The sequence below is a fragment of the Campylobacter fetus subsp. fetus genome (genome assembly GCF_900475935.1).
Taxonomy (GTDB): Bacteria; Campylobacterota; Campylobacteria; order Campylobacterales; family Campylobacteraceae; genus Campylobacter; species Campylobacter fetus.
In genome coordinates this window covers 400,793-458,463 of record NZ_LS483431.1, presented here as the reverse complement: position 1 = coordinate 458,463, position 57,671 = coordinate 400,793, and the positions used below count along the sequence as shown (strand labels likewise).

The window sequence follows — 57,671 nt, the reverse complement described above, 5'->3', positions numbered from 1 at the left end:
ACAAATAGTATAAATATTAGCGAATTAAAAGCTACAAATTTATTTGAAACTATATATTTAGATAACACAACAGAGTCTAACGTAGCCGTAAAACTAGGTAATTTTATTTCTAATGTAGTTTGGAAATTAGATTCATCTTTAACAACTGCTAAACTAAGCGGCGATATGGGTACAGGATCACAAAATACCGTAATAATAGATACCAGTAAAGCTAAATATCTTACAGCTATAGATATCAGTGAGCTTGCGGGGGAATTCAATTCTATAATTATGATGGCGGGTGCCAACACTGAAATTACCGAAGTAAAAGGTAGTGAAAAAGGTAATGATATACTATATTTTAATGTAATTAATTCTGGAGCGGACTTTATTAAGCTTACAGATATAGATCATAATATAGATAAGATAGCCATAGGAGGAACTCACTCAGTTACCGTAGCTTACGCAGCTATAGCAGATAAAACAGTAGATATGACAAATACAGATTTGCTAATGTTACCGCATATAGAGCAGTCGGAGATAGTTCCGCATAATAACACACTCAGTATAATTGCGGGTGATACTTACTCATCTATAAATTTATCTCATATATACGGACAAACTACCGATCAAGTAATAACTACGCTTAACACTGCTACTAAAACCGTTACATTAGGAAACCAAGTACTTGTCGATGGTACGGGCAACAAAGTAACCGATATCATAAAAGCAGATGCCGGCAAAGGTATGGTTACTATAAACGGTTTTGATAAAACAGCTGATAAGATCAATTTTACTACAGCCGTTACCGATAAAGGTGGTTTAACAACAGCTACAGTAGTTACCGGCGTCAAGAGTAGCGATGACACAAACGACGTGCATATAAAAGTTGCCGCTGGCGCAACAGGCGTGGTTTCGTTCTTTAAAGGAAAGTCTGGTGCTGAAGCAGATAGCAATTTCGTTGCTACGGACGCAAATATCTTAAATATAGCAAAAGCTTTAAATAGTGCACAAGATATCACAACAAAAGATGCAACAAAAACAGCGCCTAACGGTGTTTATATAGTAAATGTTGCGACTGATGGTTATAGAGAAGCATATTCTTATATCATTAACATTGGTGCTACTAATGCCGATACCGATGATACTATAATTAAGATAGCAGGCGTCGCTGATATAGCTATAGCTCAGGTGACACAAACAGGAAGAGCACTAAGCGAACAAGCTTAATTTCTAAATTAAGCTCCTTAATAGATAGTATATGGTTTTTTGCTAAAAGAAGTCGGAAAATCCGACTTCTTGAGTTATTTTTTAAATTTAATTAAATTTCGTTAATTAAATTTAGCGGTTCTATTTTTTTAAATTTACCAATTATCTATTTTATTTTAAATTTAAACTACAAATAAGCATAAACTATGTATTATACTACTTAAAAATATAAAATATCAGGCAGTATAATATGCAAAATATCATTATAAACCAAAACAAACATTGGAGCGAACCCTACAAAAATCTATATGATAGGCAAGTAATGCCTAAGCTTATAAACTCTCTTAAACTCAGGCATATTATGGTTTTGCAAGGTATAAGGCGTAGCGGAAAATCCACTGTATTTAAACTTCTAATAAATCATTTGAGTAAGAGCGTAGATAGCAAGGAAATACTGTATATCAATCTCGACGATCCGTTTTTTAGCACAAAAAGTAAAGATGCTAGAGTCATAAACGATATAGTAAGTCTTTCGCAAAGGCTTACAAATAAACGCGTAAAATATCTATTTTTAGATGAAATAAGCGCGGTAAATAACTGGGAAAAATATGTAAAAAGTGCGTACGATTCTGAATTGTTCGATAAAATTTTTATAACAGGTTCAAACTCGGCACTTTTAAATACACAATACGCTACGCTTCTGAGCGGACGCTACTTAAGCACGCAAATTTATCCGCTTAGTTTTAAAGAAATTTTAAAAATTAATAATATAAACGACTATTTCGAGCTTATAAAAGAAAAAAATCATGTTTTAAATTTAGTACAAGATATGGCGAAATTCGGATCATTTGTCGAAGTGTATGAGAGCAACAGTGAATTTAAACGCGATATTATAAGTAGTTATTATGATGCTATTTTACTTAAAGATTGCGTGGCAAATAATCAGATAAGAGATATAGCTGGATTTAGAGAACTTGGATTTTATTCGCTTACTAATTTTGGAGCTTTGTATTCGTATAATTCGCTTTCAAATGCAGTAAAACTCAATCCAAAAAGCGTTCAAGAGTATATAGGGTATTTGCAAGAGTGCTATCTTTGTGACGAACTAAAGATGTTTTCGTACTCACTCAAAGAGCAGATGAATAATAAGAAAAAGTTATATTTGTGTGATAACGGCTTTCTGAGTTTAGCATTTAGTTTTAGCGATAACAAAGGACGAGCTTTAGAAAATTTAGTATTTTGTGAGTTGAAAAAACTAGGTTTTGAGCTATTTTTTTACAAAACTAATGACAGTGAATGCGATTTTATCGCAAGAAAAAATGACAAAAGCATAGCGTTACAAGTCTGCTATGAGCTAAATGAAAAAAATATAAAAAGAGAGATAGCTGGTTTAAATAAACTTCCCTTTGGCGTGAATGAAAAATATCTGATAACATTTGATGATAGATGGGAAACTGAATTATCGCAGTTCAATCTGCGTGATTTGGGGCTAAATTTGGATAATTATAAGCATCGGGATTTTTCGGGCGGCGATGAAAATAGCGAGACGAGAGAGAAATCCAATGAGAAAAAGCTAAAAATTATGCCGTTTTATGAGTTTTTCAGCGAATTTAACGAAACAACAAATTTGGCTTTATAGTTTAAATTCAAAACAATCTCTTAATAATCTCTTTTAATGTTTATCGTCTTATATATTTATCAATTTGTTTTATCAATGATTAATTTATCAATTTATTTAACCCATTTATCCTTTTATATAATTCTTTTAATCATCTAATTATATTAATACTCCTCTTTTTCATTCCACCATTATAATTTAAAATAATACCTTATTTAACCAAATACTCTTTGATACCTTGTAAGTATAATAATAAAGTATAAGACTAGTTAGTGTTTGTTTGTCTGGATTTTATTTTATTTTATTAAGGAGTTCGTATGATTTCAAAATCAGAAGTTTCAGAGCTATTTATAGTTCTTTTTGGAAGACCTACAGAGGGTGAAGGTAATACTTATTGGGTAAATGAGAGTAGTGCTAATGGATGGGGTATGATTGAGACATCTAATGCTATACTTAATTTAGATATTACTAAGAGTTTTCTTGGCGAGACTTTAAATAATAATGAGTCGTTTGTAAAGCATTTATTTAAGAATGCTGTTAATTTAACTGAGTTTGTTAGTGATGAGCAAAAAGCTGGTCTTAAGTATTGGGTTGATCTTTTAGATAATGGTACAGTAAGTAAGGCTGATTTAGTAGGACACTTCGTGAATGCTGCTAAAGATCCTAGTAATGCTGGGGCTAATCAAGATCTATTTAATAATAAGGTAATTGTTAGTAATTATGTTGCTGATACTATAGCTAAACTTCCACTTGATGGTCTTACTCCTGATCAACAAAATGCTTTAATACAAAAGACTGTTGATATAATTAATAATGTTACTAGTAATAGTAGTAGTGTTGAGAGTGCTAAGGGTGAGGTTGATGCTTTGAAGAGTGAGCTACCTAATCCGGGTAGTACTTATGATCTTACAGAGGGTAATGATAATTTAAAGGGTACTGATTTAGACGATACTTTTAATGGGACAACATATGTAGGTAATGGTACTAATAAGAGTACTCTTAGTGCATTTGATAAGATAGATGGTGGAGCAGGGAGAGATACGTTGAATGCGATATTTACTGCAAATAACAACGCGGCTGCCGCTACTAAACTTGATCAAACTGAAATTGATAAATCAGTAAAAGGCGTTACAAACGTAGAAAATATCAATATAATTTCAGATCTAGAAACAAGTGGCGATTTCGTTTTCAACGGTTATGAAAAAGTAGGATTTAACGTACTTGGCGATATAGCTAGCTTTGCTACCGACGCATCTAAAAGCGTAAATGTAGAAACAACAGGAACGATAACTGCTTTCACCGCAGCCGGAACAGGCAAAGTCGATGTTGTCGCCGGTAAAATCACTGCCCTTACGGCCGATTCGGCAACAAGCGTAAATTTAACTGCTACAAACGACACTATCACATTAACCAGTGCAAACGCTGCTACTAGTGTGAATTTAAAAACAAGCGGAGCAGCTAAAAACGCTACAATAACATCCGCAAATGCAGCAAAAAATATAACAATAGACGCAACAGGAGTTGCAGCTGTAACTTCAGCTACGGCTGTAGAGAATTTGACAGTTAAACATGCAACTAACGTAACGCTAGCTGGTAACATGGATAAACTTGCAACAGTTACTCTTGACAATGCTGCTTTAACTGCTGCAATAGATATAAAATCTGCAAGCACACTAAATTTAATAAATTCAAGCGTTAACGGACACAACATCTCTACAGCAGCAAAAGACGTTACTGTACATTTAAGCGGAGCTGCTGCTAAGGTTAAATTAAACACAACTGCTGCTACGGATCAAACTGTGACTCTTAAAGCTAATGCCACAGACAATAGTCTTGAATTTGATAGCGGAACTGCAAAAACTACGTCAGTCACTGCTAGTGGTAGTGGAAAAACTTTGGTTATCAAAGGTGCTGAAGTAGAAACTCTAGTTAATATAGACACTACTGCGTTCAATGGCGCTGCAGATGTTAGCTTCGGCAAAGATGCTCAAAGTGGCAAATTTAGCGTAAAAACAGGTACAGGCGATGATAAAATAGAGTTTGTAGGCACAACTTTAACTGAAGGTTCAGTAATCGATGGCGGCGCGGGTAATGATACTATAGCTATGAAATCAGCTGCTTTGACTAGTGCAAATTTCACTATGATCAAAAACATAGAGAATGTTGCTATTAGCGACGCGGTGGCTACGGCTGACCTTAGCTCTTCTGCGTTTAAAAATATCATCATAACTACTAAAGAGGCTGCCGATACGACTTTAACTATAAATAAAGACCAAGTAATTAATTTTACTGCGGCAGATGCAGGCTCAGTTAAGCTTATTACAGTGAAACTAAATGATGTAACAGGCGCTAATGATGTTGTAAAAATAGTATTAGATGCTGCCGCTAAAGATGCTAGTATAGCTTTAGGCACAGAAGCAACCGATAAAGCTCTTGTAATTGATACGGGTATAGAAACTCTTAATATCACTTCGTTAGTTAAAGCTACAAGCCCTGAAAATACAGCAAATACCGTAAATGCTAAATTGACAGATGTAACTTCTATCATTATAGATGGGGATGCGAAAATTACTTTAGGTCATGCCGGCACTGCTGGAACTGACTATAGTAAAGTTTCTATGATAGATGCAAGTGCTCTTAAAGCTGGTCTTACATTTGATGCAAGTGCTATAACATTAGGAGCTAATGCTACTATAAAAGGTGGCTCTGGAGCTGATAGTATAACTGTTAAAGGCGGAAATATCGTTGTAGATTTAGTTGCTGGCGGAGACGATACTATAACTCTTAAAAAAGGTGCTGAGAAAACAGATATTACAACCGTTAATAACTTTAATGCTGGCGATAAGATAGATATAACTGATGCCAAAAATGGTACTTTCACATTTAATAAAATTACAATGAATAGCGATGCTAATTTAGATGATTATATCAATAAAGCAGTAGCAGGAGACGGATCAACAAACTCTGCTGTAAGCTACTTCCACCATAATGGATATACTTATGTAGTAGTTGATGGAACAGCTGGAGCTACTTTCACTAAAGCTACTGATACAATTATCAAACTTTCAGGTACGCTAGATCTTAAACTTAGCGGAGATAATGTTGTAGTTGATGATGGAAGCGTAATTTAAGCAATAGTAATTGCTTGATAAAAAAGCCTTAATTTTTAAGGCTTTTAATTTGTCTAAATTTATCTTAGCTTAGGCGTATTTATTTGAAATCTCGTCAGACGGATCGTCTTAAAATAAGGTGTTATAGAGACAAAGTATATTTTAGACCAAACCTTAATAAATAGTAGATAGTTTTTTGCTAAGAGGAGCTAGGAGAACTAGCTCCTTGAATATTTTTAAATTTATTTGAGTTGTATTTTAAATTCAACATATCTGTTTTTTGATGTTTTGATCGAAATTTGTCTATTGTATCCATCCTAAAAATTTCAGCTCTTCAACTCTTTTTGTGTGAAATTGTTCTAATAAGGTTGATAAATTTTCATATTTGTCACTTGGAACAAGAAAACTCTCGTCTCCGACTCTTTTCACCAATTTTTGTTTATAAAACTTTAAATTTAAAGGTTTTATAAGATCTATATATGAACTAAACTCATCTTTATAGCTATTAGCTATACTAAAAGCGATCTGCTTGAACTCTTTGAAATCAACGTTTAAAATTTTACAAAGCGGCTTAAAATCGTTTAGCCTAATGTTTTGACGCTTACCGTTTATAGGTAAATAGCTCTCAAATCCTTTTGCCGTACTATAAAATCCCGTGCTCATCACGTCATACATAGGCGCCATCAGCACTATATCTCCGCTTGTTATAAGAGAAAGATTTTTCGCATGCAGATCTTCGTATTTTATGATAACGCTATAAACATATATCTTCAAAAGCTCCTTCTTTTCAGTATCTGATAGTAGCTCTTTGCTTATGCGCTTAAAAAGCTTTTCGCTGGTTGTGTCATATTTATTTATACTAGTAAGTCCTAGATACGAGGCAAACTCGACGACGTTATAATGATGATTTTCTAGTTTATCAAATCTTTTAATTACGTAGTGATACTCGTCATCTCCTGCCACTACAGCACTCCACGGAACTCTGATTTTCAACGTATTTTTAGCAAAACTCAAATGAAGATGCTCATTTATCGCGATGTGCGGAAAATAACTTTGACTGGTTGGATTTGATCTGATTTTCGAATATGGTTTTAAAATATAGTTTGAAGCAGCGTCTTGATGGATTATCTTTCGTTCAAAATCGATATTTACTAATTTTTTGTACTGAAATCCCGATATACCGTCATTTTGAGCTAGCTCTAATTTACTTAAATCATAATTTTCCGGAAATAATATCTCATTTGGAATATCTACATAAAAATCTTTTAAAATATTGATTTTTGGGTTATCTGATAAAATTTTTTCTAAATTTGATAAATAGCTTGGGTTTGATATCTGACTCTGAGCTGTTTTTGGCGAAAATGAAAAACTGATATCGCCGATAGGATCGCTCAAACTGGCTAATATGTGGAGAGCGTCTGATGAGTTTAGCTGGAATTTTAGGATTTCTAAATTTATGCCTTCCGGAATATTTTGATCAAAAAACGGCGGAATTGTATTAAATGAGAACGGCTGAATGCTAAGCGGCATGGTAGGAACGGCTTCTAAACCGCTAACTAAATAATCGTTTGTGTAGTAAAACAAAAATCCATCTGGTATCTCAAACAACATTCCTGCTAGAATCCGGTTTTTAAATACATATATGAAACGGCTATTTTGATGTGCTTTTTGAGGCGTAGAAGCGGCGTAAAGAGAATTTTGTCTGATACCGTCTTTAACCAATCTGTTTGTTTTCATAAGCGCAGTTATCTCATTCAAAATTTGTCGATCCGTGATATTAAATTTAGTTAAAGAAAGGGATATTTCTTTTAAGCTTAAGTATTGTTTTTTAGATAATAAAATATCTAAGATAGCTATAGTTACTGCTTTTAATGACATTTTTTTCCTTTAAGCTAATTTAGAAATCATTTAAATTTACTTTAATATTATAATACATTTCTACTTAAATTTCTATACTGTTTAATCTTTTAATCATTCTCCTGCTTTAACCAAATACTCTTTGATACCTTGTAAGTATAATAATAAAGTATAAGACTAGTTAGTGTTTGTTTGTCTGGATTTTATTTTATTTTATTAAGGAGTTCGTATGATTTCAAAATCAGAAGTTTCAGAGCTATTTATAGTTCTTTTTGGAAGACCTACAGAGGGTGAAGGTAATACTTATTGGGTAAATGAGAGTAGTGCTAATGGATGGGGTATGATTGAGACATCTAATGCTATACTTAATTTAGATATTACTAAGAGTTTTCTTGGCGAGACTTTAAATAATAATGAGTCGTTTGTAAAGCATTTATTTAAGAATGCTGTTAATTTAACTGAGTTTGTTAGTGATGAGCAAAAAGCTGGTCTTAAGTATTGGGTTGATCTTTTAGATAATGGTACAGTAAGTAAGGCTGATTTAGTAGGACACTTCGTGAATGCTGCTAAAGATCCTAGTAATGCTGGGGCTAATCAAGATCTATTTAATAATAAGGTAATTGTTAGTAATTATGTTGCTGATACTATAGCTAAACTTCCACTTGATGGTCTTACTCCTGATCAACAAAATGCTTTAATACAAAAGACTGTTGATATAATTAATAATGTTACTAGTAATAGTAGTAGTGTTGAGAGTGCTAAGGGTGAGGTTGATGGGTTAAAAGAGAGTATAGATGAGGCTGGTTTAAATAAGATAGCTCTTACTACTGAGAATGATACTATTACTGGTACTGAGGGTGGAGATCTTATTAGTGGGGTGGTAAGCTCACTTGCTAGTGAAAATACTCTTAATGCAGGAGATGTTATTGATGGTGGAGCAGGAAGTGATATATTAAAAGTGGATCTTAAGAGTAACTTTACTGGTTTAGATAGTAGTGGGGTTATTAAGGGTGTGGAGAAGATATCATTACTTAATAGCGGACTTATATCAAGAACATTCGACGCTAAAGGTATCAAAGACGTACAAACTTTAGCTTTAAATAGCGAAAAAGGTATAGAAGTTAAAAACCTTGCAAACATCGCGGATATTGAATTGACAAATCTTCAAGCTGCTAATTTCAATGTAGATTCTATATATGCGGATAAAGTGCTTGATGGTTCAGCTGATGTGCAAAATTTAAAAGTAAATGGTGTTGGTGCTAAAGGTGCTAGCGTAGCAATAACTGCCGATAAGATAGAAAATTTAAGTTTAAACGCTACAGGAAAAGATAGTTTCTTAAAAGATATTACTTCAAAAGACGTATCTGTAAAAGGAAACGCAAACATTACATTAGAAGTTAAAGCAGGAGTCAATAGTTTAGATGCTAGCGCTTCTAGCGGCAAAGTTAGCGCCGATCTAAAAGCTGCTGATGTAAAAACCGTTAAAGGCGGTAGCGGAGATGATAAATTTGTTGTAGGCACAAAAGTAGCTAATGTTAATGTAGATGGCGGAGCGGGGAATGATGAGTTGGTTATCAAAGGCTCTGGCACTTTAAAACCTACAGTAGCAAACGTAGAAAAAGTTACGTTAGACGCAACTGGAGATCTAACTCTAGCTATGAACAACGCAAAAGACGTAAGCGAGCTAAATATCAAAGGAGATACGGGTGGAGTAATTGTATTAAATAGTAACATATCTTCACTTAACTTCTTATCAACTGCTGAAGGTACAAATGCAGTAACTATAGATAGCGAAAACTTAGCTACTATAAATTATAAAGCAGGTACGGAAGCAGCTGAAATAAAAGGAAACTTAACAGCCACTAAAGCTACAAATCTTACCGTAAATACAGACGCTTTAGCAAACATTACAAGCACAGGCGCTACTCTAACTGCAAATTCAGCTACTAGCATGTCATTAAACATCAATGCAGAGAAAACTGCTCAAAGCTTAAAGCTAAGTGCAACTAAACTAAAAGATCTAGCAGTTGTAAACAAATCAGTAGATGGATTTACTATAAAAGGAGATGCAAATAGCTTAGATGCATTATCAAATTTAAACGTAACTACAGACGGTAAATTTTCATTTGATACTATAACCGGATTAGTAGGAGTTAGCACCGTTACTCTAAGTGGTGCAAACGATAAATCAGCAGTTACACTAGGTAATTTAGGTTCAGACAAAGTTACTCAAGGCATAGCGCTAAATGCTAGCGGACTAAAAGCCGGACTAGAAGTAGGAAATACGGTTACTAAAGGCTCTATAAATATCAACCTAAACGCTATGAGCGGAGACGCAAAACTAGGCGCTGCTAATTCAGAAACAGATAATCTAAGTATAAGCGTAAACGGCGTAGAAGGCAAATTTGAAACAGGAGCTTTAAAAGCTGCAGCGTCTACTACTGTATCTCTTACAAACGTAAAAGGTGCTTCAACTATAGCTTCTTTAAATGGAGCCACTACTAGTTTATCTATAGAAAACACTGGAGACGTGACTATATCTAATGCTTCTTCTGCTTTAGAAGGTGATTTTAGTATAAATGCAAATAATGCAAACGGATTAACAACCGGCGTTATAACAGCTAATAAAGGAGCTATATCTATAAATGCAAATGGTGTTAGTGCTATAACAGTTGGAAACCTAAGCGCCAAATCATCGATAACCCTAAACGCAGGAGACGCAAGTACTTCGGTAAAAGCAGGCAATATAGCTGCAGATAGCGTAAATGTAGATCTTTCTAAAGTATTAGGTACTACAACAGTAGGTAAAATAACATCTGATAATATAATATATAAAGCTTCAGAGCTTTCAGCTGATACTGAAGGTAAGATAGCTTTAGCATCAAAAGGTAATATTCAAAATTTCAAAGCAGAAGTTACTGGTAGTTTAGGCGATGATAAAATAGAATTAACTACCGCAGCTACTACTTCATCAGTAACTCTATCAGGCGATTTGGGTGTAGGAAACGATACTGTAGATATAAATGAAACTTCAGCAGTAGACGCTCTTAAAACAGTAAATTTAAGTGGCTTAACTAATTACGCTACTTCTACAACAAAACTACAAGCAGCTGCGAACGATACTCTTACGTTTAATGGCGGAAGCGGTGATGATAGCGTAGAAGTATCAGGAACTACTATAGCATCTCTTAAGGTAATTGGTGATTTTGGTGGAGGGAACTTAGATAAGCTTACTTTAGGTACAAATACTACTGCTATAACCGGAGCCGATTCTGCAGTAACTATAGATATCACTAAAGTAACTAATGTAGATAGTACCGAGATCAACTTTACAAACGGTGCAACAGATATGAGTGATAAAGCTCTTACTATAAAGGGTAGTGAGTCAAATGACCAAGTTACTCTTAAACTACTTGCTGCTACTACTAAGGTTAAGGTAGATGGGGATTTGGGCAACCAAAGCGGAGATGAATTTACCTTAGACGTAACTAACGCAGTAGCATCAGTAACCCATATAGATTTAAGCGAACTTAGTACGACAAAAGGAATTATAGATATAAGCGCACTTACTTCTGTTCTTGCCGATGTGAAAGGTACAAAAGGAAACGATATCATAACCTTAGGAGATAAAGCTTCAACTGCAAAAGGAGAAGGCATATCTATAGACGGCGGCGATGGAAACGATACTTTTGTATTTAAAGATGCAGCAAAAGTAACAGCGGTAGATGATGATGCTAATGTCCAATCATCTGTTATAAAGAATTTCGCAGTCGGAGATAAAATCAAATTTGATAGTTTTGTAGCAGAAAATAAACTTGTTGTAGTTACAAGCAATGTTGATGAGGCTTCTGCAACTGAATTAAAAACTAAATTTGCAGATGCTAAGATTACGGCAGTAGATGGACTAAACACAGTTGCCGATGGAGATATATTTGCTTATGTAAACGGCACTGATACATACGTGGTTTATAACAAAGTAGGCGGCACGGCAGATGAACTAGATGCTAACGACATCGTAGTTAAACTAGCCGGAGTTAAGGTCGGAACCGACTTTAATCTACAGCTTATAGACGGCGAACTTCACGCTGTTGCTATAGCTTAATCGTAAATTGTTTCAAACCAAACCTTAATAAATAGTAGATAGTTTTTTGCTAGAGGAGCCTTTAAATAGGCTCCTTGAATTGTTTTAAATTTAACTACTCTATAGTTTGTTTTTAAATTTATCTATTTTAGCTTTTTTAAATTTGACTACTTTAACTCATAAATTTATCTTTTTAAATTTGACTAGCTTATTTAACTACTTTTAATTGTTTTAAATTTAATAACTCTACTTTTATATTTTTTAATTCATAAATTCTTTTAAACTCTTTTAAATTTGATTTGTTATTTTTGTTATTTATAGATATAAGTATTTTATATAGATATTTATAAATTTATACTACTAAATTTATATTTAGATATTTAATAGTTCATGATTAAATTATATAAATTTATATAATTTAACATATAAATTTACGATAACTATAATGTAATACTATAATGCAATATTGATTTTAAATTTAAAAGATTTATTTGAAAGAATTAAATAATATATCAAGAAGTCGGAAAATCCGACTTCTTTTAGCAAAAAAACTATCTACTATTTATTAAGGTTTGGTTTGAAAAACACGATTAAGAAGCAAATACTATATCATTTGTTGATGTAGTAAGACTATCTAAATCAACGGTTGTACCGCTTAGTTTAACTATTAAATCGCTTGTTGTAAGCGTAGCGGTGCTACCTGCAGCGTTGTACAATAAGTAAGTATCGTTATTGTACGTAAAGCCGTACACCGTATTAGCTGTATCTGAAGTACCTAATATAGTTTCGGCAGCTGCTTTTAAAGTATCTCCTTGTCCAATACCTTTATTTTCATAAGTAATTGCAGCACCAAAAGTAATTTTATCGCCTGCGCTAAAATCTGTTATTTCTACAAATTCAGGAGTTGCTACTGTAACAATTACAGAAGCTTTGATATCAAACGTATCATTTCCCTCACCACCGGCAATCTTAAGAGTCTTAGTTGCAGTAAATGCGCCTGTTTCTATCTTGTCATCTCCTGAACCAAGATTTACGACTGCACTTTCAGTTAATGTTCCTAATTTAATATTATCCGCGCCTGTTGTTGCATTAAACGTAGTTAAGCCGGTATATGTGCTAAAATCAAACGCCGTAGCTGCGTCAGCACCGTGAAGACCTACTTCAACGCCTTTTAATCCTATAAGGTCGATATCTGTTATACTTGTAGCAGTAGCAGCGCCTATATTAAATACAAACGTATCGTTTCCATCGCCCAAATCCCCATCTACCTTAACCTTAGTAGTAGCAGCAAGTAGTTTAAGAGTAACTTGGTCATTTGACTCACTACCCTTTATAGTAAGAGCTTTATCACTCATATCTGTTGCACCGTTTGTAAAGTTGATCTCGGTACTATCTACATTAGTTACTTTAGTGATATCTATAGTTACTGCAGAATCGGCTCCGGTTATAGCAGTAGTATTTGTACCTAAAGTAAGCTTATCTAAGTTCCCTCCACCAAAATCACCAATTACCTTAAGAGATGCTATAGTAGTTCCTGATACTTCTACGCTATCATCACCGCTTCCGCCATTAAACGTAAGAGTATCGTTCGCAGCTGCTTGTAGTTTTGTTGTAGAAGTAGCGTAATTAGTTAAGCCACTTAAATTTACTGTTTTAAGAGCGTCTACTGCTGAAGTTTCATTTATATCTACAGTATCGTTTCCTACACCCAAATCGCCTGATAGAGTTACTGATGAAGTAGTAGCTGCGGTAGTTAATTCTATTTTATCATCGCCTAAACTACCAGTAACTTCTGCTTTGAAATTTTGAATATTACCTTTTGATGCTAAAGCTATCTTACCTTCAGTATCAGCTGAAAGCTCTGAAGCTTTATATATTATATTATCAGATGTTATTTTACCTACTGTTGTAGTACCTAATACTTTAGAAAGATCTACATTTACGCTATCTGCAGCTATATTGCCTGCTTTTACCGAAGTACTTGCGTCTCCTGCGTTTAGGGTTATCGATGATTTGGCGCTTAGGTTTCCAACTGTTATAGCACTAACACCATTTGCATTTATAGATATAGCTCCTTTATTAGCTGTTATAACGCCGGTTGTTAATCCGTTTGCATTATTTGCATTTATACTAAAATCACCTTCTAAAGCAGAAGAAGCATTAGATATAGTCACGTCTCCAGTGTTTTCTATAGATAAACTAGTAGTGGCTCCATTTAAAGAAGCTATAGTTAATTAAGTGAAGTCAAATAGAATTTAAGTTTAAAAATGCTATACTAGTATTTCTAATAAATACAAGTATATAAAGGAGAGCAAAATGCAAGTTTCATTCAGATTAGATGATGATTTAGCAGATAGGTTAGATAATCTTGCAAAAGAGACAAAAAGAAGCAAATCATTCTATTTTAAAGAAGCCATATCGAATTTGCTTGATGATTTTGATGATTATAAAGATGCCATTAAATCGATAAAAGATAGCGAAAACGAAAAAACTTATACTATAGACGATATGTCTAAAAAATATGGAATTTTGCTTTGAAAGTTTTATTTAACAAAAGTGCAAGCAAGGAATTTTCCAAACTTGACGGCAGCATTAAAACCGTGATTTTAAAAAAATTAAAAGTCATTGAGAGTTTGGAAAATCCACGTTGCGAAGGCAAAGCGCTAGTAGGAAATATGCTTGGCTTGTGGCGATATAGAATAGGAGATTACCGTGTTATAGCTCAAATTCAAGACGATAAACTTGTAATTCTTGTAGTAAAAATTGCTCATAGAAAAGATGTTTATGAGTGAGTTTTAAATTCAAAACAATCTCTTAATAATCTCTTTTAATGTTTATCGTCTTATATATTTATCAATTTGTTTTATCAATGATTAATTTATCAATTTATTTAACCCATTTATCCTTTTATATAATTCTTTTAATCATCTAATTATATTAATACTCCTCTTTTTCATTCCACCATTATAATTTAAAATAATACCTTATTTAACCAAATACTCTTTGATACCTTGTAAGTATAATAATAAAGTATAAGACTAGTTAGTGTTTGTTTGTCTGGATTTTATTTTATTTTATTAAGGAGTTCGTATGATTTCAAAATCAGAAGTTTCAGAGCTATTTATAGTTCTTTTTGGAAGACCTACAGAGGGTGAAGGTAATACTTATTGGGTAAATGAGAGTAGTGCTAATGGATGGGGTATGATTGAGACATCTAATGCTATACTTAATTTAGATATTACTAAGAGTTTTCTTGGCGAGACTTTAAATAATAATGAGTCGTTTGTAAAGCATTTATTTAAGAATGCTGTTAATTTAACTGAGTTTGTTAGTGATGAGCAAAAAGCTGGTCTTAAGTATTGGGTTGATCTTTTAGATAATGGTACAGTAAGTAAGGCTGATTTAGTAGGACACTTCGTGAATGCTGCTAAAGATCCTAGTAATGCTGGGGCTAATCAAGATCTATTTAATAATAAGGTAATTGTTAGTAATTATGTTGCTGATACTATAGCTAAACTTCCACTTGATGGTCTTACTCCTGATCAACAAAATGCTTTAATACAAAAGACTGTTGATATAATTAATAATGTTACTAGTAATAGTAGTAGTGTTGAGAGTGCTAAGGGTGAGGTTGATGGGTTAAAAGAGAGTATAGATGAGGCTGGTTTAAATAAGATAGCTCTTACTACTGAGAATGATACTATTACTGGTACTGAGGGTGGAGATCTTATTAGTGGGGTGGTAGGTACTGCTGCTGAGAGTACTTTAAATCCTGGGGATAAGATAGATGGTGGTGCTGGTAATGATGTGCTTAAGGTAGATTTGAAGAATAACTTCAAAGGCCTAAAAGATGACGGCTACATCAAAAATATAGAAAAACTATCTTTAACTAATAGTAGTGTTTCAAACAGAACATTCGACGCTAAAGGTATAGATGGATTGCAAACAGTTGCGTTAAGTGGCGAAAAAGGAATTAGCGTTACTAATCTTGCTAATATAGTAGATGTTGAGCTTACTAACCTAAAAGCTGATAAATTCAATGTAGATTCTATATATGCGGATAAAGTGCTTGATGGTTCAGCTGATGTGCAAAATTTAAAAGTAAATGGTGTTGGTGCTAAAGGTGCTAGCGTAGCAATAACTGCCGATAAGATAGAAACTCTAAATTTAAATACTACAGGAAGCCAAAGCTTTGTAAGTGCTGATGTGGCAAGTATATCTGTAAAAGGAAACGCAAATCTATCTTTAGCAACAGGAGCAAAAACTACTACTTTAGATGCTTCTAGCTTCGGTGGAGCTTTGGATGCAGATTTAAGCACATCAGCTAGTGTTACTAGTATTAAAGGTGGAAATGGTAATGATAAGATAACTATAAAAGATGTTGCAGTAAACGTAGCAATTGATGGTGGCGCTGGAAATGACGAGCTAGTTATCAAAGGAAGCACTGCTGACACACTTCAACCGACTTTAACAAATATAGAAAAAGTTACTGTAGACGGTAATACTAAAGATTTAACTCTATCATTGAAAAAAGCTCAGAGCGTAACAGAGTTAAGCTTTAAAAATATAGCTAAAACTGTTACTGAGTCAAACGGAAACGTAGAGACAGTTAATATCTTGGCAAATAATGCTACTGATAAAGCAGTAACTATCAATGACGAGAGTTTAAAAACAATTAACTTTTCAGATGTTGATGATAAGGGAGCTAGCGTAGCAGCAAAAGGTAAAATAGTAGCCGATAAAGCAACCGAGCTTACAATTAACTCAAATAAAGTAACAGCTGCTGCTGATGCCGTAGTTCAAGCTGCAAATGCTACAAAAATAGATATAAACGCAGCTAAAGATACTGTTGGTTTAACTCTTGGCGGTGTAGCTAAATTAACTGATTTAACCGTAAATAATAAAGGTGCGTTTGCATTAACAGGCGCAAATGCTACGGATCTTGATTCGGTAAAAAATCTTAGCGTAAATACCGAAGGAGCATTTAGCATAGCTACTGCTACAAGCTTGAAAAACTTAAATAACTTAAGCTTAAACGGAGTTTCTGCTGATTTAAACAGTGTTAACGTAGGAACTGCTACTTTAGCATCTTTAGAAGCAAATATAAATGTAAGCGGAGAGTTTAAACTAGGAACGACTACTGCAAAAGGCGATGTAGACTTTAATATAGAAAATGTTGGAGCATTAACTTTAGGAGCTATAACTTCATCAACAGGAAATGCTAGTGTGATCATCTCTTCAGCTACTGGAAATGTTACTTTAGGAGCCGTATCAGCAACTCAAGGTAATCTAACTCTAAATGCAGGAAATACTCTAGGAAACATTACTATAGGAGCTCTTGCTGGTGATATAGTAAGCGTAGATCTAGGTGGTGTTTTAGGGACTATAAATAGCGCTTCTGGTAATAAAGTAGAAATTACTTCAAACGAAGTTACTTATGTAGGTTCAGAGATCAGTAAAAACGTAGTAGAGATAACTGCCGCAGCCGGCGGTACTGATTTAAATGCTCAAGTAATAGGTGGGGCCGCTGCAGATGATGCATTAACAATAATAGGTAAAGGCGATACTCAAACTATAACCGCTAGCGGAGATTTAAGTGGTGGAACTTTAACTCTTACTTTAACGGATGCTACTAAACTAAGTAGTTTGGATATAAGCGGGGTTAAGGGTTTGAGCGCCGCTACTGCGATTGATCTAAAAAATGTAAGCGTAGAGAATAAGCTAATTGTGGATATACAAGGAAGTGATGCAGCTGAGACTATTACTGCGAATTCTACGAGCGCTACTTTAACAGCTATAACACTAAGCGGTGACTTAGGCGGCGGTGCAAACACAGTTACCGTTGCTCCGGACGCTGCAGCAGTGGCCATAACTACCATAGACTTGAGTGGCTTGAGCGCAACAGGAGGAACTTTAAGTGGTACTATCACACACAATGCAGCGCAAACAGCTCTTACAACAATCAAAGGTAGTGCCGGAAATGACACTATAACTATCGGTAAAGTAAATGACGGTTTAACCGTAACAGGTGGAGCAGGAAATGACGTATTTAACGTTACTGCTGCTAAAATAGTGACTGCAGATACACCAGAACATGCTACTATCACTGACTTTAGTGCCGGGGATAGCATTAAATTTGCAGCTTCAGTTACTGCTTATGGTAACGTAGGCACTGTAGCAGGCGATACCCTAAAAGCAGCTATCAAAGCGGCTATTGCACTTACCGATAAAGCTCCTGGTATCACATCAGCAGATAAGGAAACTACGGTATATGGTTTCACATATAATGGAGATAATTACCTGTTCTATAATAATGCCAACGGCTCTGATAGTACAACAGTAGATGACGTACTAGTCAAGCTAACAGGTACAACCGTTGATTTAGATAGCATTTCTCTAGATGGAGCCACTGGAGTTACTATTGCATAATGCATTATTATAGTAATGCTGACCAAACCTTAATAAATAGTAGATAGTTTTTTGCTAGAGGAGCCTTTAAATAGGCTCCTTGAATTGTTTTTATAAATTTATATATTTTTAAATTTAACTTTGAATTGTTTTAAATTTAACTACTTTTAGAAAACTAAATTTGATAGTTTTATCTGTTAAATTTAACACTGTTTGCTTGTCGTTTTAACTCTTAAACAAATGTATTATGTAGTCAAAAACCACTCTTTAGTAAATACTTTATAGCTAGGTATTTTGTCATTTATAAGATTTTTTGATTTTTCTACAAGATGAGATAAAACCTTTTGAGTATGCGCGTTGTTTTGCCATTTGCACTCGATAAAACATATATTTTTCTCGCCGAGAGCGACTAGATCAATCTCATTTTTGTTGTCCCACCAGCGTCCGACTTTTGTTGGAATGAAGCCTATAAGCTCTTTTGGATTATCCAAAATCATCTCTTTAACCACGTCTTCAAACGCGAAACTAACAAATTTATCATAAAAGTTTAGTTTGATTTCGTTTAAAACGGCTTCTTGATTTGAAATTTCTAACAATGAGTAATTTTTATAAACATAATAAAACCAAAAATTCAGATACTTATCAACAATGCGATATCTACCGAACTTCGATTTTAGCGGGTTTTGCTCTGTTATAGGAATTTCTTTTTCGACTAAATCCAACTGAACTAGTTTAGCTAGATATCTAGTGAGATATGTTGAGCTTACTCCTAAACTGCTTGCTATCGAGCCGATTTTCGTATTGCCTTTGCTGATGCTTTCTAGTATACTAAAATAACTCGCGGGTTCCGTGATTTCGGAATTTAAAAGAAACTGTCCTTCGCTGTAAAGATATGAATTTTTATCTAAAATGTTGTTTTTCAAATTTAATACAAAATCTTTGTTTTCTTCATAGCTTTGTAAGTACTTTGGTATCGTGCCAAATGATGTATATATAAGTATTTGATCTAGTTTTGATAAGCTAGGTAAAAACTCTTTTATGTGCTTAAATTTTAGCGGTTTGACGTGAAAATTTACCGTGCGTCTACCGTATAAAGGAGCTTGATAATCAAGCGCCAAAGAGTGCATCATCGAAATCACAGAACCGCAAATGATAAGCATAACGTTTGATTTTGCTATTATCGTGTCAAATATACGTTGAAATTCGCTGATGAAATTCCTGTCGGCAACAGCTAAATTCTGAAATTCGTCTATGGCTATGATGAGTTTTTGCGGTGTATCGTTCGTGCTTTTTTTGGGCATATATTCCATAAGCAGCTCAAATACTTCGGTAAAATTTTTAAATTTCAGCTTATGAGACAATGGGATATGTAACGCTGCGGCTAGACTCCTGCCAAGCTCATTTGCAGAGTTCGGACTAGTAGTCGCATAGTGATACACGCCCGCTTTTCCTTTCATAAACTCGCTTATAAGTGCGGTTTTACCGACTCTTCGTCGACCATATATCACTGCAAATCTCACACCGTCTTTGGCGTATTCGTCATTTAAAGCTTGTAATTCATTAATACGGTTAATAAACATTATGTTATCTTTCATTATGTTAATAAACATAATTATATCGGATAAAAGTTACAAATAGCTTAATACTCCTAATAAACAAACCAAATACTCTTTGATACCTTGTAAGTATAATAATAAAGTATAAGACTAGTTAGTGTTTGTTTGTCTGGATTTTATTTTATTTTATTAAGGAGTTCGTATGATTTCAAAATCAGAAGTTTCAGAGCTATTTATAGTTCTTTTTGGAAGACCTACAGAGGGTGAAGGTAATACTTATTGGGTAAATGAGAGTAGTGCTAATGGATGGGGTATGATTGAGACATCTAATGCTATACTTAATTTAGATATTACTAAGAGTTTTCTTGGCGAGACTTTAAATAATAATGAGTCGTTTGTAAAGCATTTATTTAAGAATGCTGTTAATTTAACTGAGTTTGTTAGTGATGAGCAAAAAGCTGGTCTTAAGTATTGGGTTGATCTTTTAGATAATGGTACAGTAAGTAAGGCTGATTTAGTAGGACACTTCGTGAATGCTGCTAAAGATCCTAGTAATGCTGGGGCTAATCAAGATCTATTTAATAATAAGGTAATTGTTAGTAATTATGTTGCTGATACTATAGCTAAACTTCCACTTGATGGTCTTACTCCTGATCAACAAAATGCTTTAATACAAAAGACTGTTGATATAATTAATAATGTTACTAGTAATAGTAGTAGTGTTGAGAGTGCTAAGGGTGAGGTTGATGGGTTAAAAGAGAGTATAGATGAGGCTGGTTTAAATAAGATAGCTCTTACTACTGAGAATGATACTATTACTGGTACTGAGGGTGGAGATCTTATTAGTGGGGTGGTAGGTACTGCTGCTGAGAGTACTTTAAATCCTGGGGATAAGATAGATGGTGGTGCTGGTAATGATGTGCTTAAGGTAGATTTGAAGAATAACTTCAAAGGCCTAAAAGATGACGGCTACATCAAAAATATAGAAAAACTATCTTTAACTAATAGTAGTGTTTCAAACAGAACATTCGACGCTAAAGGTATAGATGGATTGCAAACAGTTGCGTTAAGTGGCGAAAAAGGAATTAGCGTTACTAATCTTGCTAATATAGTAGATGTTGAGCTTACTAACCTAAAAGCTGATAAATTCAATGTAGATTCTATATATGCGGATAAAGTGCTTGATGGTTCAGCTGATGTGCAAAATTTAAAAGTAAATGGTGTTGGTGCTAAAGGTGCTAGCGTAGCAATAACTGCCGATAAGATAGAAACTCTAAATTTAAATACTACAGGAAGCCAAAGCTTTGTAAGTGCTGATGTGGCAAGTATATCTGTAAAAGGAAACGCAAATCTATCTTTAGCAACAGGAGCAAAAACTACTACTTTAGATGCTTCTAGCTTCGGTGGAGCTTTGGATGCAGATTTAAGCACATCAGCTAGTGTTACTAGTATTAAAGGTGGAAATGGTAATGATAAGATAACTATAAAAGATGTTGCAGTAAACGTAGCAATTGATGGTGGCGCTGGAAATGACGAGCTAGTTATCAAAGGAAGCACTGCTGACACACTTCAACCGACTTTAACAAATATAGAAAAAGTTACTGTAGACGGTAATACTAAAGATTTAACTCTATCATTGAAAAAAGCTCAGAGCGTAACAGAGTTAAGCTTTAAAAATATAGCTAAAACTGTTACTGAGTCAAACGGAAACGTAGAGACAGTTAATATCTTGGCAAATAATGCTACTGATAAAGCAGTAACTATCAATGACGAGAGTTTAAAAACAATTAACTTTTCAGATGTTGATGATAAGGGAGCTAGCGTAGCAGCAAAAGGTAAAATAGTAGCCGATAAAGCAACCGAGCTTACAATTAACTCAAATAAAGTAACAGCTGCTGCTGATGCCGTAGTTCAAGCTGCAAATGCTACAAAAATAGATATAAACGCAGCTAAAGATACTGTTGGTTTAACTCTTGGCGGTGTAGCTAAATTAACTGATTTAACCGTAAATAATAAAGGTGCGTTTGCATTAACAGGCGCAAATGCTACGGATCTTGATTCGGTAAAAAATCTTAGCGTAAATACCGAAGGAGCATTTAGCATAGCTACTGCTACAAGCTTGAAAAACTTAAATAACTTAAGCTTAAACGGAGTTTCTGCTGATTTAAACAGTGTTAACGTAGGAACTGCTACTTTAGCATCTTTAGAAGCAAATATAAATGTAAGCGGAGAGTTTAAACTAGGAACGACTACTGCAAAAGGCGATGTAGACTTTAATATAGAAAATGTTGGAGCATTAACTTTAGGAGCTATAACTTCATCAACAGGAAATGCTAGTGTGATCATCTCTTCAGCTACTGGAAATGTTACTTTAGGAGCCGTATCAGCAACTCAAGGTAATCTAACTCTAAATGCAGGAAATACTCTAGGAAACATTACTATAGGAGCTCTTGCTGGTGATATAGTAAGCGTAGATCTAGGTGGTGTTTTAGGGACTATAAATAGCGCTTCTGGTAATAAAGTAGAAATTACTTCAAACGAAGTTACTTATGTAGGTTCAGAGATCAGTAAAAACGTAGTAGAGATAACTGCCGCAGCCGGCGGTACTGATTTAAATGCTCAAGTAATAGGTGGGGCCGCTGCAGATGATGCATTAACAATAATAGGTAAAGGCGATACTCAAACTATAACCGCTAGCGGAGATTTAAGTGGTGGAACTTTAACTCTTACTTTAACGGATGCTACTAAACTAAGTAGTTTGGATATAAGCGGGGTTAAGGGTATAACAGGTAATGTTGCAATCGAACTAGGTAAAGCAGTACAAGGTAATAAAACAGATGTAAGCGTACAAGGTAGCGACGCTGCTGAACAAATAACATATACTTCAGCTGCGAGTCTTACAGATATAAAAATATCTGGCGATCTAGGAGCAGGAGCTAACACTATAACCGTTACTCCAGACACTGCTGCAGCAGATTTAAAAACTATAGATCTAAGCGGATTAAGCGCTACTGGCGGAACTCTTGCTAGTACGATTACTCTTGTTGCTGCAAATACGGCTATTACTTCTGTTAAGGGTAGCTTAGGTGCCGATACTATCACAGTGGTATCTGAAAATAAAGCAGTAGCTATAGATTTAGGAAAAGATACTGCGGTAGATAAGGTAGATGTAAGCTCAACTAAAATATCAGATAAGACAAACGATGCCTCTATAAAAGCTGATTTAGTAAGTATAACTAACGCTTTATCCGGAGATCAAATAGTACTAAAAGGTGCTACTAGCATAAAAGATAGAGGAGATTTATCTGGCGAAGCTAATTTGTTAGCTGCATTAGCTAAATTAGGCGAAGGCAAAGATGGAACTGTAGTTGCTACTACTGCTGAAGTATTTACTTATAAAGGAAATACTTATGTAGTCGATGCTGCAGGAGATGCTGCATTTGCCAATAATGACATATTAATAGAATTAACAGGTATCGTTACATTTAATGACACTGTTGATGCTAATACAATCACAGTAGCTTAACGACTTTTTGATTAAAACCTTAATAAAAATAGTAGATAGTTTTTTGCTAGAGGAGCCTTTAAATAGGCTCCTTGAATTGTTTTTTATAAATTTAATATTTTTAAATTTACTAATCCCCTTTTTCTTTTTTCTCTCTTTCTTTTTTCCATCTTACTCATGGTTTAAATTTAATCTTTTATTTTGATTTTTCAATTTTATACTATTAAATTTGTCAGCAATGTGTCAATAAATTGTATTTTTAAATCTGACAAAAGTTCTATATAATTTTAAAATAAAAATTTAATTTACAAACGGAGTTAAAATGAAAAAAATAGTTTATGCGTTAGCCTGTGCTTGTATGATGAGTGGCACGGCTATTGGAGCTGAGCTAAATACACAGATGAAAGCGTACATAGAGAGTTTAAAAGCTGAAATTTTGAAAAATGATAGGAATTTTAAGGATTTTGATGCTGATCGCGGAGAAGCGATATTTAAAACAAAAAGCATAGGGAAAAACGGTCAAAATATATCTTGTGAAAGCTGTCACGGAAGCGATCTTACAAAAAGTGCAAACAACGTATTTACGAATAAAATATTGGAGCCGCTATCGCCTAATGCAAATAGCTCAAGACTTACGGACGTAAAAGACGTGCAAAAATGGCTTAAAAGAAATTTTAAAGACGTATATCAAAGAGAAGGAACTGCACTAGAAAAAGGTGATGTTCTTTACTATATCTTATCAAAGTAAGGGTTTAAAATGAGAATTTTAATAGTCGTATGTTTGGCTTTTATAATGTTGTATGCGAAAGGTCCTAAGGGTCCCGAGGTAAGACCCGTGGATAATGATCTGTATAAAAAAGAGTGTGCTAGCTGTCATTTTGGCTATCAACCAGGATTAATGTCTAGCAAGTCATGGATATGGATAATGCAAAACTTGGAAAATCACTACGGAAGCGATGCTAGTATAGATGAGCAAAGTAGTAAAGATATACTAGCATATCTTTTATCAAATGCAAGCGAAAAAGCACTTATGTATAAAAGAAGCGTTAAGCTAACAAAATCAATGCAAAACGGAGTTTTATACAAATCTATCACGGAAATTCCATATCACATAAAAAAACATAAAAAGCTGGAAAAATGGATGATAAATCAAAAAGAGGTAAAAACTCTATCAAACTGTAGTGCATGTCATAAATACGCCGATAAAGGTATGTATGGAAAAAAAGGGATAGATATACCAAATTACGGACAATGGCGTGAATAAAAGTTATATATGGGGTTTTGGCTCGAGATTTTGTCATATAACACTTATAATAAGTTTTATTTTATCATACCTGTTTATAGAGACGGAAACTTCTTTATACTATCACGCGGTGTTTGGTATTGTGTTTGGCGTGGCAATAGCTTTTCGCGTGATTTGGGGATTTATCGGTACTAAATACTCAAAATTTAGTGATTTTAAATTTAAAGGAATAATGGAATATCTACTACCTACGTATTCACAAAAAAAGCATTATACGGGGCATAATCCGGCATCAAGTATAGCTGCTGTCGTCATTATGGTTTTGGGAACTATCGTTTTGGTATCTGGACTAATGATGTACGGTTTGAGCGAAAATAGCGGAATATTTGCGTTTTTATACACTCATTATAGTAAATTTCGGTTTGTACAAAACATACACTTCATCTCTTCAAATTTACTTTTATGGGTAGTTATAATACATATATGCGGTGCAACTATAGATAAATTTATAGATAAAAACGACGCCGTGGATTCGATGATAAGCGGATATAAAAAAACTTCAATAAACGTAAGTATAAGCATGAACAATACACAAAAAGCATTTTGTGCATTTTGGGTAGCGGCTATAGTTTGCACAGGTGCGTACTTGGCGCTTTACAAATCAAACATAGTTTTACAAAGCAGAGCTTCAAAGATAGACTACACAAATTTAAACAAAAATTTTGCTAAAGAGTGCGGAAGCTGCCATATCATATATCCTCCGTTTTTGCTGCCTCAAAAGCCGTGGGAAATAATGATGTCAAATTTAGAAAATCATTTTGGCGATGACGCGTCTATAGATGATGAAACAAATAGAAATATACTCGAGTTCTTAGTGAAAAATGCGGCTCAAAATACAGACAATAAAATAGCTTTTAATATCTTACAAAATACTCAAGACAATGAAATATCCATAACAAAATATAAATACTGGATAGATAGTCATAAAAATATAGATGAAAAAGTATTTAAATACGTAGATATAAAATCAAAATCAAACTGCGGCGCATGTCATAAAAACATAGAAAATGGTATAATTCAAAAGAGCTTGATAAATTATAAAAAATTATAGCTAAGAAGGTAAAATGAGCAACATAATGCTAATTGAAGACGACCTTGAGATGCAAGAACTCTTAAAAGATTACTTAGAAAATTACGGATTTAAAGTGCATGCTTTTGCAGATCCTAAAATCGCACTTGAAGAGCTGAAAAAAGGCGAATTCGTACTAGTTATACTTGATCTTATGTTACCAAAAATAGATGGATTTGAAGTATGCAAAATGATAAGAGTATTTAGCACCATAGCTATAATAATCTCAAGCGCGAGAGGAAATTTAGGAGATAAGGTTTTAGCTTTTGAGTATGGAGCTGATGACTACTTAGCAAAACCGTATGAGCCAAAAGAGCTAATAATAAGAATAAACGCGGTATTAAGACGAATAGTAAAGAGTGAAGAAGATGCTAAAAAGAGATTTATAGGCGAGTTTTGTATAGATGAAGAAAAGCTTGAAATTCAGATCGACAATCATATTTTAGAACTTACTAAAATAGAGTATGAAATCTTACTTTTAATGCTAAATAGCAAAGGAAAAGTAGTATCAAGAGGCGAGATAGCCGCACATATAAAAGCGGATCTAAAAGATAGAAGTATAGATATGCATATAAGCAATTTACGAAATAAAATTTTTGATGATCCAAAATACCCAAAATATATCAAATCCGTTTGGGGAATCGGTTATAAGTTTATAGGTTAAAAATATGTCAATATTTAAAAAACTAGTTATACTTCTTGTCATCAGCTTTGTGTTAATGAGTCTTTTATCATATAAAACAAATGATATAAATGATGAAAAAACCATACTTTTGTACAAAGAACGATATAAAAAAAATGCAAATGACATACTTAGCTTTTTAATGTTAGATGATACAAAAAGCCTCCTAGAAAGACTCAAAATAATGGGATTTTCGATAGTAGATAAACCAAAAGATATAAGCAAATACAAAAATATATATGAACAAAATATTAACTTAGGAGAGATGAAAATATACAAAAAAGGTGGTATTTTATATTTAGCTTTGGAGTATATGGGTAATGAGATATTTATATGCGACGAAACGCAAATATCGCAAAATAGGGAAAAAAATATATTAAATTTTATGATATATGCCGATATATTTTTACTGTTTGTGATATTTGCAGTATTTATAAAAATACTAATACCTATAAAAAATCTAGCTAAAGGTATAGAAAAATTCGGTATGGGCGACTTTTCATATAGGCTCAAAGAGGGTAAAAACGGAGATGAAATAGCACTAGTCATAAGCAAATTTAATGAAATGGCAAACTCTTTAGAAATGGTAAATAGAGCCAGAATGCAATTTTTAACAGATATAAGTCATGAGCTAAGAACACCTATATCAAAATCTAAAATCGCACTTAGTTTTTTAGAAGACGGAAAATATAAAAATATACTAAAAAACTCTGTAACTGCGATGGATAAACTAACAGATGAGCTACTACATATAGAAAGACTAAACTCAAACAATGTTCAGTTCGAGATAAAAGAGTGGAGCATAGAGAGTATACTCTTAGAAAGCTTATCAAAAATGATAATTTTAGATGAAATTTTAGATGTAGAAATGAAAAGTATATTTAACATAAATGCCGATCTAAACTATATCTCTATTGCTATAAAAAATCTTATAGATAATGCTATAAAATATAACGACTATCAAAAAGACAGTAGAATTTATATAAAATCTACTCCAAATAAACTATGCATAATAAGCAGCGGAGAAAAACTAGATAAGCCGCTTGAATTTTATACTAGCGTATTTACTAGAGATGAAAATGCAAGAAGCGGTTATGGATATGGTTTAAATCTAGTAAAAAGAGTACTTGATAAACATGGTTTTGAGCTTGCTTATGAGCATATCAATGACAAAAATATATTTTGTATAATATTTAGCATATAAAACACGCAATAATCGAAATGAAAATAAGCTAAATTCAAAAAGATAGCCGCCCTATAATACACGAGCAGCTATAAATTTTTATATAAAAATTTAGCTTTTTATATAAAAGTCAATGCTCACACCAAGCGGTTTGTCACCGCTTAAAACTTCTAGTCTATACTCCATGCGAGAGATTACACATAGACTTATAACTATATTTGCAGTGTATGAGCTGCCTTGTTTTGTAAGAGGAGCGCTTATGACTCCCATTTCCATATTTAACCCATAAATGCGAACATTTGGATCTTTTATGTTTTGCGGCAATCCCGAAATCTTTAAAGTAGTAGGAGCCATACCCACAAGAGGGCGCGGATAAAACGAGAATGTAACATTACCCAATTTAGTATCCACATCGCACTCTTCTATGTTTAAATCACACGCTATAGATGCCTCTTTTACCTGCGATTTAGGAACGGAATAATCTTTTCCCATATAATAAAGAAATGCCGCTAGCGTTCCAACTAAAATACCACCAATGAGTAAAAAAAATAAATTTTTCATACTTACTCCTTAGTTTAGATAATCGATTAGCTTTTTAGTTACATCTTTGAATTCTAAAATCTTATGACCGTGGTTGGCGCTCATAAATTCTTTAGCATCATCTAAATTCGCAAATGGTATAAGATCATCGCCGCTATTGCTCATTATACCGCTGCCAAATACGTAATATGCGGTTGCGGCGTCTATCAAAGCGTGAGTTTTAAAATCAGTTACAAGCATAGTTTTTAATGGTGAGATATGCTTGCCGGGATTCATATGAAAGTAATGAAACATAGGTTTTACCGAACTAAAAAGTATCTTTTCACCATTAGCATAAACTAAAACAGCTATAAAATCAGGATGGTTAAATACGTCTATAAATTTAATAGGACAAGTAGTATTAACGTCTTTGAAAAATGGATCGGTTTTTAAATTTTCACCGAACAAAAATGTACAAAATAGAGCTAAAAATAGAATTTTTCTCATACTAGATCCTTTTTGGTAAAGAGAATATAGCCTAAAGCTAGGCTTATAATGCCTAAAATTATAGGATAAATTATTGAATATATTATAAAGTTACCTACTCCAAAACTATCTAAAATAAAGTAAGCCGCTGCGCCTATGACAGCTAAGTTTCTATCAAATAAACTTATAGAAGCCACGCGAAATACCTCTATAGGATTTAAAAGAGCTATGGTATAAATTATGTTTTCATTTACTGCATTTTGCATCATAAGCCCGATTAAAGCTAAGTCTATAAATGCTAGTAAAAATAGCCAAAATAAAAATGAAAAGCCAAGAGCAAGCTCGCTACTTTTTATCACGCTTGATATCAAAAATCCAAATGATAAAAACACAAAGCTGAGTGCTAAAAGTAGCAAAGTATAGTAAAAAAATACCACCCATGGTATCTCTACACCTTTTAAAACAGCTATCACTAAAGAAAATATAAGAGCCAAAACTATAGGCATAAATATAGTAAATGCTCTACCTAAAGCTTTACCGAAGTAATACTCTTTAAGCGAAATAGGAAAGCTCAAAAGATATTCCAAAGCTCCGGCTTCGCGGTCTGTGCTTATGCTTCTAACTGTAGTTATTAGTATAAAAATAGGCAAAATCACAACACAAATTTGAATAAATAAAAGAAGCATTCTAGTAAGTCCGCTAAATCCCGCAACTCTTGAATCCAACACCCCAGTAACAAAAAAAGTTGCTATAAGACCCGCGAAAATAAGCAGATAAAGCAAGAACCATTTGGAACGGAACGACTCTCTCATGTCGATTTTGGCAATTAAAAGTAGGTTCTTCATCTATCTTCCTTTGATAAATCTTTTATAGAGGTTATGCGTCCTAAATCCATCTCTACGACGCATTCTACGATACCTCTTACTTCGCTTAAACGGTGCGATATAAATATTATAGTTTTTTCTTTAAATTTATCACTTAGTAAATTTAAAAAACACTCTCTAGCTTCTGGATCAAGATTTGCAGTAGGTTCATCAAACATCAGTATATCACCATTTCTAGCTAAAGCTATGGCTATTAAGATTTTTTGTTTCATACCTCCTGAGAGTTTATGAAATGGCTTTTTATCCTCTTTATCGAAATCTAAATTTAAAGCTTTTAAATAAGTTTTTATATCATCTAAATTTGATCCGCTTGAGCTTATACTATAGTCGCAAAGCTCACCTACGCTTAGCTTCAAAGGAGGCGGATTTTGCGGTACAAAACTTATATATGACAGAGCTTTTTTACGATTTTTAGCAGGATTTACACCATTTATTAGTACTTCGCCGCTATTTAACAAAATTTCACCTAAAATAGTCTTCATAAGAGTTGTTTTTCCTGCTCCGTTTTGACCTATAATGAGAACTTTTTTAGCGTCATCTATATCTAAATTTACGCAATCCAAGACACTAACTGCTCCAAATTTTTTAGTAACATTTTTTAAATTTATCAAATTTAGCCCTTTTTATAGTAGTTTTTTAAGCCTATTTTCATATGATAAAGCATCTCCATGACACACATCTATACAGCGTCCGCAAAGCGTACAATCTCCACTAACGACACTAAAGCTTCCGCCGTTTGCATCTGCATTTTTGGCTTTTGTAATCTCAAGCACCTTTGGAACTATACAAACATCCATACATACTCCGCAGTGATCGCATTTATCTTTATTCCAGCTTATTTTTATAGCTCGCATTCTAGATACTAAAGAGTAAAGAGTTCCTATCGGGCAGACGTATCTACACCAAAATCTTCTTGAGAAAAATACTTCAACTAAAAATACCAAAACAGCCCACCATATAGCAGCACTATAACCGTATATAATAAATCTTGAAACTATGCCTACTGGACTAAATATCTCAAATATAAGATATCCGCTAAGAAAACTAAGCAGCCAAAACGCTAGTAAAAACAGATATCGCATATTTGGATCAAAATGTCTAGGTTTGATAATTTTAGCTTTTACTAATTTTGCGTTTAATCTTTCGGCAAATTCTCCAAAAAAGTTGTACGGACATACAAAACTGCAAAACGCTCTACCTGCAAATATAACATAAAATGCTAGTATAGTAAGCGAACCTATCATCAAATTTATCGGAAAACTATCATGTGCTAATACTATCTGAGTAGTGATAAAAGGATCGGCTAAGTGAAATCCCATTATCCGTGATCCGGTGATATCACCTTCTAGTATTTGGATATCGGCTACATATGAAAGTACAAATAAAAGATGGGTAAATATCATTATAAAATAGCGGTAAAAGCGCATGCTTGGGCGCTTTTTACCGTTTTTATCGGTACTTATAAATGTACTTAGAAAACCAGCGTTCGCAACGGTTTGGCGTGATTCGTACTTATTCATAATCTTACTTAAATAAAGAAATTTCTTCTGCTAAAGCGGTTAAATTCTCATCGCTAACATTATCCAAAACGCCCTTCATAAGGGTATTTGGTACAAGGTTGGCTTTATAATCATGCAATCTAGCCAAAATTTCTTCTTTATTTTTTCCTGCTATACTTGGAGCTATAACTCCTTTTCCGTCTTTTGCGTGGCACGGCGCGCAGCTAGTTAAATAGAGTTTGCTTACACCATCATTTGTATTTTCTAAACTCTGTTTTAACTCTAATATCTTATTCAACTCTGCAGCGTCTGTAGCTAAGTCATTATTATTTACCGCTTTTTTCTCAGGCTGATTTTGAGTTTTCTGCGCCGCTACTTTAGCTTCTGGCTGCGCATCGCCGCTCATCAACAAATATCCCATTAAAAAAACAATAACTACACCAAAGCCTAAAGCTATACCCTTGCCTATATTCATTTCTTACTCCTAAATTGCTCATTAAATGTACTTATCTCAATCGCTAAATCCATAATCTCTTTATCGTCCATACGTTTTACAAGTTCTACCATTAAAACATTTACTTTAGTTTTTGTTTTATAAGCTTCTATCATTTTAAATATCTCATCTTGACTCTTTGTAAGAAGAGACGGTCCTATAATGCCGTTTGCATAATCATCATGACAAGCCGAACATTTAGTGATGAAGTTTTTACTTAAAGTTCCTCTTATTAAAGCTTTATTTATGCTTTGAAGAGGAGTTCTAGTCATAGCTAAAGCACCTATTGATTTTGTAGTTTCATTGTTATCATCACCGAGCCCAAATTTGACGCTCTTTTTTCCGTCTATATCATAGGTTATCCAGTTATTTTTCTCATTTACTTGATTTTCACTTTTTTTAACCACTATAGACGCGTTTTGTTCCACTACTTCATTTTTAGTCTCATTTTTATCAAATTTGTTATCTTGCTGGCTACAGCCGACTAATAGTAAAAATGCACTAGCAAATATAAGTGTTTTGTTCATTGTTATTCCTTGTAAATTTCTTCGTAAGTTCTGCCCGGTGCTATATCTATAACTTTAGCAAAGCACACCTCGCTGCATACTCCACACCCAACACAGCTTTTATCTATTTTGGGGGCTGATTTGCCCTCTATATCTATGATGCTTATCGCTCCGCTTACAGGGCATGATGAAACGCATAGATCGCACTTTTTACCAATGCTATTTTGTATAATATTTTTAGCAGCTTCTTCTCTTTCGTTATAAGCTTTTCTATCAAGCAAATGAGCGACATCGCTTTGTTCTACTGTTTTACCGAGATTCGCATAGCAGTTTTTTAAATTTACTACTACGGCTACGCCCATTTTAACGTCTTTTATACTAGTAGTATTGTGATCTAATGCACCGCTTGGACAAGATAATACGCAAGGAAACAAATCACATAGATAACAGCCTCTTTTAGCAGGATCTATGTAAGCTGAGGCTAAATTTATTCCATCATCAATACCCAAAAGCTCTATACTATGATATGGGCAAACCTGCACACACTGTCCGCACTTTATACATAGAGACTCAAAGTGTTTTACGCTTCCAGGAGGTCTTAGGTGATTTCTTGCTTCATATCCTCTTAACAGATATCCAGCTGCAGCACTACAGGCTAAAGTAGCTAAACTAAATATAGTAAAGTTTCGTCTATTCATGATATGCTCTTTTTATTCTTGGATTTTCATCTGTTATGAGAAGCTCCGGACTTGAAAACGGTGCTAAACGAGCTATAAAATTTAAAATACTTATAACAGAACTACCGTAAAAAAATCTTAAATTAGGATGATACTGCCATAGCGAGTCTAAATACGTATAGTTTTGATATGGTAAATCTCCTATACCGTCTTTATTTCTATCAAAACCTTCATAATCGTCAAAATAGTTTTTATTCCACTCGTTTTTGGCTATTTTAGATCCCGGAGTATCATTTATAGCGACTTCCATATTGCCTATAAAGTCATTTTCTAAAAATATACTTTTATGTTGAGTAGCATGAAACTGCACTCCAACCGTGTTGTATAAAATTTTATTATTTTCAAATTTATTTATCGTTCCTGGTTGAAACGGCGACTGATCAAGATATAATCCTCTTGCGTTATAAGATAAAATATTATTTTGTATTACAAAATCGCTCGTATCTTTCATACCAATACCAACTCCAAATGCTCCAGTTGAGTTTAGAACCTGATTATTTCTTACAAGAGATCCAGATGAGAACATAAAAAATATTCCGACTGAATTTAGTTTAAAAATGTTATCTTCAACTAAATTTTTTCCTGCATACATAAAATGAAGAGAATATCTACCCTCTTCTCCTATATTTTTTCTAATTTCGTTGTTGCTTGAGTACCAAATAACCATATCTCTACTTTTTAATATATGGTTGTTCTCTACTATATTGTCATGACTATACCAAAGTCTTATAGCATCGCCTCTAAGTCCTAAATCAACGTTTTTTGAAGTTATAAAATTATCTTTTATCACAGAAGCGTTACACTGCTTAAAGTTTATGCCAAACAAAGAGTCGCTTATGTGATTGCCGATAATGTTTATCTCATTTGCTTGATCACAGCTAATAGCCGAATCTAAAGTCGTATGAGAATCGCCGCTACCTTGGATATTTAAATTTAAAAGAGAGACGTTAGAACTCATAATCTTTATAATATCTCCTTTTTCATCTCCTTGAATAACTGCTTTATTTTTACCGTCTATCGTTATGGCTTTATTTATTATGATATTTCCGGTATATTTGGCATCTCCAAGCTCGATTATATCCCCTGGATTTGCGCTATCGATAGCATCTTGTAGAGGATTTGCCAAACTTGCTTGGATAATCAATAAAAATAAGCAGAGTTTTTTCACGAATCAGCCTTAGATTTCAGATATTTTTTCTTTGAAAATATAGCCAATATACAAAATATACTCATAGCCATCATGACCCAAAAACCGATAGTAGGATATGAATGGGTAGTGAATTGAGCTACTTTACCGTCTCCTAAGGCTGTTGGCATAAACGGTTTTATCTTAAATGCGCCCCACTCTTGCATATTGTGCCCATACCAGTAAAGCCAACCTACAAATGCGCTCATAAATAGAACCGGAGCTATGATAGTCGGTATAAGTAAAAGAGAGTTTCCTTTGCCATCGTAATATAAATATAAAAGCATAAATATAGTCGCAACCAACAGATAATACGGAGCTATAGCTCTTTCTGTATTTCCGCCGTGTTCCATAGGATACATTCCGATATAGTGATTTATGGTATTCATCTCATGAACGTCACCGCTATATCCATCTACGTGAAAATACACGGGAATTCCATCCGGAAAAGCCTCTTTTGGATAGTTTGGAGCTTCTAGCGAAACATACCAGATAGGAAGACTTGGAACACCTATTTCTGATCTATTTTCTATCATTTTTCTTAAATCTTTTTTTATATCATCAGGCATAAGATGATTTTTATACTGAAAACTTGAGTAAAAATTATATATAGGATATACATACGAAGGAAGTGCTTTTTCTTCTTTTATCTTAGCCCCCATTCCATGATATGCAATAACTGGAATAGTAAATCCGACAGTCATTAAAATAAGCGCCAGTATAGTATAAATTTGATACCTTTTCATCTCATTTCCTTTAGTTTGTTTTTTAAATTTGCTTTTAAATTTAATAATCTAGCCTATTAAATTTAAAAGCAAAGACGAGCAAAGCTCGCCTTTGCAAAAATCCGATTTTGGATTACATCAACTAGACTAATTAAGTCCTGCATTCTCATCGATCCATTTTAGGTACTCGATGATATCTTTGATCTCTTGATCGGTCATATGTTGATTTGGCATTCTTAGATTAAAGTAATTAATCATAGCTTTTACGTAGTCTTCTTCGTATTTGCTAGCTGGATTTTTGATAAAATCAAATACCCATTGCTCAGCATTATCATGTCTTAGTAAAACGCCTGTTAGATCCGGGCCTGAACTTACTTGACCGATAACGTGACAACCGTTACATCCGCCTTTTAAGTATGCTTCTTCACCGCGAGCTTGAACTTTACTCATAGGAGTTGCAAGAGCTTTTGTAAGGTTGTTTTTAGCCCTTAAACCAACATCGGCTGTTTTTACCATGTATTGCCATACTTGGTATTCCCAAAGGATAGCGCCATTTACATCACCTGCTTTATAAGCAGCATCAGCTTTGGCTTTAACTTCAGGTATTTTTCCGTATTGATCAAGTGCATCTTCAACAAGTTGTTTAACTTTTGGATATTTCTCGAAGTGTTTTTCTTTTAAGAATGTAACAACACTTTGGATAACATCGTCAGTTGCTTTATTTGTTGCTATAACTTTTTTATATTCAGCTTCTAATTGCTCTTTTGTAAGCTCTTTAAGTTTTGCTTTTTTAACTGATTCATACTTCTTGTTTGGATCTTTTACATACATATAACCCATCATCTCAAGGTGAAGAGCTGAACAGAACTCGGTACAATAGTAAGGGAAAACACCTTCCATATCGGCTACAAAGCTAACGCTTGCAGTTTTACCTGGTTCTATAGAAGCATGTACGTTATAAAGATCTATAGCAAATCCGTGAGTCTCATCTTGAGCACGCTCTAAGTTTGTTAGATAGATAGTAACGTTATCGCCTTTATTTAATTCTATATGCTCTGGGTTGATATGGCTTCTTATCATTGTAGCATATACGGTTACGTTTTTACCGTTTCTTTCTATTCTCTCTTGTCCAGCTAGAGTCATACCGACTGATTGCTCACCGGTTCTTGAGTTTGTACCCATTTTGTATGTCATAGCAGGTTTTAGTTTGCTAGCTGCTATAGATACAACATCGTGAGGTTCACCTAGTGGAATCGGCATATCGTATATTAGCTCCATTTTAGGACCTGTTATATCGATAAGTTGGTGATTTTGTGGATGAAGAGGACCGACCGGATTAAATCTGTCTATTGAAAGTTTATCAAGCGCTAAAGCATATTTGCCTATAGGTTTTGCTGATTTACCTTCCATAGTGTCAAGGTGACCTATGTTATAGTGTACATTTACTCTGTCTAGAACTTTTAAATTTTTATAATCCCATTTTACGATTTGACTATCAACATACAATGATGTATAGATGATACCGTCTTTTTCTTCAAATGTATTATGAAGTGGTCCAAGACCAAGTTCTACTTGTCCGTGAAGAGCCTTTTTCATATCAAGAATAGGAATACCAAAAGGATCTTTGCCTGCAAAGTCTTTTTTGTCAATCAAATTTTTGATTTTTCTGAAGTCATAAACACTAGCGTGAGTATCTAGCTTACCGCCGACTACTATATATCTACCATCAGGAGTTACATCTACACCGTGTGGAGATTTTGGCTCAGGAATTAAAAATAGAGCATTGTTTGCAACTGCAACACTAATAGGAATAACTTTATGATCATTTATAATTGTATAATTTTTTGGATCTTGTACAAGTTTTTCTAATGCTTGCCAGTTATAAACGTGCATATAGTCAGTATCATTTCTACTCATACCAGCCTCAAACGGAGGAAGACCTTTTTCGATACCGCCTGTATACATCTCTGAGTTAAAGCTGTTTGTGAAGCCCCAGCCCATAGACTCGCCTTTACCTGCATCGCTTAAGTCTTGCATGTATGGAGGAAGTTCAAGTGAGAATGATTTTTTCTCATCTATTTTACCTTTTGGATAATCAAATTTCCAAAATGTAACAGCACCTCTATAAACCGCCTCATATTCCTCTATCGGGTGATAGTTATTATCAAGCGGAGCTGCATATTGGCTAGCTTCGATAACATACTCGGTATTTGGAGTAACAAAGCTACCGCCGTGCTCACTTTTCATGATAGGATTTACTACGATTTGAGTTGTCTCAAAGTCGTGCAAGCTGATAACAGCCATTCTAGGGTTGGCTTTATCATTTATAAATAGATAATCACCCACGTATTCGCCGTTTTTCTCAGTGAAATTCGGGTGGTGAGTATCTCCCCAGCTTATCTCTTTGCCTCTGATAGCTCCGCTTTTTAGTATAGCTTTGCTTTCATTGTCATATCCGTATCCTTGCCAAGGCTCTGGAGTAAATACGCCGATATATTTGTAAATCCTCATAGATGGGACACCATAAACTATAACCTGTCCGCTTTGTCCGCCAGATGAAAAAACGATGAACTCATCTTTACGACCACTTGGCTGATAAGTTTTAGCTGCCGCTAGAACATCTTTTTCGCTCAAGTTTCGCTCTTTCATGATAGTTTCAAGCTCACTTGCACCAAAAACAGATGACAAGCTAAGACAGATGCCAGCCGTAAGTACAAACGGAGTTTTCAAAAAACTACTCATAAGGCTCTCCTTTTTAAAAATTTTGTATCAAATTTGGATACCTAGTTAATTTTGCAGCTATAAACCCTAGAATCCCATAGAAGAACTACTAGACCTAGATTTTTATCTATAAACATATCCCGAATTGTATCGCTGCTGGTTTTCATTTTATTTTTAAACTTAAAGTTTAAATCATAAATATATATATCGCCTTTATCATCACCAAATATCATAGAATCACCACTTACTAATATCTTTGTAAGTGCGCCTTTTGATATCTCGTAAGTCTTGCCTTCAAAATAAGCATTTCCGTTTATCAAACCGACTACTGGTTTGTTATTTATCAGATCAAAAGATGTTATAAGGCTTGGAGTCTTAAAAAGCTTTTTTAATTTTAAATTTAATGTATCTAGCTCGTAAAAGCTCCTATCGTAACAGGCAAAATAAAAAATATCATTCATAAATTTAGAAAACATAACTTTGGAACTATTGTCAATATTAGTTTTTTTATATATTTTATTTATCTTATCATATATAACTACGCTTTCATTGCCGATAACAAACGCCAATTTATCTTTAAATTTAGCGATGGAAGAAACCGGCTTATACAAAGAAGTTTTATTAGGATTTATAATCGCCTCTTCATATCCATTTAAATATATACTATAAGCAAAACCGTTTTTAAACCCTGCTATAATCTCATTTTCACTCAAAATAACAGATGTTAAAGAGCGCGGATCGTACTCTTTATCAAGAGTAGTTTTTAAACTCGGCAAACTTTTTAATAGTAGTTTTTTTCCATCGTAATAAACTATTTTATCCTCACTACTAGAAGTAAAGACTATATCATTACTAGTATTTTGAACAATTTTGCACTCGGCAAAAGAAAAAGAAAAAAAGAAACAAATAATAAAAATTATTTTAATCATAATGCAATCTTTATTTAACATAATTTTTATATTATATCATTTTTTGCCTGTTTTGTGGTTGATTTTAGTCATTTAAACTTATAATTTTTAAATTTATTGTAAAAAAAATAAGTTAAGTTTATAGTTTAATAAAAAAGTGCCTAAAAGAATACGCACATTAACTAAAAAGCGTATTTAAAAATAAAATTTAATTTCTAACTCTTTTAAATTTAAAGCATAACGCTCTTTTAGAGCAGAAATATATTTCAAATTTTCATCTTTTATGTCTTTAAAATTACCAATTAGTTCATTTATAAATTTAGATATAAAAGTGCTGCTTCCTATAAAGTCATTCTCAAACTCATAATAACTAAGATTTGTAAGCAGACGCTCATTTATCTCACTTAATTGCGGATAATAAAGGCTAAAAGCAATAGGATCGCTCTCATAGTCATCGCTTGCTTTTTGGCACTTTTGCTCTATAAAAGATACGCTTAGCTTAACTGCATTTTGATAATTTTGAGTAACTTTTATAAAAACTCTTTCAAAAAATAGTCCAAGCTTTGCATACTTATCAAAAAGCGACTTCTCAAACTCATTCAAAAACAGCGCATAAACTTCACTGCTAAACTTTCTAATATCTGCAAATAATACATCAGAATGCAAAGAATCACTTTTTCTTAAGCTCTCATATTTTGCTTTATAGACTAAAACCTCATCTTTCAATTCATCAAAAACAGCGGACAAATCGGCAATAATTTTGCTTTGAAATTCACCCAGATCGCGCTTAAATTTTTTAAAAACCTTATTTAGTTTATCATCGTTATAAATGAGTTTAGAAAGAACTTCATCGCCTTGTAACATAACTCTTTCGTATTGTATTTTTTCATAACTATCTTTGTGAAAGATACCGTTTTTAGGTCTAAAATATGACTTTTTTTCACTTTTCAAACAGCCATTTATCTCGCTTGCTATAAGAGCCGCATTTTGTTTAATAGTTTCAAAAAATAGTCCGAATTTATCTAAATACTCTTTTTCAAGGCATCTAAGCTTAGAGTCGCAGCTTATACAAAAATCGTCAAAAATATCTCCCAACTCATCTAAAATAGCTATAAATTTCTCATTTTGCGCCCTGTTTGAATCAAGTATTTTAGAGCATTCAGATATTATAAACTGTTCTTTATTTTCATTTAATCTATCTATAAATTTAAAAACCTGCTCAAAACCGCTATCTTTAGAACCCTCTTTTTGCATCTTCGCAGATACCGGAAGTATATCGCTAAAATAATTTTCATATGTAGTTTTAGAATGGCTAAGTACATTTTGTATCTCGCTTGAGCTAAGTTTATCTTTTTGATTTAGAAGACAAATCGCATTTTGTCTTAGCGAATTTGGTATAAGATTTAGCTCGTCTAACTCACTTTTTCTTGCTGCATTATCTATAAGACTTATCCATATGAGCGCTACTGCTTCTTTTAAAATTTGCTTTGTTTCATACGTATCGGCGTCGCTTCTTGAGTTAAGACCAGGAGTATCTATGAAACTAACTTTTTTTAAAATCTCGTTTGGAGCGTAGATATTAAGACATTTAACATCTTTTAAGCTAACTCTTTGATCCACAAAAGCTCCAAGCTCATCGATACTATGATACTCCTGTCTTCCATCAAAGAAAAGAGCTTTTAGCATAAGATTCGGCGCGTACTTTATATATGTAGGTTTTGCTGTGACAGGAACAACTCCAGTAGGTAGTATATCGCTTCCTAAAAGAGCATTTAAAAAGCTGGATTTTCCACTGCTAAACTGCCCTACTACGGCCACTATAGGCGGTTCATAATTTAATGAGTTTAAAAAATTCAATCTATCAAATAAAAATCCGCTAGGATGAAACTTAGGCTCAGTTAAAAGTTTATAGAATTTTTCAAATTCCCCTTTAAAACCGGGATTAAAACTAGTATCGTATAGTCTTTTATACTCTTTTATAAATTCTTTTAACACGCAATTATCCTATTATGAATTTCTTCTAAATTTAATAACTTTTCTTCTATATCTTTTCTAAGCAACTCTTTAGCGTTACTTTCTTGCATAGTTTCTCCTATAAAACTTTGTAGTTCACTTTTTTTTAACTCTAAAGCCATTTTCATCTGCGTCGTCTGTTTTTCTATGCTATTTATAAACTCATTTGTACAAAGAGATGCTAGCCTATTTAGCTCGTTTTTCAAATTTAACCCGGCTATAAAATCATCAAAAAGTTTAATTAAAGTCGAACTTAGAGTTTCGATATTTTGGCTACTTTTAATGCTATCTTTTACTTGAGTTTTCAGTTTTTCATAAGATATTTTCGGCATATTTGCGTCTAAATACTCTTTGATATTTGGTAAATTTATAATTTCATCTTTGGTATTTAATTTTAGCTTTAAAATCTCGTAAAACGACTCTATATCTTTACTTATTTTATGTTTAAAATCCCTAAAAAAGTCTATAAACATATCTCTAAATCCACTTTCTAATATAACATTCGTTCTATCAAAATCAACTTTTTGCTTTTTGGAGTTTGCATACTTAACATCGCTTACTATTCTATCTTTTAGCCTAGAAGATATACTTTTTAAGGTACTAAACTCGTTTAAGTTACTATAATCAAGATTTTTATTTAAATTATCAAGTTCGCTATTTATCTCGCTTAAATTGAAATTTAATTTTTCTAGCTCATTTTCAAGTAAAGCGAGTTTTTGGCCGAACTCTTTAGCATCGCCGTTTATCACGCTATTGCGATATTTTAGATCTTTTGTTATAAAATTAATTATATGAGTTAGCTCTTTTTTATAATTATCTATTATAAGGGTCGCTTTTTTTGAATTTGGGCCAAAGAAGCTCTCATAAAGATAGTTTTTTAATTCGTCTATACCTTCATTTTGCACCGCTGATACCATAAAATACTGTGTATCTCTAGCAAGCTCTTCACTAAATCCATAATCGTTAAGCTCTGTTTTTATGCTATTTTTTGTGTAGTTTAAAACCTCTTTTAAATCATTTTTACTAAGTTTATCAATATGAGTTAGCACTATAATAAGTCCGCCGCTTTTACCGTTTTTAAGAGTATTTATTATAAAACTTATATCTTTTTTTGTAGCACTTTGAGACGCGTTCATAAGATGCAAAGTAAAATCGCTCTCTTGCATATATGCTTTTGTAAGTTCCTCTCTAAGCACAACGGCATCATCAAGTCCTGGAGTATCTACTATATTTATTCCGTCTTTTAAAATATCTAAATCAATACCTAAAATGACCTCTTTTACATATCTGCTTATCTCGTTTGCTGCGGTAGTATAGTTTTTTAGCTCACCTATATCTACTTTTTTTGAAATAAGTTTTTTTGGCTCCAGTCCCATTTTAATCAGCTCATCTTCGCTCCAAAATACAACCTTTGCAAACTCATCTTTACTGTATGTAATGATGCTTAAATTTGCGGTTTCTGGAATATTCGAAGCGCCAAGCAGCTGTTTTTTCATAAGAGCGTTAAGAGTACTTGACTTTCCTGCATTTATAACTCCGGTAACAGCTAGGTAAAATTTCGAATTATTTGCACTATCGTAAGCCAAATTTATGCGTTTTTCAAGCTCTTTGTAGCCGTATTTTTTCAAATCTAAACAAATTTCGTTTAATGTTTCTAAGTTCTTGTGAAAAGCTGAGCCTTGTTTATCTAAAGATCGCTTTTTAGCTAATCTCAAAGAGTCTAGAAACTGGGTTATGCGTTTAAAATCACTAAAAGATATAATATCGTTTTTAGCCAACTCTTCTAAAGATTTTTTTGTACTATCAAAATCTATCTCAAGGCTAGAAATACCGTTTAAAACCGCAATTTGCATAAGCTGAACGCTATACTCGTTAAGATCTAGCTCAAGTCTTTTAAATATCTCTTTAAAACTAACAAGAGTTAAGTATCTATCATAATTTTTCGGCGAAACACAGAGCAAAATAGCAGCTTCATCGCTAGAAACTACTCTTTTATAATCGTTCTTTATATAGAGTTTAGATATACCCCAAATTTGACTTAAAAAATCACCCACAAAACGACCTTTTGATTTAATTTATACTAATTTTATCATATTTAAATTTAAAAAATGCAGAAAATATGTTTTTAAGGTATAAATTTAAAAAATAGATTAAACATCTTAGATGAACAAGCTCTTCTAAGATGTTTTTTGTAAGTAAATAGCTATTTGCTAAAAGCTTCTTTCGTACTGATAGGAAGCGCTCTATAGCCTATGGTTAAGCCCATATTCGTAAATTTCATCTCTACACCGACTTTTTGCGTACCGTAATCTATCTCATTTATGATAGGCTCTGTTTTTCCTATTTTTTGTAGCATTTTTCCAAGTCCTGCAGTAGCAGAATACACAAACATAGAATCTTTATCTTTTTGATACTCTACAACTGAAGTTATCGGGCTGTACCAGTCAAATCCACGGTCTTTACCGTATTCCCATACTTGTTTGACGGTCATTTTTTTCTCATCTATAGCGTACTCGACTGCGCGGCTATACTTCATAGTAGGAATGGCTGGTTGTTCGTTATGTCTTGCATCGCCGTTATCAAACACACTTAGAGCATACTTGCTTTTATCACTTTTTTCGTTTATTTTATAAGCGGTATGTTGAGTCCAAGTAAAGTCAAAATCGCTGTTTTCGCAAACTCCGTTGTCGTCACAATCTAACTTTTTACCGCTCTTATCTACAGGAGTTAAAAGCTTAGTAGCAAGCTCTTTGTTCCAGCCTGCTTTTGGAGCTAGTATCCATTTTACTTTTTTATCGCGAGTGATTTTTACAACCGCACTTTGGTGACGTACTGAAACTACTATGCTATCATCGTTTGGATCGTAATTTACACTATTTACGTGAGCCCAGTTTCTACCTGCGCCGACTCCTGCTATATCGCCAAAAGCCGCATTTGGATCTTCAAGAGCTTCTTTATCGGTTGTAGTTCCTGCTTTGCTCGCATCTACGTTTAAGCAAACCGCGCCTTGATCAAGAGCTAAGATATTGACGTCTCTATAAGGATCAAGTATTTTATAAAGTTTCCACTCATCTATTACGTTGCCACTCTCATCTACTTCTATGATCACGTCTCTTACTGTTCTTACGTTTTTACCGTCGCTTCTTTTTTGATCGCTACTTGCAACGCGCATAAGTATATGACCGTTTGGCATCTCTTCTATATGGTGAGAAAAATCTATATAACCAGCAGGAAGTTTTCTATCATAAATTTGTCTTCCTAAAAGATCATACTTCATATATCTTTGACCCATTCCCCAAAGAAGCGAGCCGTCTTTGGTTTGGCTAAAGCCCATCATATTACCTTTTTTATAGATATTATCAGGATCTCTTATCTCGTCTGCTTTCATATACCATCTCACATCACCATTTGCATCCACTATCCAGTTGTACGGCTCATTATCCCATTCCATAGCGCCGCCTACCGGATGATTCCAAACTGCTTGTCCGCTATCAGGAGTGCTGGCTCTGACGATATGATTTATAAAATAAAGCCTATCTTTAAATTTAGGATCCATCTTTACTACTTCTGCTTTAGGAAGTACGCTTGTTTGATTTGTTCCTGTTACGTTCATAAAAACAGGAGGCGCGTATATGCTATAAGTCTCGCTCATAGCCTCACCGTTTCTTTTATATGAAACCTCTACTTTATTTACATAATCTGCGTAAAGTCCAAATACCGGAATTCCACCGTGAGTTAGAAGCTGTGAATTTGAAACGTCGTAGCTTATATCTATACCTTTTTCGCCTTTTGCTTTTACCGTAACTTTAGCGTCGCTCAAGTCATATCCGCCATTTAAAATTACCGCAGTAAGAGGAGCCATTTTATACGGATTCATTTTTACCGCGCCTATCTTTCCTACTGATTTATAAGTGACCGGACCGCTAGCTCCGCCAACGCCTAAAGCATTCGTAGCGCCAACGCCTAAAAGTAGTCCGGCTACTAAAATCGAACTTAATATTTTTGTTTTCATCTCTTCTCCTTTAAAGATTTTAAAGTATTTTATCTACGTGTTGTCACATATCTCTTACATCAAAATTAAAATAAATTAAATTTAAAAACTAGCGTTAAAACTCATAAAAACAGTTCTACCTGGTGCTTTTATAGCAAAACTCGGAGTTATGACGTCTAAATGATTTGGATTTATAAACTCACTGTAGTCTTCATCGAAAATATTTGCTATGCCAAATCTCACGCCGAATCTGTTTTTTATGTTGATTCCGCTATACAGATCAACGGTCGCAAAAGCTTTTGCGCTATCTTTTAGATCGCTTCCAAGTCCTATGCTTTTATCCCAATCGCCTCTGCTTTGAGCTCCGACCCATCTTAAAGCCGAACCTACGCTCCACTGCCCAAAATGCGTATTTTGCTTATAATCCAAATTTGTATTAAACTCTATAGGGCGAATTTGATAAAGCGGTCTATCGTCTGATCTATTTTGACCATAGTGATAAGTCAGGCTTGATTTTATACTAAGATTATCGATGACGTCAAACTTTACCCAACCTTTTGCATTTAGATAATCAGCATTAACATTTCTTCTAATGATCGTTCCATCAAGAGTTGCATCACTTGAGCGTAGCCTATCGTAGATCACGAGATCTTCTATGCTATCATAAGTAAAGCTAAAGCCTGCGTTATCATTATAACTGCTACTGATCTGAGCTAGGTTGTGCCTTGATGATTTTAAATTTGGCGCTCCTATATTGTATAAATAAGGAGATGAGTTTGGCATATAGTTATAAACATTTAGCGAATTATACAAGTACGGAGCAACGTATAAGCTTGCAAGTTGCAAATAAGACTTATATCCGTTATTTTTGTAATCATACCTTAACTTTGCGCTAAGTCCACTATAGTCGTTATCTCTCATTCTTTCACCGTAAATTCTCTCATACTCGTCATTTAGACTTTTACCGTTTGATACTTTGGAGTTTAGCTTACTCGCGTCACTGTAAAACCAGTCGTAATTTAATCCCAAACTAAGTGCGTGAGACTCGCTAAGCTCATAGATAAACGTGTTATAAACTCTATAATTATCTATATCAAGCCCCGGAAATCCCCAGCCCGTTATAGTTCCGTTTGCAAGGCGTCTGTATCCATCTTCGGTTTTAGATTTGTAGCTCACGCCTACAAAGTTTTGCATATCATTAAGTTTATAAGCGTACTCGCCTAAAAACGAGTAAGTGGCTGTTTTGCTATCGAATTTGACCATATTTGGTAGACGTTTGTATTCGTTACTTCTATAACGCTTGATCTCGCCGTAACTAAAACCTAAATTTAGAGTATTTGAGTTGTCTTGTTCGCCTATTTTTACTTTTAGATTATTTAAATATCTCGTGTTTCTAATCGTTTCTAAAGCGTTTGACGGAAGCAAATCGTCTATGATCTCATCTCTTATAAAAGTGTAGTTTAAACTAAAATTATCTTTTGGTCTAAGTTTTATACCGAAATCTTGAGCATTTCTTTCATATCCTACGCCTTGATATTTGCCGTTTCCGCCTTTATAATCTCCAAGATTATGATAATACGTCCCGATATGTGCGTCCGCGTTGTCTGTTTTTATATCGTAAGTAGCTGCCCCCGAGTAGCTTTTACCTATAAAACCGCCACTTATATGCAGAGCATCTCTGTTTTTATCGATCACATCATTAGCGTAATAATAGCTTTGGCGCTGAGTAAAATCGAAGTTATTTTCTATCGCCGGATTTAAAATAGACCGGTTTGTAAGCGGCTTTGGAAGTCCAAACGGCTTTATCCTCCAAGCGACGTCCGGATCTGCTAAATTTTTCGCACAAGCTAAGCTAAATCCACAAACAACCGCTATGGCAATGATTTTTTTCATTATTTCTCCTTTTGAATAAATTTATCATATTATAAAGAGAAAGTCTTTCTAAAACATCACTTAGAACTTAAAAAATTATAAAGTAGTATATTTTAAATTTAAAAGGAGAAAAGCCCGAATTTACGGGCTTATAAAATGTAGTAAATGAATTTAGACAGATAAATTTATTATGCTCTTTTTAATTTTAAAATCCAGCAAATAAACATAGCAAAAAGAAGTATGAAAGCAACAGCGTAAGCTATAAAGCAAGCTTGTGCCATGTTCATAAACTTAAGCGAAGGGATAAGATACCAACCCTCGCTATAAAAATCCACAAACCATTGTTGAAGCCATGAAAGGCTCACGTCATCAGGAACTATAGGATTATCATATCCGCAATCCCCGGTCGGTTTAAACCAATCAGGCGCCCACATATCAAGCGGAAGTCCAAAAGGAAAACTAGGCTCGGCTGAGCAGCCTTGTACGCCAAAAGGATCTTCGCTATGAACTGCGTGATGTATAGAGTTTAGCTTTATACAATACATCATTCCTATAATGGCTCCATAAAATCCCAAAACATATCCGATAATTTTTAGGATAATATTTTTAGGATTTATAGCGGCAATCACGCCGCCAAGAGCCATAACAAGCATAGAAAACCTTATATAAACGCACTGTTCGCAAGGCGCCATATAGACATAGTTTTGAAACAAACTATGAGCGACTATAACTAGTCCGCTCATAGCCACGACCATAATTATCCAAATAGCCCTTTCATCTTGCAAAGAGGCTACTTTGCCTATCGGATCACTTTTTAAGTCCTTGAAAAACTCCATTTTAACGACCTTATTTTAATGTATGTAGGTATTTTATAAGTTCAGCCATAGCGTCTATACCTTTGATAGCTTTTGTATAGATAAGATATTTTCCATCTACGACAAACGCAGGAACGCCTTGGATCTTTGCTACACCATACGCATATCCGCTATTTGCGTCCATTCCCCATCTCTCAAGCATAGCTTTTACTTTTTCATCTTTCAATCCGGCTTCTAAATCAGCTTTATTTATACCAGAAGCTTCAAATCCTACGCTTAAAAATGCATTTACGTTTTCTTGATTATTAGCATCTCCGCCCCATCTCTCTTTTTTGTCGTGGTAGGCTTTATAGTATGCGAATTTAGCTTTTTTAAATAGTGATTTATCGTCTAATAAATTTGTTCCTGAAGCGTTATCCTTAGCTATCAAAACCGCAAAAAGCTCACTGGCTTGCTTGCCGAATTTACCTTTTGTGGCAAGATGCATAGGCTCGAATTTCATCTCGGGTAGTTTTTGCATAACCGCTTTTGTGACCGCTTTGTCATATTTATAGCAAAACGGACAATCATAACTATAAACTTTCGTAACTAAACCATCGGAGTTTGGAATAGGTGTTTCTAACTTTACAAAATCCACTCCCTCGCTAAACGCAGCTGCATTTATAGCACCGAAAACCGCGGCGGCGGCTATACATTTTTTAATTAATAAATTAACTCTCATTTTGAATCCTTTGTTTTAAATTTAATGAAATTATACATTTGACCTCTAACCAAACTCTTACATTAAATTTAATTTTCACTAAATTTTCTAAGAATATACCCTTTTGCCGATATATTTTCGATATTTATACCATCAAGATGCTTTTTGAGTCTTAAAACCGCCGTATGGATAGAGCCTTTTTTAACATCAAGACTATCATAAACATACTCTTCTATCATATCATAAGTTACGACCATATTTATATTATAACAAAATAGCCAAAGAAGTTTATTTTCTATATTCGTCAAAAATAGCTGTTTTTCGCCATCAAATATCGTTTCATTAGATAAATTAACCCTTATGTTTGATGATATTTTAAATATCTTATCCTCTTTTTTAGATATTGCCAAAAGTAGAGCATTTTGCACATCTTCTATGACAAGCGGTTTTCTGATAAACTGCATAGCTCCATCTTTTATAGAGCGAAAAAAATTCTCGTCAGTATCATATGAAGTAATTACTATAAAACTCTGTTGAGGCTTTATCTTTTTTATCTCTTCTATCATCTCAAGTCCATTTAGCAGCGGCATATGAATATCTGTGATAATGATATCGATCTTATGATTTTTAAATATTTCTATACCCTCATATCCGTTACTTGCTTCATAATAGCAACGACAATACGGCTTTAATCCCAGCTTTAAAGCGGTTCTTGCCATATCGCAATCTTCAACAACTAAGATATCAACGCCTTTTAACTTTCCTAGTCTCATTTTTGCATCCTTAGCTCAAATATAGTAGGATTTCTAGCACTAACTAGCTTTAAGTCTCCTTTTAATCTCTCATTTGCTATCTTTTTAGCAAAATACAAACCTATTCCACTTCCTCCGTCTTTTTGACTAATTTTCAAATTTGAAAATAGTTTTTTGATAATGCCGCTTGATATCCCGCCTGCTTGATCGATAACTCTTATATAGACATTTTTATCATCGCTGCTTATCTCTATTTCGATATGGCGTTTTTTAAATTCGTGCGGATAAAAAGCGATAAGAGCGTCTTTTGCATTTTGCAGCAGCACTAAAAGAACTTGCTGGAACATATTTTGTGAATTTGTTATAGTTATATCATCGCACTCATTTATACTTACGCTTACGTTATGTTTAGTAAAATTTATATGAAGTATTTCCAACAAGTTATTTATGGACTTTTTGATACTAAACTCATTTTGAGACGGATCAAATTTGTAAAAGTTTTTGAAATTCTCTATGGTTTTGTTTAAATGCTCCATAGAATCCAAACAGAGTTTTAAACTATTTTTCTCATCTTCTTCGCTAATATTTTTATCTTCTTTTAGTTGTAAAACAGAGCTTATCATTAGTTTAGTCGAGTTTAAAGGCTGCTTTAACTGATGGCTTATAACTCCTATTAACTCGCCTGTTTCTATCATTTTTAGCTGGTGAGTAAGTATAAATTCATACTCTTGTTTTCTCTTTTTAACCTTTTTATACATATAATTATGCAAAGAATTTGCCACTATAATCAGCATTATAAAAAAGCCGAATATCATAATAGACGTCTTTGCAACCACATTTAAACTTTTTGAAATAATGCTGTTTTCATCGATTCCTACGCCTACTGCCCAATCTTGCATAGATGTTTTTAAAACACTTACTTTCATACCGCCGCTTACAAACTCTTTAGAACTAAAGTTGCTATCTATATTTTTCAAACTACTCGCAAATGGATTTGGCTGGTAGTATGAAGTGATTATATCGTGATTTTTATCCATTAAAAAAAGATGTGAAACGATATCTTTATCCACTCCTTTTATCTGCTGCAAAATATTTTTGGTTCGTATAATGCCGCATAAAACTCCTTTAAATTTACCGTGGGCTATGAGAGGAGAGCAGATATTTATCGTTTTTTCATTTAACGTTTTATGATTCGGCATAACTCTAATAGTAGTTATGTTGTGATCTTTAGTATCTTTATACCATGCAAACTTAGCTATTCTATCAAGGTCTTTTTGATCTATCACAAGATATTTCCCGGCGTGTATAAGAAGTCTGTCGTTTTGCAAATAGAGTTGAAAAGTATCGAACATAGGATTTGTTTTACTTAAAATATCTATAGCATTATACAATCTATCGGTGGTAATATTGTCTTCTAAAATCAAGCTTGAGAGTATGGCTGAATAGGAATTCACGCTAGAAACTCTTGAGTCCATCCACTCAGTAACATAACTAGCTAGCTCGGTTGTAATAGTGATCCTATAATCTTTAGCTAAAGATACGAACTCATCTTTAACTTTGTTTAAGCTAAATATAGTAATACCCAAAAATATCACTGTAAAAGCAGATATAACGATGTAAATTTTAAACTCTTCAATACGAGTATAAATAGCATCTATAATCTTCAAATTTAGCTCCTTTTTTTAAATTTTATTAAAAACTCATCACTAAATTCTAACATAAAAATTATAGATTGCTTAAAATATTTAAAAAGATACAAGTCGACGCTCACATCTTTTTAAATTTAAGATCATCTCTCTTCTAAAATACCGTCATTTGCATGAGCATAGAGATATCTTAGAATTTGCATTTCTTGATTATCTGTTGGCTGAGCTCTATCTTTCATACTGATATAAAGCCCTTCCCAACTAAGCATATCAAACTCTTTTGGAGCGTGCGTTCCATGACACTTTGTACATTTATCGTAAAATACATCGCCGCTATCTTCCCATGCGATCTGCCAATCATTAGTCAAATTTGAGTTTAAAATTTCAAGTTCGATGCTAGCTTTTTCACCGTCTTTTTTTAAATTTACACTTTCTAAAAGTGGAAGTTTAAAGTTTTTAGTTGCGTAAAGAGTATTTGGATTTGCGTTATCAAAATACCCTTCGAATTTAACTATTTTAGATTTATCACCGTCTTTTATAACGACTCCCGGAGTTCCGAAATACACCTTTGCATCTTTTAGCTGAAGTATATTTTCATCACTTTTTACATATATGCTACTAGCAAAAACAACGGCTGATAGACTTAAGATTAAAACTATTTTTTTCATGTTACGCCTCTATGATTTTTGGTGGATTATAAGCCGTGTTTGGCGGAATGACTCCTGTAGCTTTTTTGATACCGACTAAATTCGTATTTACGCTAGTTGCTTGAGCCATACTTGAAGTCGGACGATTGCTAGTTAGTACATTTACGTGACCGCTTACGCATCTTGGCTTATCTTCAGAACTATTTTCAGGACTATACCACGCACCTTCGTTTAACGCCATAACGCCCTCAGATATATTTTTACTTACATAAGCTCCGGCTAAAACTCTGCCTCTGTCGTTATAAATTTCAACTACATCGCCGTGAGCTATGCCATATTTTTTAGCGTCATTTGGATTTATCATAACTGGTTCTCTATCATTTATCTTATAAAAGCTCCTAAGATAAGTGTTATCGCCTTGAGAATGCACTCTATAGCTTGGGTGCGGACTTAGCAAGTGAAGAGGATATTTGCGATTTTTATCGCCTAGCCACTCATCAGGCTCTATCCACGCGGGATGTCCTTTGAAATCTTTGTATCCTAGATCTGCGAATTTCGGTACTACGATTTGAATTTTACCGCTTATAGTTGCTAATTTATTTGTTACTGGATCATTTCTAAATTTAGAGTGACGAACGAATTTATAAGACTCTTCGTTTCTAGGAAGTTCGATATACCCTTGCTCCCAAAAATTCTCAAAACTCATGAGTTCTGCAGTTGGAGATATATCATACTCGTATTTTATCTTATCCATCTCGTTTGGTTTTTCATCGGTAAATTTGTTATAAACTTTATCTCCAAATTTTTGTGCAAGAAGTGAAAATATCTCTAAATCACTCTTCGACTCATAAAGAGGTTCGATAGCTTTTTTCATAGCATAAACGCCGTTTTTACCATGAACTCCACCCATAGCTATATCATTTCTCTCTAAAGTCGTACAAGCCGGGAAAACGATATCTGCCATCTTAGCAGTCGGCGTCCACCATGGCTCTTGTACGATAAACGTATCTAAAGTGCGAAGAGCTTTTATAATATTATTTGTATCTGGATGATGACCTACTATGCTACATCCTGCCACATAAGCAACTTTTACTGTTGGATATACTCTTTCTTTGCCTTTATACGTATATTTTTTACCCGGATTCAAGATGGCGTCTGCTATTCTTGAAGCAGGAATTCTGTCTTCTACTCTATTTCTTCCTTGAGATATTCCTGCTGGAGTTCCTACTATGGCTCTAGCTTGTCCTCCGCCGCCAAAATGCATAGAAAACCCGACTCCGCCGCCGCCAAGCCCTATTTGACCTATCATACTAGCTAAAACTATCAAACACCAATCCGCCATCTCTCCATGCTGCGCTCTTTGAAGCGCCCAGTTTCCTGCTAAAAACGTTCTATCTTTAACAAATAAATTTGCAAGCTCCATGATGGTTTTTTCATCTATTGTAGTGATTTTACTAGCCCATTTCGGCGTTTTTGCAACTCCGTCCGTTTTTCCTAAAATATAAGGTAAAAACTTATCAAATCCATCAGTGTATTTTGCTATAAATTCTTTATCATATTTACCACTAGTATAAAGATAGTTCATCATGCCTAGCATCAACGCGATATCCGTGTTCGGTCTGATTTTTATCCACCTTGCATTTAGCATTTGAGCAGTTTCGGTGTAGATTGGATCTATTGATATGAAATTTATACTGCTTTTTGCGTATTTTGAATAGTAAAGATCGTTTTCACGGCTTGGAACTTTCGTGTCTATTTTGTTACATTTAAAAAGATCGGCTCCCCATAAAACATAGGTTTTCGTATGTTCTAATATCTGTTCGTGAGTGGTTTGAAGCGAGTATTTTTCAACGTCTCCTATTATATCGACGTTTACCGCTCCTGCGGCGCCGTTACTATACTCTCCGGCCGTGCCTATGGCTCCGCGTTTTGCTACATTAAAAAATCTACCGCAAAGCGAAGGACAAGAGTGAATTCCTCCTGGATGACTCCAGCCGATATATGTTGCGTTATAAATATTTTCTTTTGGAGTTTCTTGAATTTTGTTATAAGCAAGTTCTAACGCTTTATCCCAACTAACGCGCACGAATTCTTCTTTGCCTCTTAGCTTTTCGTGACCGAGTTTACCTTCTAAATACGATTTTCTAACGCAAGGGTATTTAATCCTCGTCGGTGAATAAACGCGATCTAGCCACATTTTTGTCATCGCAGTAGGACGTTTATCCATAGGATGAGGAAGTATATCTATGATTTTTCCGTCTTGAGTTAGAGCATAAAACGGTCCAAAGTTACTTGCGTGAGCGACTTTTTGAACCGGACTTAAAAGCTCGTCAGCTTTCATGGAGGCTACTGCTGCACTACTTAATGCTAAGCCTTTTAAAAAATTTCGCCTAGAGTTTAGCATCTTTTCTCCTTTAATTACAAAATATTTGTTAATTATATATTGAATTAAAATTTATGTATGTGACATAAATCACAGAATTAATTTTAAATTTTAAATATAAATTTATATATTTTAGTGTTAATTTAATATATTAATCTAATTGTTAATATTATTTGTATATTATTGTACAAACAAACCATTATCTAATATAAAGGTTAAAATATGAAAACTTTCCGATTTTATTCATCACTTAGCCCTGAGCATCAAAAGCTTTTAGATGATAATTCTACATTTATTAAACTGGATGTAGGAACCGAGCTTTACAGACAAGGCGATACATGCCCAAATTTGATGTTTCTTACAAAAGGTAAAGTTAGAGTGGTGCGTCAGCATGAGAGCGGACAGAGCATACTGCTCTACTATTTTTCACAAGGCGAACAGTGTAACGTAAATTTTACTAGCACGTTTAACGCTATGCCGGCTATAGGAACAGCTATCGCAGAGAGTGATTTAGAAGGATATACCATACCTACAAGTATAATTGCCCAGATGTTTATAGAAGATAAAGCGTTTCAAACATATGTTTTTGAACAATATGCAAAAAGAATGGAGCATATGGCAGCTCTTATAGAAGATATTAGATTTTTAGGTTTAGATTCAAGAATTTTGCACTTTTTACAGTCTAAAAAAAGCAAAATAATAAATTTATCGCACGAAGAGTTAGCAGATATCATCGGTACTTCAAGAGAAGTTATCAGCAGAATACTAAAAAGTTTTGAGAAAAATGGAATAGTAAAATTATCAAGAAAAAAAATAGAACTTGTTTAGACTAAATTTAAATTCTACCGGTGAGCGAAATACACGCAATCACCGGTAAAAGTTTAAATAATCAATTAAAACTAAACTCATCTGGATGATCTAGAGCATAACGGAATTTTTCCATATCTATCTTTTTATCCCAAATAGCGACTATTAGACAAGCAACGGAATTTCCACAAAGATTTCCTACGGCTCTCATCTCGCTCATAAATTTATCCACTCCGAGCAACACTGCGACGGTTACGACAGGAATCACGTCGTGCAATGCTCCAAATGTTCCTGCAAGTACGATAAACCCTGAACCAGTTACGCCTACTGCACCCTTAGAAGTGATCATAAGAATGATAAGTATACTAAGAAGATGAGTAAAACTAAGATCTATGTTGAAAGCTTGAGCTAAAAATATAACACTCATAGAGAGATAAATATTCGTGCAATCCAGATTGAAAGAGTATCCAGTAGGAACTATAAGTCCAACGCAACCTCTTGATATACCGGCGGCTTCTAGCTTTTTCATCAAAGGTCCAAGGGCTATCTCGCTAGAGCTTGTAGCAAATACTATTAAAACTTCTTTTGCTATAAAACGCATAAATTTAAATATATTTACCTTAGCCATATAGCATATAGCACCTAAAATAACAAATATAAATATAAGACAGGCCGTAGCCATAACAGCGAGGAGTTGGATCATTCCAAACAGAGACGACAAACCGAACTTGCCTATCAAATATGCCATAGCAGAATACGCAGCAATAGGACTCAACCACATAAACCATGCTAGGATTTTTAATACGTAATGTTGAGCAAATTCAAGTGGTTTCATACAGTTTTTTTTATAATGATTTGGTAAAATCGATAAGATTATAGCAGTCATCAAGGCCATAAAAAGAACTTGCAAAGTATTTGCTTTTATAAAAGGCGTTATAGGATCTGGTGGGATAGCGCTTTTTAAAATAGCAAGAGTTGAGCCGACCTCTTTTGGATCTTTCACGTATTTTGCGACACTTGATGGATCAAGAGCATTTATATCAAGATTCATTCCGACTCCTGGTTGGAAGAATAGAGCAGAACCTATACCAACAGCAAGTGCTATAGTACTAACTACTTCAAAATATACAAAACCTTTAAATCCGATGCTACCGACTTCCTTTAGACTATCAAGTCCTATGATTCCAGATACTATAGTTAAAAATATAATAGGACCTATCATCAATTTTAGAATTTTAATAAACCAGTCGATTCCCGGTTTTGAAGCCTCACCAAGTTCTGGCGATATAACACCAGTAGCGATACCCAAAACTATACCTATAACAACCCAAAAAGCAAGATTTGTAACTGTTCTTACAAAAATGGACTGCTTGTTTTTAGAAACAGTGGAATTCAAAATATCTCCTTTAAACTTTGCATCAAAGAAATATAGCGAAAATAATATTATGATTTATTAAAAGTGAGAAAATATTTTATAGATTGGATAAGCGCTAAAAATAGCGCAAATCCAAATAAGATAAATTATAAAATTTAGAGTAATTACGCGTGAAAACTAAACTCATCTGGATGATCTAGAGCGTAACGGAATTTTTCCATATCTATCTTTTTATCCCAAATAGCGACTATTAGACAAGCAACGGAATTTCCACAAAGATTTCCTACGGCTCTCATCTCGCTCATAAATTTATCCACTCCGAGCAACACTGCGACGGTTACGACAGGAATCACGTCGTGCAATGCCCCTAATGTTCCTGCAAGTACGATAAACCCTGAACCTGTTACGCCGACTGCACCCTTAGAAGTGATCATAAGAATGATAAGTATACTAAGAAGATGAGTAAAACTAAGATCTATGTTGAAAGCTTGAGCTAGGAATATGATACTCATCGAAAGATAGATATTCGTACAATCCAAGTTAAACGAATATCCAGTCGGTATGATAAGCCCAACGCAACCTCTTGATATACCAGCGGCTTCTAGCTTTTTCATTAGCGGCCCAAGAGCAGTTTCACTAGAGCTTGTAGCAAATACTACTAAAACTTCTTTTGCTATAAAACGCATAAATTTAAATATATTTACCTTAGCAACGTAACATATGATACCAAGCACGACAAATATAAATATAATACACGCTACAGCCATAACAGCAAGCAACTGAATCATACCTATAAGTGATGATAGACCGAACTTACCTATCAAATATGCCATAGCAGAATACGCAGCAATAGGGCTAAACCACATAAACCATGCTAGGATTTTTAATACGTAATGTTGAGCAAATTCAAGCGGCTTCATACAAGTTTTTTTGTAGTTATTAGGCATAAAAGATAGAACTATCGCAGTTACGATCGCCATAAAAAGAACTTGCAAAGTATTTGCTTTTATAAAAGGCGTTATAGGATCTGTGGGAATAGCGCTTTTTAAAATAGCAAGCGCAGATCCGACCTCTTTTGGATCTTTCACGTATTTTGCAACGCTAGCCGGATCAAGAGCATTGACATCAAGATTCATTCCGACTCCAGGCTGAAGTAAATATGCCGCGCTGATACCAACAGCAAGCGCTAAAGTACTAACTACTTCAAAATATACAAAACCTTTAAATCCGATGCTGCCTACTTCTTTTAAACTCTCAAGGCCTATGATACCAGACACGATAGTCAAAAATATAATAGGACCGATCATCCATTTTAGAATTTTAATAAACCAGTCGATTCCCGGTTTTGAAGCTATACCAAGTTCTGGCCATGCAAAACCTACGATGACACCCAATACGATACCAAGTACGACCCAAAATGCAAGATTCGTTATAGTTCTTACAAAAACTGGTCTTTGACTTTTTACAACAGTACTCAAAACATCTCCTTAATAATTTTAACGATGTAAGAATACCACAAAGTAAAAGTAATAAGTATAAAATAACTACAAAAACAGAAATATAAATTATTGATATGTTTAATATTGTAACATAGTCACGAAAAAATAACTCTTTATTAATGTTTTATTTAATTATTAGCCTCTGTAAGAAGCTAATAATTATTTTTAAAATTTAACTATTTTTATAAGCTTTCTTTTATTTCAACTGTTTGAATTTTGTCGCCTTGCCTGATAGAATCCAAAATTTTTTTGCTTGCATCATCAACCAATACTCCAAAAACAGTATGAGCTCCATCAAGATGCGGTTGTGGGCTGTGACACACGAAAAACTGGCTTCCGCCTGTGTCGCGTCCAGCATGCGCCATAGATAGACTTCCTCTTAGATGCCTATGTTTTTGATTTACGCATTCGCATTTTATCCTCCAGCCAGGACCGCCTGTGCCGGTACCTAAAGGGCAACCGCCTTGGATAACGAAATTCGGTATAACTCTATGGAAATTTAATCCGTCATAAAATCCGCTTTTTGCCAAAGTAGCAAAATTTGTTACGGCTTGAGGTGCGTCGTCTCCAAAAAGTTCTGCAACCATATCGCCTTTATCTGTTTTTATCACAGCGTATTTTAGCTTTGCTAACTCATCTTTGTCTATTTCATAAACTTTTAAATCTTCTCTCATATCTTCACCTCTCTTTAAATTTAATTTACTCTATATTAGTATAAACAGCTTGAACATCGTCGTCATCTTCAAGCTTATCAAGCAATCTCTCAAGCTCACCAATCGCAGATTCATCTAAATTTACAGTCGAGTTTGGTATGAACTGCAAACTACCTTTTTTAACTTCAAGTCCCATTTTTTCTATGCCTTCACTAAGCGTACCAAAACTAGTATAATCTCCGTATATAGTTAGAGTTCCATCATTTTCTTCTATATCGGTAAGTCCGGCGTCGA

The 57,671-nt window shown here is 34.1% G+C and carries 43 protein-coding genes (2 of these 43 running past the window's edge); 14 read left to right on the top strand and 29 right to left on the bottom strand.

Going from position 1 to position 57,671, the window contains the following annotated elements:
• The 3 genes from DQN38_RS02340 to DQN38_RS02330 form a co-directional block, all read left to right on the top strand.
• A protein-coding gene (locus tag DQN38_RS02340; RefSeq protein WP_111738158.1) for a cell surface protein crosses the window boundary here: on the top strand, positions 1–1,209 show its 3' portion. The gene continues 2,559 nt to the left of window position 1, outside the view; 1,209 of the gene's 3,768 nt are visible here — the last part of the coding sequence; the start codon falls outside the window, past its left edge; its stop codon occupies positions 1,207–1,209.
• Between the two features lie 229 nt (positions 1,210–1,438).
• A complete protein-coding gene (locus DQN38_RS02335; protein WP_111738157.1) occupies positions 1,439–2,827 on the top strand; it encodes an ATP-binding protein in 1,389 nt (462 codons plus the stop codon).
• A gap of 296 nt (positions 2,828–3,123) precedes the next feature.
• Positions 3,124–5,937, top strand: coding sequence for an S-layer protein (locus DQN38_RS02330; protein ID WP_111738156.1), 2,814 nt, complete (start codon positions 3,124–3,126; stop codon positions 5,935–5,937).
• 282 nt (positions 5,938–6,219) lie between these two features.
• On the opposite strand, the gene DQN38_RS02325 is transcribed toward DQN38_RS02330, so the two are convergent.
• On the bottom strand, positions 6,220–7,794 hold the full coding sequence (locus DQN38_RS02325) for a type II toxin-antitoxin system HipA family toxin (RefSeq protein WP_002848713.1): 1,575 nt from the start codon (positions 7,792–7,794) through the stop codon (positions 6,220–6,222).
• 208 nt (positions 7,795–8,002) lie between these two features.
• Between DQN38_RS02325 and DQN38_RS02320 the strand changes: the two genes are divergently transcribed.
• Complete coding sequence (locus DQN38_RS02320; RefSeq protein ID WP_111738155.1) at positions 8,003–11,875, top strand: beta strand repeat-containing protein; 3,873 nt, start codon at positions 8,003–8,005, stop codon at positions 11,873–11,875.
• A 569-nt stretch (positions 11,876–12,444) separates the two neighbouring features.
• Here DQN38_RS02320 and DQN38_RS02315 read toward each other — a convergent pair.
• Positions 12,445–14,028: a hypothetical protein gene (locus DQN38_RS02315; RefSeq protein ID WP_197711710.1), complete on the bottom strand. Its 1,584-nt coding sequence runs from the start codon at positions 14,026–14,028 to the stop codon at positions 12,445–12,447.
• 142 nt (positions 14,029–14,170) lie between these two features.
• On the opposite strand from DQN38_RS02315, the gene relB reads away from it, so the two are divergent.
• The 3 genes from relB to DQN38_RS02300 all read left to right on the top strand — a co-directional run bounded on the left by relB (position 14,171) and on the right by DQN38_RS02300 (position 18,283).
• Positions 14,171–14,392, top strand: coding sequence for a type II toxin-antitoxin system RelB family antitoxin (gene relB / locus DQN38_RS02310; RefSeq protein ID WP_065844267.1), 222 nt, complete (start codon positions 14,171–14,173; stop codon positions 14,390–14,392).
• Positions 14,389–14,646 carry a type II toxin-antitoxin system RelE family toxin gene (locus tag DQN38_RS02305; RefSeq protein WP_038452992.1) on the top strand — a complete coding sequence of 86 codons (258 nt, stop codon included), beginning with the start codon at positions 14,389–14,391 and terminating at the stop codon, positions 14,644–14,646. Before relB ends, DQN38_RS02305 begins: the two co-directional genes overlap by 4 nt.
• Positions 14,647–14,944: 298 nt before the next feature.
• A complete protein-coding gene (locus tag DQN38_RS02300) occupies positions 14,945–18,283 on the top strand; it encodes a cell surface protein (RefSeq protein ID WP_111738154.1) in 3,339 nt (1,112 codons plus the stop codon).
• A 224-nt stretch (positions 18,284–18,507) separates the two neighbouring features.
• Here DQN38_RS02300 and DQN38_RS02295 read toward each other — a convergent pair whose 3' ends face one another.
• Positions 18,508–19,842 (bottom strand): ATP-binding protein, encoded by a 1,335-nt coding sequence (locus DQN38_RS02295; RefSeq protein WP_065844254.1) that lies wholly within the window; start codon positions 19,840–19,842, stop codon positions 18,508–18,510.
• Positions 19,843–20,020: 178 nt separating this feature from the next.
• On the opposite strand from DQN38_RS02295, the gene DQN38_RS02290 reads away from it, so the two are divergent.
• From DQN38_RS02290 to DQN38_RS02265, 6 genes are all read left to right on the top strand, one after another.
• Positions 20,021–23,344, top strand: coding sequence for a cell surface protein (locus DQN38_RS02290; RefSeq protein WP_111738153.1), 3,324 nt, complete (start codon positions 20,021–20,023; stop codon positions 23,342–23,344).
• 301 nt (positions 23,345–23,645) lie between these two features.
• On the top strand, positions 23,646–24,071 hold the full coding sequence (locus DQN38_RS02285) for a DUF1924 domain-containing protein (protein ID WP_011731826.1): 426 nt from the start codon (positions 23,646–23,648) through the stop codon (positions 24,069–24,071).
• Positions 24,072–24,080: 9 nt separating this feature from the next.
• Positions 24,081–24,587 carry a diheme cytochrome c gene (locus tag DQN38_RS02280; protein WP_002848680.1) on the top strand — a complete coding sequence of 169 codons (507 nt, stop codon included), beginning with the start codon at positions 24,081–24,083 and terminating at the stop codon, positions 24,585–24,587.
• Positions 24,580–25,677, top strand: coding sequence for a cytochrome b/b6 domain-containing protein (locus tag DQN38_RS02275; RefSeq protein ID WP_057040850.1), 1,098 nt, complete (start codon positions 24,580–24,582; stop codon positions 25,675–25,677). Before DQN38_RS02280 ends, DQN38_RS02275 begins: the two co-directional genes overlap by 8 nt.
• 13 nt (positions 25,678–25,690) lie before the next feature.
• Complete coding sequence (locus tag DQN38_RS02270) at positions 25,691–26,359, top strand: response regulator transcription factor (RefSeq protein WP_002848678.1); 669 nt, start codon at positions 25,691–25,693, stop codon at positions 26,357–26,359.
• A 4-nt stretch (positions 26,360–26,363) separates the two neighbouring features.
• Positions 26,364–27,581, top strand: coding sequence for a histidine kinase dimerization/phospho-acceptor domain-containing protein (locus DQN38_RS02265; RefSeq protein WP_111738152.1), 1,218 nt, complete (start codon positions 26,364–26,366; stop codon positions 27,579–27,581).
• Between the two features lie 90 nt (positions 27,582–27,671).
• On the opposite strand, the gene DQN38_RS02260 is transcribed toward DQN38_RS02265, so the two are convergent.
• The 22 genes from DQN38_RS02260 to DQN38_RS02155 all read right to left on the bottom strand — a co-directional run bounded on the left by DQN38_RS02260 (position 27,672) and on the right by DQN38_RS02155 (position 53,064).
• Positions 27,672–28,121, bottom strand: a complete 450-nt coding sequence (locus DQN38_RS02260; protein ID WP_052040223.1) for a hypothetical protein — start codon at positions 28,119–28,121, stop codon at positions 27,672–27,674.
• Positions 28,122–28,130: 9 nt separating this feature from the next.
• Entirely contained in the window at positions 28,131–28,586 is a 456-nt protein-coding gene (locus DQN38_RS02255) for a nitrous oxide reductase accessory protein NosL (RefSeq protein WP_002848673.1), read from the bottom strand.
• Positions 28,583–29,410 (bottom strand): ABC transporter permease, encoded by an 828-nt coding sequence (locus DQN38_RS02250; RefSeq protein WP_024305276.1) that lies wholly within the window; start codon positions 29,408–29,410, stop codon positions 28,583–28,585. Before DQN38_RS02250 ends, DQN38_RS02255 begins: the two co-directional genes overlap by 4 nt.
• Positions 29,407–30,060: an ATP-binding cassette domain-containing protein gene (locus DQN38_RS02245; RefSeq protein WP_002848671.1), complete on the bottom strand. Its 654-nt coding sequence runs from the start codon at positions 30,058–30,060 to the stop codon at positions 29,407–29,409. The genes DQN38_RS02250 and DQN38_RS02245 overlap by 4 nt, the downstream gene beginning before the upstream one ends.
• Positions 30,061–30,072: 12 nt before the next feature.
• Entirely contained in the window at positions 30,073–30,969 is an 897-nt protein-coding gene (locus tag DQN38_RS02240) for a NapH/MauN family ferredoxin-type protein (RefSeq protein ID WP_002848670.1), read from the bottom strand.
• Between the two features lie 4 nt (positions 30,970–30,973).
• Complete coding sequence (locus DQN38_RS02235) at positions 30,974–31,423, bottom strand: c-type cytochrome (RefSeq protein ID WP_011731822.1); 450 nt, start codon at positions 31,421–31,423, stop codon at positions 30,974–30,976.
• Positions 31,420–31,968: a c-type cytochrome gene (locus tag DQN38_RS02230; protein WP_002848668.1), complete on the bottom strand. Its 549-nt coding sequence runs from the start codon at positions 31,966–31,968 to the stop codon at positions 31,420–31,422. The genes DQN38_RS02235 and DQN38_RS02230 overlap by 4 nt, the downstream gene beginning before the upstream one ends.
• Before the next feature lie 2 nt (positions 31,969–31,970).
• Positions 31,971–32,645: a 4Fe-4S dicluster domain-containing protein gene (locus DQN38_RS02225; RefSeq protein WP_002848667.1), complete on the bottom strand. Its 675-nt coding sequence runs from the start codon at positions 32,643–32,645 to the stop codon at positions 31,971–31,973.
• Positions 32,638–33,852 (bottom strand): nitrous oxide reductase family maturation protein NosD, encoded by a 1,215-nt coding sequence (locus tag DQN38_RS02220; protein ID WP_065843854.1) that lies wholly within the window; start codon positions 33,850–33,852, stop codon positions 32,638–32,640. The genes DQN38_RS02225 and DQN38_RS02220 overlap by 8 nt, the downstream gene beginning before the upstream one ends.
• The gene (locus DQN38_RS02215; RefSeq protein WP_038452948.1) at positions 33,849–34,616 is read right to left on the bottom strand and encodes a hypothetical protein; all 768 of its coding nucleotides are present in this window, start codon (positions 34,614–34,616) and stop codon (positions 33,849–33,851) included. Before DQN38_RS02215 ends, DQN38_RS02220 begins: the two co-directional genes overlap by 4 nt.
• A gap of 126 nt (positions 34,617–34,742) precedes the next feature.
• Positions 34,743–37,337, bottom strand: a complete 2,595-nt coding sequence (nosZ, locus tag DQN38_RS02210; RefSeq protein ID WP_002848664.1) for a Sec-dependent nitrous-oxide reductase — start codon at positions 37,335–37,337, stop codon at positions 34,743–34,745.
• A gap of 41 nt (positions 37,338–37,378) precedes the next feature.
• Positions 37,379–38,245, bottom strand: coding sequence for a hypothetical protein (locus DQN38_RS02205; RefSeq protein ID WP_011731819.1), 867 nt, complete (start codon positions 38,243–38,245; stop codon positions 37,379–37,381).
• Between the two features lie 174 nt (positions 38,246–38,419).
• Positions 38,420–40,219 carry a dynamin family protein gene (locus tag DQN38_RS02200; protein ID WP_065843855.1) on the bottom strand — a complete coding sequence of 600 codons (1,800 nt, stop codon included), beginning with the start codon at positions 40,217–40,219 and terminating at the stop codon, positions 38,420–38,422.
• On the bottom strand, positions 40,213–42,291 hold the full coding sequence (locus DQN38_RS02195) for a dynamin family protein (RefSeq protein WP_065843856.1): 2,079 nt from the start codon (positions 42,289–42,291) through the stop codon (positions 40,213–40,215). The genes DQN38_RS02200 and DQN38_RS02195 overlap by 7 nt, the downstream gene beginning before the upstream one ends.
• 149 nt (positions 42,292–42,440) lie before the next feature.
• Positions 42,441–44,249 carry an aryl-sulfate sulfotransferase gene (locus DQN38_RS02190; RefSeq protein ID WP_042960428.1) on the bottom strand — a complete coding sequence of 603 codons (1,809 nt, stop codon included), beginning with the start codon at positions 44,247–44,249 and terminating at the stop codon, positions 42,441–42,443.
• 81 nt (positions 44,250–44,330) lie between these two features.
• A complete protein-coding gene (locus DQN38_RS02185; RefSeq protein ID WP_011731816.1) occupies positions 44,331–46,121 on the bottom strand; it encodes a porin family protein in 1,791 nt (596 codons plus the stop codon).
• 167 nt (positions 46,122–46,288) lie between these two features.
• Positions 46,289–46,936: a protein-disulfide oxidoreductase DsbI gene (dsbI, locus tag DQN38_RS02180; RefSeq protein ID WP_002848655.1), complete on the bottom strand. Its 648-nt coding sequence runs from the start codon at positions 46,934–46,936 to the stop codon at positions 46,289–46,291.
• Positions 46,937–46,946: 10 nt separating this feature from the next.
• Positions 46,947–47,636, bottom strand: coding sequence for a thiol:disulfide interchange protein DsbA/DsbL (locus DQN38_RS02175; RefSeq protein ID WP_002848653.1), 690 nt, complete (start codon positions 47,634–47,636; stop codon positions 46,947–46,949).
• A gap of 68 nt (positions 47,637–47,704) precedes the next feature.
• Positions 47,705–48,388, bottom strand: a complete 684-nt coding sequence (locus DQN38_RS02170) for a response regulator (RefSeq protein WP_002848651.1) — start codon at positions 48,386–48,388, stop codon at positions 47,705–47,707.
• Positions 48,385–50,034 carry a sensor histidine kinase gene (locus tag DQN38_RS02165; protein ID WP_002848649.1) on the bottom strand — a complete coding sequence of 550 codons (1,650 nt, stop codon included), beginning with the start codon at positions 50,032–50,034 and terminating at the stop codon, positions 48,385–48,387. The genes DQN38_RS02170 and DQN38_RS02165 overlap by 4 nt, the downstream gene beginning before the upstream one ends.
• 122 nt (positions 50,035–50,156) lie before the next feature.
• On the bottom strand, positions 50,157–50,681 hold the full coding sequence (locus tag DQN38_RS02160) for a hypothetical protein (RefSeq protein ID WP_065843857.1): 525 nt from the start codon (positions 50,679–50,681) through the stop codon (positions 50,157–50,159).
• 1 nt (position 50,682) lies between these two features.
• Positions 50,683–53,064 (bottom strand): molybdopterin-dependent oxidoreductase, encoded by a 2,382-nt coding sequence (locus DQN38_RS02155; RefSeq protein WP_002848645.1) that lies wholly within the window; start codon positions 53,062–53,064, stop codon positions 50,683–50,685.
• 201 nt (positions 53,065–53,265) lie between these two features.
• Between DQN38_RS02155 and DQN38_RS02150 the strand changes: the two genes are divergently transcribed.
• Positions 53,266–53,871 (top strand): Crp/Fnr family transcriptional regulator, encoded by a 606-nt coding sequence (locus DQN38_RS02150; protein ID WP_002848643.1) that lies wholly within the window; start codon positions 53,266–53,268, stop codon positions 53,869–53,871.
• Positions 53,872–53,932: 61 nt separating this feature from the next.
• Here the strand turns inward: DQN38_RS02150 and DQN38_RS02145 are convergent, their stop codons facing one another.
• The 4 genes from DQN38_RS02145 to DQN38_RS02130 all read right to left on the bottom strand — a co-directional run.
• Entirely contained in the window at positions 53,933–55,246 is a 1,314-nt protein-coding gene (locus DQN38_RS02145; protein ID WP_111738151.1) for a cation:dicarboxylate symporter family transporter, read from the bottom strand.
• A gap of 143 nt (positions 55,247–55,389) precedes the next feature.
• Positions 55,390–56,703, bottom strand: coding sequence for a cation:dicarboxylate symporter family transporter (locus tag DQN38_RS02140; protein WP_111738150.1), 1,314 nt, complete (start codon positions 56,701–56,703; stop codon positions 55,390–55,392).
• Positions 56,704–56,906: 203 nt separating this feature from the next.
• Positions 56,907–57,398, bottom strand: a complete 492-nt coding sequence (locus DQN38_RS02135; RefSeq protein WP_002848638.1) for a peptidylprolyl isomerase — start codon at positions 57,396–57,398, stop codon at positions 56,907–56,909.
• Positions 57,399–57,423: 25 nt separating this feature from the next.
• Positions 57,424–57,671, bottom strand: the 3' end of a protein-coding gene (locus DQN38_RS02130) for a YebC/PmpR family DNA-binding transcriptional regulator (protein ID WP_002848636.1). Its footprint extends 460 nt past the window's final position; 248 of the gene's 708 nt are visible here — the last part of the coding sequence; its start codon lies beyond the right edge, outside the window; the stop codon is at positions 57,424–57,426.

What these genes read in the sequence shown, in the direction of transcription:
- DQN38_RS02335 (WP_111738157.1), top strand. Translation starts at nt 1,439, where the DNA reads ATGCAAAATATCATTATAAACCAAAACAAACATTGGAGCGAACCCTAC.
- DQN38_RS02330 (WP_111738156.1), top strand. Translation starts at nt 3,124, where the DNA reads ATGATTTCAAAATCAGAAGTTTCAGAGCTATTTATAGTTCTTTTTGGA.
- DQN38_RS02325 (WP_002848713.1), bottom strand. Translation starts at nt 7,794, where the DNA reads ATGTCATTAAAAGCAGTAACTATAGCTATCTTAGATATTTTATTATCT.
- DQN38_RS02320 (WP_111738155.1), top strand. Translation starts at nt 8,003, where the DNA reads ATGATTTCAAAATCAGAAGTTTCAGAGCTATTTATAGTTCTTTTTGGA.
- relB (WP_065844267.1), top strand. Translation starts at nt 14,171, where the DNA reads ATGCAAGTTTCATTCAGATTAGATGATGATTTAGCAGATAGGTTAGAT.
- DQN38_RS02300 (WP_111738154.1), top strand. Translation starts at nt 14,945, where the DNA reads ATGATTTCAAAATCAGAAGTTTCAGAGCTATTTATAGTTCTTTTTGGA.
- DQN38_RS02295 (WP_065844254.1), bottom strand. Translation starts at nt 19,842, where the DNA reads ATGTTTATTAACCGTATTAATGAATTACAAGCTTTAAATGACGAATAC.
- DQN38_RS02290 (WP_111738153.1), top strand. Translation starts at nt 20,021, where the DNA reads ATGATTTCAAAATCAGAAGTTTCAGAGCTATTTATAGTTCTTTTTGGA.
- DQN38_RS02285 (WP_011731826.1), top strand. Translation starts at nt 23,646, where the DNA reads ATGAAAAAAATAGTTTATGCGTTAGCCTGTGCTTGTATGATGAGTGGC.
- DQN38_RS02280 (WP_002848680.1), top strand. Translation starts at nt 24,081, where the DNA reads ATGAGAATTTTAATAGTCGTATGTTTGGCTTTTATAATGTTGTATGCG.
- DQN38_RS02270 (WP_002848678.1), top strand. Translation starts at nt 25,691, where the DNA reads ATGAGCAACATAATGCTAATTGAAGACGACCTTGAGATGCAAGAACTC.
- DQN38_RS02265 (WP_111738152.1), top strand. Translation starts at nt 26,364, where the DNA reads ATGTCAATATTTAAAAAACTAGTTATACTTCTTGTCATCAGCTTTGTG.
- DQN38_RS02260 (WP_052040223.1), bottom strand. Translation starts at nt 28,121, where the DNA reads ATGAAAAATTTATTTTTTTTACTCATTGGTGGTATTTTAGTTGGAACG.
- DQN38_RS02255 (WP_002848673.1), bottom strand. Translation starts at nt 28,586, where the DNA reads ATGAGAAAAATTCTATTTTTAGCTCTATTTTGTACATTTTTGTTCGGT.
- DQN38_RS02250 (WP_024305276.1), bottom strand. Translation starts at nt 29,410, where the DNA reads ATGAAGAACCTACTTTTAATTGCCAAAATCGACATGAGAGAGTCGTTC.
- DQN38_RS02240 (WP_002848670.1), bottom strand. Translation starts at nt 30,969, where the DNA reads ATGAATAAGTACGAATCACGCCAAACCGTTGCGAACGCTGGTTTTCTA.
- DQN38_RS02235 (WP_011731822.1), bottom strand. Translation starts at nt 31,423, where the DNA reads ATGAATATAGGCAAGGGTATAGCTTTAGGCTTTGGTGTAGTTATTGTT.
- DQN38_RS02230 (WP_002848668.1), bottom strand. Translation starts at nt 31,968, where the DNA reads ATGAACAAAACACTTATATTTGCTAGTGCATTTTTACTATTAGTCGGC.
- DQN38_RS02225 (WP_002848667.1), bottom strand. Translation starts at nt 32,645, where the DNA reads ATGAATAGACGAAACTTTACTATATTTAGTTTAGCTACTTTAGCCTGT.
- DQN38_RS02215 (WP_038452948.1), bottom strand. Translation starts at nt 34,616, where the DNA reads ATGAAAAGGTATCAAATTTATACTATACTGGCGCTTATTTTAATGACT.
- nosZ (WP_002848664.1), bottom strand. Translation starts at nt 37,337, where the DNA reads ATGAGTAGTTTTTTGAAAACTCCGTTTGTACTTACGGCTGGCATCTGT.
- DQN38_RS02205 (WP_011731819.1), bottom strand. Translation starts at nt 38,245, where the DNA reads ATGATTAAAATAATTTTTATTATTTGTTTCTTTTTTTCTTTTTCTTTT.
- DQN38_RS02190 (WP_042960428.1), bottom strand. Translation starts at nt 44,249, where the DNA reads ATGAAAACAAAAATATTAAGTTCGATTTTAGTAGCCGGACTACTTTTA.
- DQN38_RS02185 (WP_011731816.1), bottom strand. Translation starts at nt 46,121, where the DNA reads ATGAAAAAAATCATTGCCATAGCGGTTGTTTGTGGATTTAGCTTAGCT.
- dsbI (WP_002848655.1), bottom strand. Translation starts at nt 46,936, where the DNA reads ATGGAGTTTTTCAAGGACTTAAAAAGTGATCCGATAGGCAAAGTAGCC.
- DQN38_RS02175 (WP_002848653.1), bottom strand. Translation starts at nt 47,636, where the DNA reads ATGAGAGTTAATTTATTAATTAAAAAATGTATAGCCGCCGCCGCGGTT.
- DQN38_RS02170 (WP_002848651.1), bottom strand. Translation starts at nt 48,388, where the DNA reads ATGAGACTAGGAAAGTTAAAAGGCGTTGATATCTTAGTTGTTGAAGAT.
- DQN38_RS02160 (WP_065843857.1), bottom strand. Translation starts at nt 50,681, where the DNA reads ATGAAAAAAATAGTTTTAATCTTAAGTCTATCAGCCGTTGTTTTTGCT.
- DQN38_RS02155 (WP_002848645.1), bottom strand. Translation starts at nt 53,064, where the DNA reads ATGCTAAACTCTAGGCGAAATTTTTTAAAAGGCTTAGCATTAAGTAGT.
- DQN38_RS02150 (WP_002848643.1), top strand. Translation starts at nt 53,266, where the DNA reads ATGAAAACTTTCCGATTTTATTCATCACTTAGCCCTGAGCATCAAAAG.
- DQN38_RS02135 (WP_002848638.1), bottom strand. Translation starts at nt 57,398, where the DNA reads ATGAGAGAAGATTTAAAAGTTTATGAAATAGACAAAGATGAGTTAGCA.